This window comes from Rhodococcus sp. NPDC059969, from assembly GCF_042738325.1.
GTDB lineage: Bacteria > Actinomycetota > Actinomycetes > Mycobacteriales > Mycobacteriaceae > Rhodococcus_F.
On sequence record NZ_JBHWUF010000001.1, the window covers coordinates 530384 to 588054 of the forward strand.

At 62.6% G+C, this 57671-nt stretch carries 45 protein-coding genes and 3 tRNA genes (2 of these 48 running past the window's edge); 17 read left to right on the plus strand and 31 right to left on the minus strand.

Features of this window, described 5'->3' with window-relative positions; genetic code table 11:
* From ACFWAD_RS02460 to ACFWAD_RS02475, 4 genes are all read right to left on the minus strand, one after another.
* Window positions 1–2505, minus strand: partial view of a Swt1 family HEPN domain-containing protein gene (locus ACFWAD_RS02460; RefSeq protein ID WP_378541106.1) — the 5' portion only. Its footprint begins 900 nt before the window's first position; only the first 2505 of its 3405 coding nucleotides appear in the window; its start codon is at window positions 2503–2505; the stop codon falls past the left edge of the window.
* An 11-nt stretch (window positions 2506–2516) separates the two neighbouring features.
* On the minus strand, window positions 2517–5303 hold the full coding sequence (locus ACFWAD_RS02465) for a DUF1156 domain-containing protein (protein ID WP_378541108.1): 2787 nt from the start codon (window positions 5301–5303) through the stop codon (window positions 2517–2519).
* 117 nt (window positions 5304–5420) lie between these two features.
* On the minus strand, window positions 5421–8849 hold the full coding sequence (locus ACFWAD_RS02470) for a helicase-related protein (RefSeq protein ID WP_378542891.1): 3429 nt from the start codon (window positions 8847–8849) through the stop codon (window positions 5421–5423).
* Window positions 8850–9028: 179 nt separating this feature from the next.
* Entirely contained in the window at window positions 9029–10678 is a 1650-nt protein-coding gene (locus ACFWAD_RS02475) for a DUF6119 family protein (RefSeq protein ID WP_378541110.1), read from the minus strand.
* 579 nt (window positions 10679–11257) lie between these two features.
* Between ACFWAD_RS02475 and ACFWAD_RS02480 the strand changes: the two genes are divergently transcribed.
* Window positions 11258–11599 (plus strand): hypothetical protein, encoded by a 342-nt coding sequence (locus ACFWAD_RS02480; protein WP_378541113.1) that lies wholly within the window; start codon window positions 11258–11260, stop codon window positions 11597–11599.
* Between the two features lie 53 nt (window positions 11600–11652).
* On the opposite strand, the gene ACFWAD_RS02485 is transcribed toward ACFWAD_RS02480, so the two are convergent.
* Window positions 11653–11738: transfer RNA gene (locus tag ACFWAD_RS02485), tRNA-Leu, on the minus strand.
* A 254-nt stretch (window positions 11739–11992) separates the two neighbouring features.
* Here ACFWAD_RS02485 and ACFWAD_RS02490 point away from each other — a divergent pair.
* From ACFWAD_RS02490 to pknB, 7 genes are all read left to right on the plus strand, one after another.
* Window positions 11993–13411 (plus strand): FhaA domain-containing protein, encoded by a 1419-nt coding sequence (locus ACFWAD_RS02490; protein ID WP_378541116.1) that lies wholly within the window; start codon window positions 11993–11995, stop codon window positions 13409–13411.
* A gap of 186 nt (window positions 13412–13597) precedes the next feature.
* Complete coding sequence (locus ACFWAD_RS02495) at window positions 13598–14062, plus strand: FHA domain-containing protein (RefSeq protein WP_003943418.1); 465 nt, start codon at window positions 13598–13600, stop codon at window positions 14060–14062.
* Complete coding sequence (locus ACFWAD_RS02500; protein ID WP_378541119.1) at window positions 14059–15483, plus strand: protein phosphatase 2C domain-containing protein; 1425 nt, start codon at window positions 14059–14061, stop codon at window positions 15481–15483. The genes ACFWAD_RS02495 and ACFWAD_RS02500 overlap by 4 nt, the downstream gene beginning before the upstream one ends.
* Window positions 15483–16934, plus strand: coding sequence for an FtsW/RodA/SpoVE family cell cycle protein (locus ACFWAD_RS02505; protein ID WP_007735775.1), 1452 nt, complete (start codon window positions 15483–15485; stop codon window positions 16932–16934). The genes ACFWAD_RS02500 and ACFWAD_RS02505 overlap by 1 nt, the downstream gene beginning before the upstream one ends.
* Window positions 16931–18397 carry a peptidoglycan D,D-transpeptidase FtsI family protein gene (locus ACFWAD_RS02510; protein WP_378536237.1) on the plus strand — a complete coding sequence of 489 codons (1467 nt, stop codon included), beginning with the start codon at window positions 16931–16933 and terminating at the stop codon, window positions 18395–18397. The genes ACFWAD_RS02505 and ACFWAD_RS02510 overlap by 4 nt, the downstream gene beginning before the upstream one ends.
* Window positions 18398–18400: 3 nt before the next feature.
* Window positions 18401–19759, plus strand: coding sequence for a protein kinase (locus tag ACFWAD_RS02515; protein ID WP_378541122.1), 1359 nt, complete (start codon window positions 18401–18403; stop codon window positions 19757–19759).
* Window positions 19756–21681, plus strand: a complete 1926-nt coding sequence (pknB, locus tag ACFWAD_RS02520; protein WP_064075272.1) for a Stk1 family PASTA domain-containing Ser/Thr kinase — start codon at window positions 19756–19758, stop codon at window positions 21679–21681. The genes ACFWAD_RS02515 and pknB overlap by 4 nt, the downstream gene beginning before the upstream one ends.
* 57 nt (window positions 21682–21738) lie before the next feature.
* On the opposite strand, the gene ACFWAD_RS02525 is transcribed toward pknB, so the two are convergent.
* The gene (locus ACFWAD_RS02525; RefSeq protein WP_378541125.1) at window positions 21739–22404 is read right to left on the minus strand and encodes an aminodeoxychorismate/anthranilate synthase component II; all 666 of its coding nucleotides are present in this window, start codon (window positions 22402–22404) and stop codon (window positions 21739–21741) included.
* A gap of 22 nt (window positions 22405–22426) precedes the next feature.
* On the minus strand, window positions 22427–23140 hold the full coding sequence (locus tag ACFWAD_RS02530; RefSeq protein WP_003942461.1) for a DUF881 domain-containing protein: 714 nt from the start codon (window positions 23138–23140) through the stop codon (window positions 22427–22429).
* A 102-nt stretch (window positions 23141–23242) separates the two neighbouring features.
* On the opposite strand from ACFWAD_RS02530, the gene crgA reads away from it, so the two are divergent.
* The 3 genes from crgA (at window position 23243) to ACFWAD_RS02545 (ending at window position 24726) form a co-directional block, all read left to right on the plus strand.
* Complete coding sequence (crgA, locus tag ACFWAD_RS02535) at window positions 23243–23506, plus strand: cell division protein CrgA (protein ID WP_003942576.1); 264 nt, start codon at window positions 23243–23245, stop codon at window positions 23504–23506.
* Window positions 23507–23613: 107 nt separating this feature from the next.
* On the plus strand, window positions 23614–24105 hold the full coding sequence (locus tag ACFWAD_RS02540) for a PH domain-containing protein (RefSeq protein ID WP_378541128.1): 492 nt from the start codon (window positions 23614–23616) through the stop codon (window positions 24103–24105).
* Between the two features lie 9 nt (window positions 24106–24114).
* A complete protein-coding gene (locus ACFWAD_RS02545; protein WP_378541131.1) occupies window positions 24115–24726 on the plus strand; it encodes a TetR/AcrR family transcriptional regulator in 612 nt (203 codons plus the stop codon).
* On the opposite strand, the gene ACFWAD_RS02550 is transcribed toward ACFWAD_RS02545, so the two are convergent.
* Together ACFWAD_RS02550 and ACFWAD_RS02555 are read right to left on the minus strand one after the other, a co-directional pair.
* Window positions 24719–25567: a TauD/TfdA family dioxygenase gene (locus ACFWAD_RS02550; protein WP_378541134.1), complete on the minus strand. Its 849-nt coding sequence runs from the start codon at window positions 25565–25567 to the stop codon at window positions 24719–24721. The two genes, ACFWAD_RS02545 and ACFWAD_RS02550, sit on opposite strands and share 8 nt — an antisense overlap.
* Window positions 25568–25673: 106 nt before the next feature.
* Window positions 25674–27041, minus strand: a complete 1368-nt coding sequence (locus tag ACFWAD_RS02555) for an FAD-binding oxidoreductase (protein ID WP_378541136.1) — start codon at window positions 27039–27041, stop codon at window positions 25674–25676.
* A gap of 126 nt (window positions 27042–27167) precedes the next feature.
* Here ACFWAD_RS02555 and ACFWAD_RS02560 point away from each other — a divergent pair, with 126 nt between their 5' ends.
* Complete coding sequence (locus tag ACFWAD_RS02560; protein WP_378541139.1) at window positions 27168–29033, plus strand: helix-turn-helix domain-containing protein; 1866 nt, start codon at window positions 27168–27170, stop codon at window positions 29031–29033.
* Here the strand turns inward: ACFWAD_RS02560 and ACFWAD_RS02565 are convergent.
* A complete protein-coding gene (locus tag ACFWAD_RS02565; RefSeq protein ID WP_378541141.1) occupies window positions 29024–30367 on the minus strand; it encodes an MFS transporter in 1344 nt (447 codons plus the stop codon). The genes ACFWAD_RS02560 and ACFWAD_RS02565 overlap by 10 nt on opposite strands.
* A gap of 305 nt (window positions 30368–30672) precedes the next feature.
* Between ACFWAD_RS02565 and ACFWAD_RS02570 the strand changes: the two genes are divergently transcribed.
* Window positions 30673–31200 (plus strand): lipoprotein LpqH, encoded by a 528-nt coding sequence (locus ACFWAD_RS02570; RefSeq protein WP_378541144.1) that lies wholly within the window; start codon window positions 30673–30675, stop codon window positions 31198–31200.
* A 30-nt stretch (window positions 31201–31230) separates the two neighbouring features.
* Here the strand turns inward: ACFWAD_RS02570 and ACFWAD_RS02575 are convergent, their stop codons facing one another.
* From ACFWAD_RS02575 to ACFWAD_RS02595, 5 genes are all read right to left on the minus strand, one after another.
* Complete coding sequence (locus ACFWAD_RS02575; protein ID WP_065351693.1) at window positions 31231–32175, minus strand: rhomboid family intramembrane serine protease; 945 nt, start codon at window positions 32173–32175, stop codon at window positions 31231–31233.
* 17 nt (window positions 32176–32192) lie between these two features.
* Window positions 32193–32720, minus strand: a complete 528-nt coding sequence (locus ACFWAD_RS02580) for a peptidylprolyl isomerase (RefSeq protein WP_283305660.1) — start codon at window positions 32718–32720, stop codon at window positions 32193–32195.
* A gap of 69 nt (window positions 32721–32789) precedes the next feature.
* Window positions 32790–33572, minus strand: coding sequence for a siderophore-interacting protein (locus ACFWAD_RS02585; protein ID WP_378541146.1), 783 nt, complete (start codon window positions 33570–33572; stop codon window positions 32790–32792).
* Between the two features lie 42 nt (window positions 33573–33614).
* Window positions 33615–34427: an ABC transporter substrate-binding protein gene (locus tag ACFWAD_RS02590; protein WP_378541149.1), complete on the minus strand. Its 813-nt coding sequence runs from the start codon at window positions 34425–34427 to the stop codon at window positions 33615–33617.
* 219 nt (window positions 34428–34646) lie between these two features.
* Complete coding sequence (locus ACFWAD_RS02595; RefSeq protein ID WP_378541151.1) at window positions 34647–35288, minus strand: TetR/AcrR family transcriptional regulator; 642 nt, start codon at window positions 35286–35288, stop codon at window positions 34647–34649.
* A 66-nt stretch (window positions 35289–35354) separates the two neighbouring features.
* Between ACFWAD_RS02595 and ACFWAD_RS02600 the strand changes: the two genes are divergently transcribed.
* On the plus strand, window positions 35355–35807 hold the full coding sequence (locus ACFWAD_RS02600) for a hypothetical protein (RefSeq protein ID WP_283305659.1): 453 nt from the start codon (window positions 35355–35357) through the stop codon (window positions 35805–35807).
* Between the two features lie 58 nt (window positions 35808–35865).
* Here the strand turns inward: ACFWAD_RS02600 and ACFWAD_RS02605 are convergent, their stop codons facing one another.
* The 16 genes from ACFWAD_RS02605 to dnaA form a co-directional block, all read right to left on the minus strand.
* On the minus strand, window positions 35866–37143 hold the full coding sequence (locus ACFWAD_RS02605; RefSeq protein WP_378541154.1) for a lipase family protein: 1278 nt from the start codon (window positions 37141–37143) through the stop codon (window positions 35866–35868).
* 127 nt (window positions 37144–37270) lie between these two features.
* A complete protein-coding gene (locus ACFWAD_RS02610; protein WP_378541157.1) occupies window positions 37271–38935 on the minus strand; it encodes an alpha/beta hydrolase in 1665 nt (554 codons plus the stop codon).
* Between the two features lie 62 nt (window positions 38936–38997).
* Entirely contained in the window at window positions 38998–40107 is a 1110-nt protein-coding gene (locus ACFWAD_RS02615) for a hypothetical protein (protein WP_378445283.1), read from the minus strand.
* Window positions 40108–40395: 288 nt separating this feature from the next.
* A tRNA-Ala gene (locus ACFWAD_RS02620) sits at window positions 40396–40468 on the minus strand.
* 176 nt (window positions 40469–40644) lie between these two features.
* A tRNA-Ile gene (locus ACFWAD_RS02625) sits at window positions 40645–40718 on the minus strand.
* Between the two features lie 75 nt (window positions 40719–40793).
* Complete coding sequence (locus tag ACFWAD_RS02630; protein WP_378541160.1) at window positions 40794–42173, minus strand: DUF3566 domain-containing protein; 1380 nt, start codon at window positions 42171–42173, stop codon at window positions 40794–40796.
* Window positions 42173–44704: a DNA gyrase subunit A gene (gyrA, locus tag ACFWAD_RS02635; RefSeq protein ID WP_378445279.1), complete on the minus strand. Its 2532-nt coding sequence runs from the start codon at window positions 44702–44704 to the stop codon at window positions 42173–42175. Before gyrA ends, ACFWAD_RS02630 begins: the two co-directional genes overlap by 1 nt.
* 87 nt (window positions 44705–44791) lie before the next feature.
* Window positions 44792–46828 (minus strand): DNA topoisomerase (ATP-hydrolyzing) subunit B, encoded by a 2037-nt coding sequence (gene gyrB, locus ACFWAD_RS02640; RefSeq protein WP_378445277.1) that lies wholly within the window; start codon window positions 46826–46828, stop codon window positions 44792–44794.
* A gap of 197 nt (window positions 46829–47025) precedes the next feature.
* Complete coding sequence (locus ACFWAD_RS02645; RefSeq protein ID WP_378541163.1) at window positions 47026–47949, minus strand: alpha/beta fold hydrolase; 924 nt, start codon at window positions 47947–47949, stop codon at window positions 47026–47028.
* Window positions 47950–47988: 39 nt separating this feature from the next.
* Entirely contained in the window at window positions 47989–49110 is a 1122-nt protein-coding gene (locus ACFWAD_RS02650) for a PDR/VanB family oxidoreductase (protein ID WP_378445763.1), read from the minus strand.
* Complete coding sequence (locus tag ACFWAD_RS02655) at window positions 49110–50021, minus strand: metal-dependent hydrolase (protein WP_378445273.1); 912 nt, start codon at window positions 50019–50021, stop codon at window positions 49110–49112. Before ACFWAD_RS02655 ends, ACFWAD_RS02650 begins: the two co-directional genes overlap by 1 nt.
* A 124-nt stretch (window positions 50022–50145) precedes the next feature.
* Window positions 50146–50691, minus strand: a complete 546-nt coding sequence (locus tag ACFWAD_RS02660; protein WP_003942471.1) for a DUF721 family protein — start codon at window positions 50689–50691, stop codon at window positions 50146–50148.
* Window positions 50684–51913: a DNA replication/repair protein RecF gene (gene recF / locus ACFWAD_RS02665; RefSeq protein WP_054828073.1), complete on the minus strand. Its 1230-nt coding sequence runs from the start codon at window positions 51911–51913 to the stop codon at window positions 50684–50686. Before recF ends, ACFWAD_RS02660 begins: the two co-directional genes overlap by 8 nt.
* Window positions 51914–52822: a phosphogluconate dehydrogenase (NAD(+)-dependent, decarboxylating) gene (gene gnd / locus ACFWAD_RS02670; RefSeq protein WP_378541166.1), complete on the minus strand. Its 909-nt coding sequence runs from the start codon at window positions 52820–52822 to the stop codon at window positions 51914–51916.
* Window positions 52823–52866: 44 nt separating this feature from the next.
* Window positions 52867–54051, minus strand: a complete 1185-nt coding sequence (gene dnaN / locus ACFWAD_RS02675; protein ID WP_007729165.1) for a DNA polymerase III subunit beta — start codon at window positions 54049–54051, stop codon at window positions 52867–52869.
* Between the two features lie 583 nt (window positions 54052–54634).
* Window positions 54635–56197, minus strand: coding sequence for a chromosomal replication initiator protein DnaA (dnaA, locus tag ACFWAD_RS02680; RefSeq protein WP_003942491.1), 1563 nt, complete (start codon window positions 56195–56197; stop codon window positions 54635–54637).
* Between the two features lie 780 nt (window positions 56198–56977).
* On the opposite strand from dnaA, the gene rpmH reads away from it, so the two are divergent.
* The 3 genes in view from rpmH to yidD are tightly spaced (at most 26 nt apart) and all read left to right on the plus strand, a layout consistent with a single transcriptional unit that may run on beyond the window.
* Window positions 56978–57121: a 50S ribosomal protein L34 gene (rpmH, locus tag ACFWAD_RS02685; protein ID WP_003942540.1), complete on the plus strand. Its 144-nt coding sequence runs from the start codon at window positions 56978–56980 to the stop codon at window positions 57119–57121.
* 26 nt (window positions 57122–57147) lie between these two features.
* On the plus strand, window positions 57148–57528 hold the full coding sequence (gene rnpA / locus ACFWAD_RS02690; RefSeq protein ID WP_003942450.1) for a ribonuclease P protein component: 381 nt from the start codon (window positions 57148–57150) through the stop codon (window positions 57526–57528).
* Window positions 57525–57671: the start of a membrane protein insertion efficiency factor YidD gene (gene yidD, locus ACFWAD_RS02695; RefSeq protein ID WP_007729147.1), read on the plus strand. 234 nt of this gene lie beyond the right edge of the window; only the first 147 of its 381 coding nucleotides appear in the window; its start codon is at window positions 57525–57527; the stop codon falls past the right edge of the window. Before rnpA ends, yidD begins: the two co-directional genes overlap by 4 nt.

Here is a 57671-nt window from a genome sequence, read left to right on the forward strand (position 1 = left end):
CCGGTCGTGCATGGCGACCCGATCAACAGCCTGCTCACGCTGCGCGAATGTCAGGCCCAGACTCTTGTCGGCGTTGTCGCGTACGTATGACCATGCGAGGAAGTCGCGGACCGCTGTGTCGAGTTCCTTCCACCTGGTCGCGTCGGCTGCGAGGAAAGTAACCATGTTCCGATGGCTGCGGGCGGCGGTGCCGCGGTGTTCTGTGACATCGCGGGCCCAAGCAACTGCGTCGGAGTCGGTTTTGGTGTGGGTGTGTGACGGCGGCACGATGACCAGGCGAACTTCCTGCTGGTCGGGCACATCGGCTGAACTCTCCGGTGCCACGTGCACGGCGGTGAACCCGTCAGCGGCGGTCTTGCGGTGAGTCTGCAGCCGTTTGATGACCTCGTTCCAGACCTCCTCCTTGTGGAGTCGTTCTGCGTGGTCACGGGCGGTGCGGGTGGTGTTGGCCTGGGTGTCGTACCAGTACAGCGACTCGGAGTTGTAGAAGTACGTTGCGGTGTTGGCGAGGTGGTTGAGCGCCGAGTGGAAGTTGCCGGGCACATCGCCCGGCATGGCGGTGCCGAGGAATACCCGCTGCTTGTCCAGGCCTTTATGTGCCGATCTCAGGGTCGGGGTGGCGCCCATGAACACTGTGCGAGCCAGACGTTGGGTGGTCAGCCGAGTCCCGAGCAAAGTATTGGCTTTGTCCACCTGCGCGGGGGCGGAGTTAGGCCCGTCGACATCGGTGTCGATCAGTGCTTTCCACTTGTCGTCGAGGTACTGGGCGAGCTCGGTGACCACTTTGTCGGCACGCAATGGCACCGATCCGGGCATGATCAGCGGTGCAGTGTCGTTTTCCCGCCATAGCTGTCCGACGATCGTGTTCATCAGCCGTAGCACACCGCGGGTGCGCTGGAACCTTTCCAGCGTGGACCAGTCCTCGTAGAGTCGGTCGAAGAGTTCGGGATGGATGGGATAACAGCGGCGGATCCGCTCCAGATAGTCGTTCTCGATCACCTCACGAGGGAACTCTGAGCGGTGATCGCGGTAGAAGTCGACGAGCTTCTGTGAGGTGGCATTGATCTTCGCGAGGGCCTGACTGTCCGGGGTTTCAAACAGCCGTCGACGGACAATCTCGAAGCTTTCCTCAGCGTTCGCAGCCCGCCACTGATCTGCGACCCGGCCGACGGCCTTACGCAACATTTTCAGAGCCTCACGGCCGTTCTCGCCGCCGACCTCCTCCTCGTCACCGACGTACTCGCCGTCCTTCATCTCGGCGGACGCCGGGATCGAGATGAGGATCAGAGTGCCGGGGACGGCTTTCGCCGCTTCGGTCAGCGCCTGCGCGAAAGTGAATTGGGTATCGAAAGTGCCGTCGGGCAGGTCCTCGCGGCCGTAGAGCTGGCGCGCGTATGCGACCCATTCGTCGATGAGGATCACTGCGGGACCGAACTGCTGGAAGAGTTGGCGCAGCGCATCACCTGGGTTGGTGCGTGCCTCGTCGGACTGTTGGATGATCTCGTAGGCTTCGCGGCCGCCGAGCTGCCAAGCCATCAGACCCCACAGCGTGTTGACCTTGGTACCGTCTGCCATCTCCTTGACTGCGCCAGCCTGGATTTGGGTGCCGACGAGCGCGACCCGGCGGGCTTTGGGGAGGTCGTGGCCGGCGAGCACGTCTTGGACTTCCTGCGGATAGTCGGCCAGTGGACGACCTGATGCGAGATGCCACACTGCGAGCATCGAGTGGGTCTTGCCGCCACCGAAGTTGGTCTGCAGGTTGATGATCGGTGCGGCATTGAGATCACCGGACAGACGTTTGACTGCACGGACGGTGAGATCACGCAGCCCCTCGGTGAGGAACGTGCGCTGGAAGAATTCCACCGGGTCGGTGTACTCGCTATCGCCCTCACCGCGCGACACCATTGCCAAGTCGGCCGCGAACTCGGCCGCGTGGAAGTTGCCGCTAGCCACGTCCTCGTGGGGACGCAGCACCAGGCGCCACGATTCGAGACCGGCGGAGCCGACCTCCGCGGTCGGCGACGCTTTGACGACCTTGCGGTCCTCTTTGTCCGAGCTCAACCGCATCAAGTCGATCCTGGAGCGGCGAACCTCATCGGCCGAGTCGGGCGCGCCGATCGCACGCAGGAACCGTTCGGCAGTATCGAGGGCGCGGTAGGCGTCGTCGGCAGAGAAGGAACCGTTGTGCGCCCACGTGTTTCGCACGTCACGCAGTTCCGTCGCCCAGCTCTGCTCAGTGCGGGAGAGATGGTCGGAGTACGGGTACCACCCCTTGCGGATCTGGTTCGGGATCTGCTCCGTGACCATCCGCAGGCCATTCTGGGGATCGGTGCGACTGTAGGTTTTGCCGCTGCCGCTCTTCGCGGAATCCTTGAGTGCCAGCAGCGCGGTCCAGTCCTGGCCTGCGGGGATTTCCTTCGCGAGGACGTAGGTGTGGAACTCGTCGAGCGCGGTGCCGAAGAGTTCGAAGGCGCGTCCGATGCGGTCGCGGTTGCTCAGTGCCATGAGTCGATCCCCTATGCGTCGAATGTGAGTTGGGTTGCCGCGTTGCGTGATTCGGCGACGATGTCATTCCAAGCGGTACCGAGTGCGTTGAAATCAACGGCGACCTTGGTCTGCTTGCGATCTTCAGCGATCGCGAACAACAGGAATGCCAACTCCTTGCAGAGGTCGCGGTCAATAGACGCCGGGACGTCCGCGAGCAGTTGCGCTGCTGCAGGTACGCCCTTAGATGCGAGCAGTCGGGTTAAGTGCATCACCGCTTCCCACGCGCTGATGTGCTGATCAGTGGAGGGGTCGTACTCTTTCTCGGCGTACATCGCGTCCAAAGCCTCCGCGGAAAGCAGTGTGACCTTGCCTGCGGGTTTCGTTAAGATGCCCGCACGTTCGAGATGATCGAGCGACGCATTGCGAGCGCGCGCGAGATTATCTGCATCCCCGAAGGTCCCCGCGTCGAAGCCGTGTTGGCGGAACCAGGCGATCGCGAAGCGGGTATCGACGTCGAAGTCACCTTCCTGCTCGGCGAGCACCTCGTCGAGGATTTCGTTGATCCGGGACAGGGCCGCGCGGACGGTCATCTTACTGCCGTCATCGGTGAGAACGCCGGAGTAGCGAGAAAAAACAGCCATACCTGGGCCGATCGCCGCTTGTGGGAGATCGACCGGGGCAATTGCGCCTTGTTGGAGTTCCTTGAGCTTGCTCGGCAGTTCGTCCTTGAGAGCGTTGATGAAACCGCGGCGGTCTGTGGTGCGAGCGTCGTCGGGGCGGGGACGCAGGGCGAGAACGATGGAGGAAGCGAGAGCATTGGTGCCGATGCTCACTGATCGCGCTGACCGCTCGCTGCGCATGGGCCAGGTGGCGGTGATAGCCCATCCGGAGCGGATCATGCCTTCAAGTAGGGTTTCCCAACCTGTGGAGGCTTCTGCGCCGCCATCAGAATCTTGCTGTTTGAAGGCGTAGTACACAGTGATCGGGAAGTTGGGCAGGGCTGACTCGCGAGCCAGATGGAAAACTTCACGAAAGCCGTTCTCGAAAAACTTGTGTGCCCCGTCTTTACCGTCGTGCCGGTAGGGATTTGCAACGAGTTCCTCAGCCTTGGGGACCAGCATTGTGCTGAGAAGGTTTGGGTGGATCGGGTGTAGGGACCGCCGGAGCCAAACATAGAAGAAGTCAGAGAGATCCGAATAGCCGATGTTGTCGTAGTAGGGCGGGTCGGTGGAGATAAGCATGCGACCGATCGGGGCATTCTGCGCGCTAGCTTGGTTTGCGACGCCCTGATAGCCGGGCTCGATCCGATCGAGTGCTTGCGCCATTGAGGCGGTGGCAACCGTCAGCGAGCCAGATGCCGTAGCGAAAGGGGAGACTTCGACGAAATCCCATGCCATTGGGATTGCCTGTCGAGCAAATAGATTTCGAGTTTGGTCCCGTGAACTGGACCAAGTGGCCAGCGAGTTCCCTAGATCGGATGTCCGACTTACTCCCATCCCCAGATAGGTTGCTACCGCGTCCGCGTACGCCGACGCCCCGATGCCGCCAGCCTCAAGACGCGTCCCTTCGTCCATACCCCCGGCCAAAGCATTTGCGAGCACGTGTTCGCGGGCTTCGGAAACAAGGTCACTTAAGGTAGTGAGTGCGGTGAGTTGGCGTGGGGTGAAAAGGTCGGAATATGCAGTCATTCCGTAGGCTTGGACTCTGAATCCGAGGGCTTCTTTCGGTAGATCGCCATCCGGCGCATCCATCGGCCGCGCCACCTGCGCCGCTGCCTCATGCTCCTCCGTCGGATTCAGGTACGTCCGCGTCCGCTTCCCCTCGGCAACGGTCGCCATCAGTTGTGCGCCCATGCGCCCGGCTCGACTTTCGGCGCGAATATATTTGAACTCCACCGCCGACCTGCAGCCTATGCAGGTCGCACCGTTGCGTCCGACTGTGCTGTCAAACTCCTTGCTCGGCGCGGCCCTCACGTCGTGGCCGATCGTGAGCTGTACCTTGCCGTCCACTACAGACGGTACGACGTACGCCTCCTTGCCTTTCTTCTTACCCAGCCACCACTTGCTCGTGAGCGGCATGGCAATGCCGCAGGCGGGATTGGGGCAGGTAACGGTTCGCGCCCAGATCCATGCGATCACCGTAGCCTCGGAGCCGTCGGGCAATTTCGCTTTCGGATACAGGTGGCCGATGCGTTTCTCGGCCTCGTCACGCATCCACTGGCCATAGCGGCGGACGTCCTCAGCCAGTCCGGTGGAGCGGGGCCAGTTGTTGATCTGTGAATCCGCTATTCCGGGAAATACGGGCGGGCGTCCCGCGAACTTCGGCGGGATCTCGATCAAGGCCTTGTTAATCAGTACCGCGACGGGGTTGAGATCCGAGGCGTGGGCTTCGAGCCCCAGTCGCTGAGCTTCGAGCGGGATGGAGCCGCCCCCGGCGAACGGGTCGAGGATCGGCGGCGGGTTGCCGTCGGTGGAGTTCAGGATCTCCTGGTGAGCTTCGGCGAGTAAGCGCTCATCGTTTGAGTTTTCCCAGACGACGAGGCGTTCCATTAGTTCGTGCAGACGCTTGCGTTCCTTGATCACCGACTCTTCGGTGGGGAAGCGATCGGGATGGGAGGACGGGTCGTCCACCAGTTGAGCGAACAGCACTGCGCGTGAGGTTGCGAGGGGTTTGCGTGACCACCACAAGTGCAGTGTCGACGGATGCCCTTGCCGGATGGACTTTTCGCGCGCCGACTCCTTGTTGATCGTCTCCAGTGGTAGGGCCACCTCGATCAGCTTGCGGCGAGGGATGGAGGTCGAGTTTTCGGCGGGCACGAGGCGAATCCTGTCTAAAGTTTATTGCTGCTGGTGCGGCACGTTGTGGTGTGAACACTATCGGGCGAGCCGGATATCTCCGGCTTCGGTCCTGGTCAGACGATTTAAGGAGAGCCTCTATGAGGGTGTGGTTCCTTTCGCCCACGTCTTGACCCAATCGAGGCGCACCTCGGTGGCGGCGAGGTCGCCCATGTCGATACGACGGAACGGCTCGTGCACGTATCGGAGTTGGTCATGGTCTGCCCCTTGGTCGCTGACGGCGACGAGGGCAAGACGGTGCTGATCGGGGACGTTCTTGCCGTAAAGGACTTCGTTGAACGTGACAGTGAAATCTTCCGCACCTTCGACGCGCCCTTTGACCTCGATGAACACGTAGCGGCCTTGTCCGTCGAGGGAACGGATGTCGTAGCCCTTGTTGTTATGTGGCATCTCTTCTGGAACCCTGCCGAGTGCGCGTTCCGCAGCGAGGATTGCATCGACTGCACGGCGTTCGACACGGGCGGTGTCCCGGGCATATGTGGCTACAGGACCCGGCAGCATCCCTGCCGGGATGATCAGGGCAGCGCCTTCAACTCGGGGTGGTTTCGCCGCGAGTCGGGCGTGGCGGTCGAGCTCGACGGTTCGAGCCTCCAGACGCGCCTCGAGATCCCGGGCTCGTGCTTCGAGGCGCTCGGGACTTTGCTTGTTTTTCGCCGGACGACCGCGTTGAGCAGAGGAGCTACTGTCGCGGATACGTGCAGCCTCACTGTCGAGGTAGTTGACCTGTTGGGTGAGGCGTTTGTGCACCGCGGTGCGGGTCTTTTCCACCAGCGGCAGTACTCGAGATCTCACTTCGTCGAAGTGCTGGGGTTGGGCGTGAGCGATCGCCCACGATTCGGCGAGCCGATCAACCCCGTCGGCGAGCCACGCCTGCGCAAGCACACTGTCCGCGGCGTTGCGAGCAGTATCGGGCAGCGGGTGCAGGTCCAGGTACGGCGCCGGCCCACAGCTGGTCGCCTGCCCGCCCGGGGCCAGTGCGATGAATTCGAAGCGTTTGGAGACCACCTGACCTGTGCCGTCGATGATTTCCCCGGTCACCGCGACGATCAGACGCGGCTGCTCACCAGGATCTGTCGGATCGAACAGGACTGTGCCCGATTCGAGGGCATGACGGTGAGTCTCGATGGTGGCGTCGAGGACTGTGTCGAGCAGAGGATGTCCGGGGGCTAGGAACTCAGCTCTCGTCCCGCCATCTGCGTCGATATTGGCGGTGTCGAACGTGACCCGGTGATAGCGCGAAGCTATCGGCAGGGCAGCGCCGGGTCGCTGCCGGGCACGTAGTGCGGCCGGGACGTTGGTGATCTCGAATCGGCCCGCTTCGCGGCGGGTCAGACGGCCGCCAGCGCGGGCAAAGGCGTCTTTGAAGAACGCGGCAATATAGTGCGGCTGCAGTTTTCGTGCGCGGGCCTCGTCCATCTCGCGGCGTAACCGTTCGAGCTCGTGCGGGTCGAGGCTCTCGCGGGCGAGGGCCCGCTCGTCGAGGAGATCGGACAGTCCGCGGGCGACCTCGGCGTCGATGATCTGGTTGAGTTTGTCGAGCTGGGCGGGGTCGTCGCCGTAGCGGACGGCATCCATCAACAACCCGCGTAGTGGCTGGTCGGCGAACGCGTCTCCGAGGACGTCGAAGAGTCGTCCTCCGTAGGCGCGGCGCTGGGTTTCCATTTTCTCGAGGAGTCGGGTGAATACCTGGCCCTCGCGGGTGCCTGCAGCGACGAGGTTCCACAGCCGACAGGTGTGCTTTTGCCCGATGCGGTGAATGCGGCCGAAACGTTGCTCGATACGGTTCGGGTTCCACGGCAAGTCGTAGTTGATCATCAGGTGCGCGGCCTGCAAGTTCAAGCCTTCACCGGCGGCGTCGGTGGCGACGAGGACCTGGGTGGTGGGGTTGTGGGTGAACTGCTCACGGATACCGCGGCGCTCCTCACGGCGGGTGCCGCCATGGATGGTCACCACAGCATCGGGCCGGCCGAGAATGTTGCGGATCTGTTCAGTCAGGTAGAAGAGCGTGTCTTTATGCTCGGTGAACACGATCAGCTTCCGTGGTGCACCTTGTGGGTCGCGCAGCAGATCCTCATCAAGGAGCAGGGACCGCAGCTCCGCCCATTTACGGTCCTCACCGGAGTCACGCACCTGCTCCGCGAGTGCGACAAGTTTCTGTAGTTGGGCGATTTCGACGTCGAGTTCGGCGACGGTGCGGGCTGCAGTCGCAGCGTCGACGACCTGTTCCTCAAGATCTTCGAGTTCGTGGGAGTCGAGTTCCTCCGGGTCGGCGAGCCTGGCCCCGAGTGTGGTGTCGTCGAGCAGTCGCGGTTGCGGGGTGAGCATGTCGCGGCGTTTGCTCTCGAGTCGGTCGCGGCGACGCTGCAGTGATCGCACGATCGCATGAGTCGAGGACGCGAGGCGACGCTGGAGCACAGTAAGGGCGAATCCGACTGTGCGAGCCCGGGGGTTGTCGTTGCCGAGTTGGCCGGCCTTGTTCATTTCTTCCCGCACATACCGGGTCACTTCTTCGTAGAGGTGCTGTTCCCCGTCGGAGAGGGTGTAGGGAACGGTTTCGGCGATCCGCTCGGGGAACAACGGTCTACCTTCGAAGGTGAGCAGTTCCTCTTTGACCACCCGCCGCATCAACCCGGAAGTGTCGGTGGTGTGCGCCCCTGCCCGGTATTCGCCCTCGAACCTGTCCGGATCCACCAAGGCCATGAACGCCTGAAAGCTGGCTTCGTTGCCCGAGTGTGGGGTGGCGGTCATCAGCAGGAGGTGCCGGGTGATCTCACCGAGCTTTTGGCCGAGTTGGTAGCGGCGGGTCGTGTCGAGCTGTCCGCCCCACCAACTCGCAGACATCCGGTGCGCCTCGTCGACGACGATCAGATCCCACTCGCTCGAGTCCAGCAACGCGAGTAGGTCGTCGTTGCGGGCGAGTTGATCCATCCGGGCAATCAGGATCGGGTGTCGGTCGAACGGGTTGGTATCCACGCAGGAAGCGATCAACTCCCGAGACAGCAACTCGGCCGCGATTCCGAACTTTGTCGCAAGCTCGTCCTGCCACTGTTCGACCAGCGAGCCTGGCGCGACGATCAACATCCGAGACAGGTCCCCGCGGAGCATCAGCTCCTTCGCATACAACCCAGCCATCACGGTCTTCCCCGCGCCGGGATCATCGGCAAGGACAAACCGCAGCGGTGTTCGTGGCAGCAGATCCCCGTAGACCGCTCGGATCTGATGCGGCAGCGGGTCAACAGCGCTCGAGGCCACGGCGACCATCGGATCGTGCAGACCGGCCATCCGGATGCGTAAGGCCTCGGTGGCAAGCCGGAAGTCGGCAGGGTCGGCGTCGAAACCCCACCGCGACTGAGGAGTAGCGATCCGCAAACGCTCCTCGTCGAGCCGGTACAGCACTTGCTGTCCAAGACCGCCTGAGGCGTCTTTGAAGGTCACGGTCACTGCCTCGGTGCCATACCGATCCACGGCCACGATCGTCACCGGCTCCGAAGCAACACCGATCAACATCACACCTGACTGGAGGTCCTCCAGACGAGCTGGAACACCGTCAGAGGAACTATCTGCCACGCACCGCACCTTTCATCAACGAACAATCGGTTCATCGTGTCACCCTGAACCGACAAATGAGACGGATGCTCGACGGGGATTCGCGCCAGTGTCCCGGCGGGCAATGTCCGTGCGCCAGGTCAGGCTTCAGCGGTCTCGGGGGCAGCGCCATTGAGAATGGGGACAATGTAGACGTCGATTCCGCGGGATTCCAGATCGTTTACTGTGCGAACCAGGGTCACCTGGCTGAAGCTATAGAGAGTCTCGGCGGTGAACAATTTGCCTTTCCGGCGCGCGATCCCGAACACCACAGCTGGCGGCTTCTTCTTCACCAAGTGAGGATCGCCGCCGGCATCCTCGACACGTTTCTTGAACTTCGTTCGCGCTTGATTGTCTGACATGAGGGAGTGCGCAGAATTGTGGCCTTGCGCAAAAAGATGGCTGGCGGGCGCGGATGAGTCGATGTTCTTAACATGAACCAAGTCGCCGTCAGATGTGAGGATGTCGCATGTTTCGAATCCACGCCTGTTCTGCAAGGTGTAGATCAGCTTCCTGTCCAGAAGCACTCCGCCGCAGGCATCCGCAGCGAGTTTGTTGTAGTGCTTTTCTTCGATTTTTTCGTCTTCACGATCAGGTGGCCAAGGCGGTAGTTCCCCTTGCCAGTTGCGGTCGAATATCTCTTGGACGCGTTTGGCGAGGTCTGCCGCGTAGGCATCGTCCATCAGATACCACGCACCGTCGTGAAGGAAATATCTTCGACCGGCGAGGGTTGTTTCGTATGCAATCCACTTGCGCAGAGGTATGTCGGAACTGATTGCTTCCTGGCCGTCTGGATCGCTGAAGAGTTGAATTTTCACGCGATCTAGGGAATCGAGGATGTTGTTCTTGTCGACAGATTCTTTGATGTCTTCTGCTGTAGGGACCCCTGCTCGGACGTCCCTTCGGCCTCTGCCCTTGACTACGAACGAATCGGGAGTCCCATTTTCGTTGACGCTTTCATGGGGCCACGCGGATCCGAATCCCTCAACAGAATCGGCACTGAGAGCTTTGACGAGCATTGTGTCAAGCAGAAGGGCGCTGTCGCTGCCCTTCTTGACCGCCACCAGTTGTTCGAGCACCTCGAGGTCTTTCTGGGCAGGTCGTGCGAGCGCTTCCTCGATCATCGCCAAGTCCGTGAGCAATGTCTTCGGCGACAGTCCAAGTGGCATGCTCAGAGCATCCGCGCCACGTAGTTTGAAAGGTTTACCCACGCTGAGCCCAGACAACTCGGCTGCAGCGACGACTCGAGTAACCAGTTCACCGAAGCCGCCGATACCGAACCCGCGGAGGTGAGCACCCGATGGAATCGATGAGCGATCGATTTTCGCTCGATCATCCATGGTCTTACGGGTCAACGAGTTCAGCTTCTCAGGGTCGGCGATCCTGATCGCCAGACGTTGCCCGAATCCCGGATCGACATGTGCCTGATCGAGCAAGAGAAATCCCATACCGTATGTAATTGCCCACGTCACACTGTCGCCTGCATCGATCAGCAATACCGCTGCGGCCGTCACGTTCTTCGCGACGATCGGTTCCTCGATCAGTGAGCCGACGCGTTCAGTCCACTTCGGTTGCTCGGTTGAGATATGACCGTGCACCAAGAGCGCTTCGCGGTCGCCGACGGAACACTCGCGCGTCTCGAATCCTTCTGAATCGCCGAGGTATTTCTCTTTGATCGCGTGGATTTTTCCTTCAAGACCGGTAAGTCGGTAAAGCGTCGTGGGTGCGGAGGTCGAGCGGCGTTGCGCCAAGTGCATTCTGCTTTCGATCAAAGACGTATGGATCACGGATGACATAAGAGCAACGGCGTCAGCGTTGTCTCTGCCAACAGGTTAACTACAGAACCCGCCAAATCGGACAGAACCCGCAACACTCGATGCGTCCGTTGAACGCCCATCCATCTACCCCTCAAGGCTTCATTGTGGGAAGTCTGGCTCAGCAATCAGGTCAAGGAGAGTGCCGTTCACCTGACATAAGATTGTTCTCGGAGTCACACACTTGCCGAGTCGTTTTCAACCTGAGCTGACGCGATAACGACTGGCTGATCAGTGACTAGGTTCATTGAAATTATCTCGGGCGGTCCCGGCGACCACCGAAAGTTGATTGCTCTGGATCTCAAGTTCACCGGCGGATGTTTCAAACGACAATTTTGGAACACCGATAGATCTGCTCGCAATGTCCATCACGACAGCTCCCTAAGCGCGGAACACTTCTTGCGAACCACCCCGCCATCGGGTGAATGTCCGTTATCTTCCTCGATAGTGGTTGCAATCTCCTGGCTGCTTGGCATCCCGCGCACGGATGCTGTCACCACGAAAGGGAGCACATCTGTGAATGGACCCGAAACGCCTACTCGTTTGTCCCGGACCACCGCGGCCCTCGGCGTCGGCGCGCTCGCTGCCGCGATCACCTTCGGCAGTGCAGTTGGTACTGCATCAGCCGACACCCCGGTCGTCGACTTCGGCAGTATCTCTTTCGCGGTGACCAACGGCCCCGACAACACCATCTACGACATCAACGCCGTCATCAATCTCCCACCCGGCACACTGCCGCCAGGGATGATGACCCCTCAGATCACGGCGCCCGCTGCGCCCCCTCAACCAGTCGGCGACCCGTTTGCGGGCACCGCATTGGACTTCGTCCTGAGCTTCATTCAGGCTGCGGCCAGATAGCCGACAACAAAAAACGAGGCCACCAACTCTTGTGAGTTCGTGGCCTCGTCTTGTGGTGGGCGAAGGGGGACTTGAACCCCCACGTCCCTAAGGACACTGGCACCTGAAGCCAGCGCGTCTGCCATTCCGCCACTCGCCCGAGCAACGCCGAAACATTATCACGACAAACTTTGAAAGTTCTATTCGTGCAGCTCAGGGCACGAATCGATGAACACCGAGCACCCGAAAGCCCAGAACCGATACCATGCTGAAACAGCGGCCAGGTACTGCCGAAGCGACATTTGACAGTACCGTGGAACCTGTACAGCAGTTTGGACGACACGCGACAAGGCGGTGCCGGCGCTAGTTGCCGAGCATTTTGCCGTCGTTGATGCGAGGCGAGAGGAGGGCCCGATGGGCATCGTGCAGCGTTTCGAACGAAAGCTCCAAGGAGCTGTCGGCGACGCATTCGCGCGGGTCTTCGGTGGTGGTGTTGTGCCGCAGGAAGTAGAGGCGGCGCTCCAACAGGAGGCACGTGACCGCGTCGAGCACCTCGGCGGCGGAATCCTTCTCGCCCCCAACAACTACGTGATCACCATCAACAACTCCGATCACGAAGAGTTGGCAGCTGATCGCGAACTGACGACCAAAGCTTTCAGCCGACACCTGCAGGATTTCATCCGCGATCAGGGTTGGCAGACGTACGGCGACATCTCGGTCACTTTCGAGCCTTCGCCTACGCTCCACACCGGTCAGTTCCGCACCCGCGGAACCGTCGACCCGGATGGTGACGCCGAGCAGGCATCACCGCCGTCGCATGTTCCGCAGGTTTCGTCGCGGCCTCCACAACCGCCGCCTCAGCGACCCGCACCGATTGTTCCCCCTGTTTCCAATCCAGTCCCGTCACAACCAGGAGCCGGCCCCATGACGCAGAACTCAGGCTACGAACCAAGCCGCGAACCGGCGGGTCGCCAGCCCGAACCGCAGCAGCCGGCACGGAACGGGTACTCCCACGACGACGGCGGTTACGCCGCTCCGCAAGGCCAGGAAGCGCCGCACCAGAACGGTTACGACCGCGGCGACGGTTACCGCACGGGCGACGACCAGCAGGGCTACAACCAGCAGCAGGGCGGCTACGACCAGCAGGCGTACCCGAACCAGCAGCAGCCGTACGAGCAGGCCGGTTACGACCAGCAGGGCTATGACCAGCAGGGCGGCGGCTACGACCAGCAGGGTTACCAGCAGCAGCCGTACGACCAGCAGGGCTACGGCCAGCAGGCGTACCAGGGTGGGTACGACCAGCAGGGCTACCAGCAGGGCGGCTACGACCAGCAGGGTTACCAGCAGCCGTACAACGGCCAGTCCTACGATCAGCCGGGCTACGACCAGCAGAGCTACCAGCAGGGCGGCTACGACCAGCAGGCGTACACACAGCAGCCGTACGAGCAGGCCGGCTACGAGCAGGGCGGCAACTTCGAGCAGACGCAGGCCTACCCGCAGCAGGGCTATGCCCAGCCGCAGGGCGGTTACGCACCGACGGCCCAGAGCCTGACGGCAACCCTGCAGCTCGAAGACGGCAGCGGACGCCACTTCCAGCTTCGCGACGGCAGCAATGTCATCGGCCGCGGCCAGGAAGCTCAGTTCCGCCTCCCGGACACCGGCGTCTCACGTCGCCACATCGACATCCGTTGGGACGGCCGCACCGCGATGCTGTCCGATCTGGGATCTACGAACGGCACGACCGTCAACGGAGCACCGGTCCAGGACTGGCAGCTGGCAGACGGCGACATCATTCGCGCAGGTCACTCGGAGATTCTGGTTCGCATTCTCTGAGCTGAGAAACGGACGCCAGGATTTTTCCGATAACAATCGAACATTCGGCGGTCCGTCGGCGCGCCGCCGTCACGCGGCTGTCAGTATCGTGATCTTCGGGGCCCAGAGCCCCCTATGATGCTGCCAGTCGACAATGCTCGAACCCCGCTGCGGCGGGGCTCGAGCCATAGAAGGAGGTGGACAGCCGTGCAGGGCCTGATTCTGCAACTCACACGGGCGGGCTTCCTGCTCCTACTGTGGCTGTTCGTCTGGGCAGTCCTCCGCACTCTCCGCTCCGACATCTATGCCGGCTCCGGGGTCAGGGTTCCGCCGCGGTACACCCGCGCCGGAAAGGTCCTGCCCTCGCTGGGCAAGGCGAAGGTGCCGCGGTACCTGGTGGTCACGCAGGGCGCCCTCGCCGGTACCCGCATCACCCTGGGTTCTCAGCCGGTCATGATCGGCCGCGCCGACGATTCGACGCTCGTTCTCACCGACGATTACGCGTCGACGCGCCATGCGCGGCTCTCGCAGCGCGGCGCCGACTGGTACGTCGAGGATCTCGGTTCGACCAACGGCACCTATCTGGACCGCGCCAAGGTCACAACTGCGGTGCGCGTGCCGCTGGGCACTCCGGTTCGCGTCGGCAAGACGGTAATCGAGCTACGCCCGTGACCCTTGTTCTCCGCTACGCGGCGCGCAGCGACCGCGGTCTCGTGCGCTCCAACAACGAAGATTCCGTGTACGCCGGTGCACGCCTGCTGGCCTTGGCCGACGGTATGGGCGGACACGCGGCCGGTGAGGTCGCGTCGCAGTTGATGATTGCCGCCCTGGCGCATCTCGACGACGACGAGCCCGGCGAGGATCTGCTCGGCAAGCTCGAGGCAGCCACCCGCGAGGGCAACGATTCCATCGCCGATCACGTCGAGGAAGAGCCCGAACTCGACGGCATGGGCACCACGCTCACCGCGATCCTCTTCTCCGGCAGCAAGCTCGGACTCGTGCACATCGGCGACTCGCGCGCCTACCTGCTGCGTGACGATCACCTGACGCAGATCACCCGCGACGACACGTTCGTTCAGTCGCTGGTCGACGAGGGCAGGATCACCGCCGAGCAGGCACACACGCACCCGCAGCGATCCCTGATCATGCGGGCGTTGACCGGCAACGAGATCGAGCCGACGCTCACCGTGCGCGAAGCCCGCGCCGGCGATCGCTACCTGCTCTGCTCCGACGGCCTCTCCGACGTGGTCAGCGACGAGACCATCGAGAACACGATGCGCGAAGGCTCGCAGGAGCAGTGCGCCGATCGTCTCATCGAATTGGCGCTGCGCAGCGGCGGTCCCGACAACGTCACCGTCGTCGTTGCAGATGTCATCGACCTCGACTACGGCCAGTCGCATCCCATCGTCGCGGGTGCCGCGTCGACGGAAGAGGAAGAGGACTCCCCTCCCCCCAACACTGCTGCCGGCCGAGCCGCTGCCATGCGTCCGCCGCGCGCGACGCCCAAGCGAGTTGTCTCCCAGCCCGAACCGGAACCGAAGAAGAAGCGGAACCGGTTGTGGTGGGTGGTCCTCGCTGTGGTGCTGATCGCGCTGGTCGGCGTCGGCGCCGTGATCGGCCGCGCCGTCATCCGCAACAACTACTACGTCGGCGAAGACAACGGCCGCGTGACGGTGCTGCGCGGAATCCCCGGTTCGGTGCTCGGCTACTCGCTGCAAGACGCGGATCTGGTCGGTTGCGTCGGCGACGACGACGTCCTGACCCTCGTCTCCCCCGACGCGATTCCCAGCGACTGCAACATCCTCGAGGTCACCGATCTGCAGCCGTCGGCGCAGGAGCAGGTGCGCGCCGGGCTGCCGTCCGGCAAGCGTGAAGATGCGCAGAGCCAGATGATCCGTCTCATCGGCGGCGATCTGCTGCCTCGTTGCGAGCCGGTTCCGACGACGACGGCCGCGCCCACTCCCCCGCCTGCACCGGAGACGACGCCGCCCCCCGTACCGCCCGCGGATCCAGCTGCGCCGACAACGGCGGCACCCACGACTACGCCTACGCCGACCGAAGTTCCCGGTCAGACTTGCAGGACGGTCAACTGATGTCGTCCAACGCAGCTGCGGGGACGGCTTTTCCGAGTCCGCCCGGAGGTTTTGCCCCGGCGCCGGTCCAGTCGACCCGTCGAAACATGGAGCTGCTGCTCCTGGGCTTTGCCGTCATCATCACGACGGTCTCGCTTCTGCTCGTCGAGGCGAGCCAGGAACAGAAGATCACTCTCGATCTGGCCAAGTACGCGCTCGCGTACACGGGCCTGTTCCTGATCGCGCACTTGGCAATTCGACGGTATGCGCCGTACGCCGATCCGCTGTTGCTCCCGATCGTCGCCCTGCTCAACGGCCTGGGATTGGTGCTCATCCACCGACTCGACCTCGCCGACGAACAGACAGCGCTCTACAACGGCGTCGAGGCACCGTCTCCGGATGCGAACCAGCAGGTCATGTGGACTGCGCTGGCGATCACCGGTTTCGTGCTGCTGCTCGTGTTCTTGAAGGACTACCGCCTGATGGCGCGGTTCAGCTACACACTCGGCCTCGCGGGCCTGGTGTTCCTGGCGATTCCCGCGATCCTGCCGGCGAAGTTCTCGAGCGTGAACGGCGCAAAAATCTGGATTCGCCTGCCCGGATTCAGCATTCAGCCAGGTGAGTTCGCGAAGATCCTGCTCATCATCTTCTTCGCGTCCGTGCTCGTCGCCAAGCGCGACCTGTTCACCTCGGCCGGTAAACACTTCCTGGGCATGGATTTTCCACGTGCCCGCGACCTCGGCCCGATCCTGCTCGCCTGGATCGTCTCGGTGGGCGTTCTCGTCTTCGAAACCGACCTCGGTACGTCGCTGCTGCTCTTCAGCACCGTGCTGGTGATGCTCTACATCGCGACCGAGCGTGTGGGCTGGCTGGTGATCGGCGGCGGACTGCTCGCCATCGGATTCTTCTTCGCCTACAAGATGTTCGGTCACGTGCGCGTGCGCGTCGACACCTGGCTGGACCCGCTCGGCGACTACGCCAACACCGGTTATCAGATCTCGCAATCGCTGTTCGGCCTGGCCACTGGTGGTATCGCCGGAACAGGTCTTGGTAGTGGTCGACCCAACCAGGTCCCGTTCGCGAAGACGGACTTCATCATCGCGACCATCGGCGAAGAGCTCGGTTTGATCGGCCTGGCCGCTGTGCTGATGCTGTTCCTGCTTCTCATCGTGCGCGGTCTGCGTACGGCGTTGGCAGTGCGCGACAGCTTCGGCAAACTGCTCGCCGCCGGTCTGTCGTTCACGATCGCGATCCAGATTTTTGTCGTCGTCGGCGGCGTCACCAAGCTGATCCCGCTGACGGGTCTGACAACACCGTTCATGTCGTACGGCGGCTCGTCGCTGCTCGCGAACTACCTACTGCTGGCCATCCTCGTCCGGATCTCGGACGCGGCACGTGCGCCGGTAGTGACGAAGAAGAAAGGCCCGCCCCCAATCGCTGACGCCAATACCGAGATGATGCCGCGCGTATGAACACTCCACTGCGCCGCGTCGCGATGGCCGTCATGGTGATGGTCGTCGCGCTCCTCGCCAACGCCACGTACGTACAGGTCATCAAAGCTGACGACCTGCGAGCCGACCCGCGCAACTCACGGGTGCTGCTCGACGAGTACTCACGCCAGCGAGGTCAGATCTCGGCGGCCGGACAGGTACTGGCGGCCTCCCAGGCCACCGACGACCGGTACAAGTACCTGCGCCAGTATCCGAATCCGTACCCGTACGCACCGGTCACGGGCTTCTACTCGATGCAGTACGGCAGCGCCGGCCTCGAGCGCACCGAGGACCCGATTCTCAACGGCTCGGACAACCGGTTGTTCAGCCAGCGCTTCTTCGACTTGGTCTCCGGACGCGATCCGCGCGGTGGCAACGTCGTCACGACGCTCAATCCGGCCATGCAGCAGGTGGCGTACGACCAGCTGACCAGCAAGGGTTACACCGGTTCCGTCGTCGCCATCGAGCCGAGCACCGGACGCATCCTGACGATGGTCAGCACTCCGAGCTACGATCCGAACCTGCTTGCCAGCCACGACGGCGCCGAAACCACGCAGGCGTGGGACGAACTCAACGCCGATCCCAACGATCCGCTGGTCAACCGCGCGATCTCGCAGACCTACCCTCCCGGCTCGACGTTCAAGGTGCTCACCACGGCCGCAGCTCTGGGCAACGGCGCGACCCCGGAAGACCAGCTGACCGCGGCGCCGCAGATCACGCTGCCCGGCACCAGCACGACCCTCGAGAACTACAACGGCAGCACCTGCGGCCCCAACCCGACGGCGTCGTTGCGTGAAGCGTTTGCGCGCTCGTGCAACACGGCCTTCGTCGAACTGGGCATCAAGGACGGCGCCGACGCCATCAAGGACGAGGCCAGCGCCTTCGGCATCGGTCCCAACACTCCCGCGATCCCGCTGCCGGTTGCAGACAGCACCGTCGGCGACATCTCCGACGACGCTGCCCTCGGCCAGACCAGCATCGGCCAGCGCGACGTCGCGGTGACCCCGCTCGAGAATGCAGTGATCGCCGCGACCGTCGCCAACGGTGGTGTGCGGATGCAGCCCAACCTGATCTCCCAGTTGCAGGCACCCGATCTGACCGATCTCAGTACGCCGTCACCGGTGTCGATGGGTCAGGCGATCTCGCCGGCAGTGGCGGCAACGCTGACCGATCTGATGATCGGCTCGGAGAACTTCACCGGCGGCGACGGCAAGATTCCCGGCGTTCAGATCGCGTCCAAGACCGGTACCGCGGAGCACGGCGTGAACCCGCGGGAAACCCCGCCGCACGCCTGGTACATCGCTTTTGCACCGGCGCAGAATCCGACGGTCGCCGTGGCCGTCATCGTCGAGAACGGTGGTGACCGCGGACTTGCCGCTACCGGTGGCTCGGTTGCTGCGCCGATCGGTCGTGCAGTCATCGCAGCCGGAATCCAAGGGGGCTGAACCGTGGCGTTGAACAACGGCGCTTTGATCGCCGATCGTTACCGATTGATCCGTCTCATCGCCACCGGTGGGATGGGTCAGGTGTGGGAAGCCACGGACTCCCGGCTCAACCGTCGCGTCGCCGTCAAGGTACTCAAGTCCGAGTTCTCTTCCGATCCGGAGTTCTTGGAGCGCTTCCGCTTCGAGGCACGCACCACCGCGCAGCTCAACCATCCCGGTATCGCCGGAATCTACGACTACGGCGAGACCCGTGACAGCTCGGGCGATTCCACGGCGTACCTGGTGATGGAACTCGTCAACGGCGAGCCGCTCAACGCTGTCCTGGCACGCGTCGGCCGCCTGGCGGTTCCGCATGCCCTCGACATGCTCGAGCAGACCGGCCGCGCCCTGCAGGTCGCACACGACGCCGGTGTCGTGCACCGCGACGTGAAGCCGGGCAACATCCTCATCACGCCGACGGGCCAGGTGAAGATCACGGACTTCGGCATCGCCAAGGCCGTCGAGAACTCACCTGTCACGCGTACGGGAATGGTGATGGGCACTGCCCAGTACATCGCGCCCGAGCAGGCTCTCGGTCAGGACGCGACCGCGGCGAGTGACGTGTACTCGCTGGGAATCGTCGGATACGAAGCACTTTCGGGTCGACGCCCGTTCACCGGTGACGGCGCGCTGACCGTCGCGATGAAGCACGTGCAGGAAACCCCGGCGCCGATGCCGTCCGACCTGCCGCCGAACATCCGCGAGCTCATCGACATCACGTTGACCAAGGACCCGGCCGGCCGCTACGCCAGTGGCGGCGAGTTCGCCGACGCCGTTGCAGCCGTCCGCGCGGGTCGGCGTCCACCGCCTCCCGGTCTGCTCGCCACCGGCGCCGCGAGCGCGTTGCCGGCGACGGGTGCCACACAGGTCATGCCGCCGACGTACGCGGGCCCGGCTACGGGCGCAGCTGCTGCGGACGACGCCGCAGCCGGCGGACTGACCAGTGGGCAGAAGGCCGTGGCGTGGGCCGGTGGCGGATTGATCTTGTTGGCGTTGATCATCGGCGGAGTCTGGATCGCGACGGACGGTCCGAGCGACCCGACACCGCCCGTCGTCACGTCCACGACGTTGCCGACTACGACGACGCCCAAGCCCACCACGACAACAACTCGGCCAACAACGACGACGACCGAGCCGACCACAACGACGACTCGGCCGACGACAACCACGACCGAGCCGACAACCACCACGACAACGCCGACCACGACAACAACCACTCCGACGACCACAACCACCACCACGACGACAACGACGACCACAACGACCACTGAGCCGTTGGCGGATCCCGGAGACGCTGAAGAACCGCTAGGACAAGACCAATGACGACACCCCGCAATCTCTCCTCCCGCTACGAGCTGGGTGAGATTCTCGGCTTCGGCGGAATGTCCGAGGTTCACCTGGCGCGCGACCTCCGACTCAGCCGCGACGTCGCGATCAAGGTGCTGCGTGCAGACCTCGCGCGCGACCCCACGTTCTACTTGCGGTTCCGTCGTGAGGCGCAGAATGCTGCTGCGCTGAACCATCCCGCAATCGTTGCCGTCTACGACACCGGTGAAGCCGAGACCGACGCCGGGCCGTTGCCGTACATCGTCATGGAGTACGTCGACGGCGACACGTTGCGTGACATCGTGCGCAGCACCGGGCCGATGACTCCGCGCAAGGCGATGGAAGTGATCGCGGACGTCTGCGCCGCTTTGGACTTCAGCCACCGCAACGGCATCGTGCACCGCGACGTCAAGCCCGCCAACATCATGATCAACCGTGCCGGTGCCGTGAAGGTGATGGACTTCGGTATCGCCCGCGCGATCTCCGACGCGTCGAGCCCGATGACGCAGACGGCGGCCGTGATCGGCACCGCTCAGTACCTGTCGCCGGAGCAGGCGCGCGGTGAGCAGGTGGACGCGCGTTCGGACGTCTACTCGCTCGGTTGTGTGCTGTTCGAGATTCTGACGGGCGAGCCGCCGTTCAAGGGTGATTCACCCGTCGCCGTCGCGTACCAGCATGTTCGTGAAGATCCGCAGACGCCGTCGGAGATCAATCCCGACATTCCGCGCGAGCTGGATTCGATCATTCTCAAGGCGATGAGCAAGAACCCGGCCAACCGCTACCAGAGCGCCGGCGACATGCGCAGCGACTTGGTGCGTGTCCTGGGCGGTCAGCGTCCGAGTGCTCCGATGGTGATGAACGACGAGGACCGCACCACCATCCTCGGCGCCGTCGGCTCCGACACCGGGAACTACCGCACTGCGCCTGATCCGGTCGAGCCGGTTGCTACGAGGACAACTCGCGCTGCCGAGCCGCCTGCCAAGAAGAAGGGCGGACGCTACGCCCTGATGGGCATCGCGGCGCTTCTGGTGATCGGTCTGGTGACGTTCTTCCTCATTCGGGTGAACTCGCCGAAGGTCGAGATGGTGACCGTTCCGGGTGACCTCACCAACCAGCCCGCCGACGTCGCCGAGGCGACGCTGACAAACGCCGGATTCCAGGTGGAGCGTCAGCAGAAGACGGACAAGGTGATCGCCGCCGGAAACGTCATCACGACGCGTCCGGTTGCCGGGGTGCGCATCGAGAAGGGCAGCACCGTCACCATCGACGTGTCCACCGGCCCCGAGCAGGTCGCTATCCCGCGCCTGACCGGCCTGAGCCAGGACGACGCAGAGAAGAAGCTCAACTCCGTCGGACTCCGACTTGATCCGACCATCGGCAAGGCCGCGTCGACCATTGCCGAGGTCGACAAGATCGTCAATCAGGATCCTGCCGTCGGAGTGTCGGTTGTTCTCGATTCCGCGGTCTCGATCACCGTCGGCACCGGTCCGGAGCAGGTTCGTGTCCCGGATGTCACCGGTCAGCGTGAAGAGGTGGCGAGGCCCAACATCGAAGGCGCCGGGTTCGTCGTCCAGATCACGGAGATCGATTCGGGTCTGCCGAAGGGACAGGTCGTTTCGACCGACCCGACCGGCGGTACGTCGGCCACCAAGGGTTCGACCGTGACCCTACGAGTGTCCAACGGCAACCAGGTCGCGATGCCTGATCTGACCAACAAGACGGTGTCGGAGGCGTTGAGCACGCTTCGCGCAGCCGGTTGGGCGGGAACCGCTTCGCAGCTGGTGCAGAACCAGAGCACGACGCTCACCCCGGAAATGGTGGGCAAGATCGTCTCGCAGACCCAGCCTCCGGGCTCGGAGATCTCCAAGGACGCGGTCATCACCGTCAGCGTCGGAGCGCTCGGAATCCCCGGCCGCTAGCAAAGTGAAAAAGTGCCTCCCGGAGATTTCCGGGAGGCACTTTTTTGTGGACAGGTGTCAGAGAATTGCGGGTAATGCGCCACCGAGCGCCGACGCGACCTCGGCCTCGAGGGCTGCGACGAGTCCTTCCGGAGGCGCCTCACCGCAGACTGCGAGCCAGTTCGCGAGCATCCGGTGCCCACCCTGAGTGAGTACGGACTCGGGGTGGAACTGGACGCCGTGAATCGGCAGTTCGCGGTGACGCATCGCCATCACGACGCCGCTCTCGGTGTGTGCGGTCACCTCGAGTTCCTCGGGAATGGTGTTCTCGAGAACCGTCAGAGAGTGGTAGCGGGTAGCGGTGAACGGATCGGGCAGTCCGGCCAGGACGCCGACGTCCTTGTGGTGCACCAGACTCGTCTTGCCGTGAAGCAGTTCGGGAGCGCGGTCGACGGTTCCGCCGAAGGCCGCACCGATCGCCTGATGTCCGAGACAGACGCCGAGCAGCGGGGTCTTGGTGTCGGCGCAGACCTTCACCAGATCCATTGTCGCTCCCGCGCGCTGTGGAGTTCCGGGGCCCGGGCTCAGGAGAATGCCGTCGAACTGAGCTACTGCACCTTCGAGGTCGGCCGTCAGTTGTGGATCGTCGTTGCGCCAGACCACGGCTTCGGTTCCGAGCTGGCCGAGGTACTGCACCAGGTTGAACACAAAGCTGTCGTAGTTGTCGACGACGAGAATCCTCATGAGAGCAGGGTAAACGCCCGTGCTATCCGCCGGTATAGGCGGGGACCGTGATCTGCGACGGCGTCGCCTGCGTGTACCCGAGGCCGAAGCGGGTCGCGTACTGCTTGTAGATCCGAATGCCCGGTTCGGCAGCGAGGGCCGCCTCGAGGCGAGCAACGTCGCCGATGGCACTCATCACGTACGGCGGACTGTAGGTACGGCCGTGCAGAAGGAGAGTGTTTCCGATGCACCGCGGCGCCGACGTACTGATGATCCGTTGGTCCTGCATGCCCACCGCTTCGGCACCGCCCGCCCACAGCGCGTTCAGGACGCTCTGGACGTCCTGCTGATGCACGACGAGGTCGTCCGGGGTGGCGTCGACCGGATACTTGCCGTCGGCGTTGCGCGGGGCGTCCGTCATCGTGACCACGACACCAGGGCCGGTCATCTCCGTCAGTCCCGCGTCGGCGGAGATGTTCTTGATATCACCGAGAGCTGCGGCCACTCCGGCGTCGGACCGAGCGGCGTCTTGCTGCAGCGAATCGAGCTGAGCAGCAAGTTCGTCCCGGTCGGCCGAAACTTTTTCGGCATTGGCCTGGGCGCTGCGAACCAGATCGGAGAGCCTGGTGCTTTCGGTGACCTGGAGCTGATTTTCCTCGGCGGATCGCTGCGCCGTGGCGACCATCAGACCGGCTACCAGGCAGACGGCAAGTACACCGATGTGCCAGACGGTTCGTGAAGATTCACCCGAAGACACGTGGCTCCTCCCGGATTGTGCAGGTCGGCCGGTGACCAACTGGACACAGCTACGTTAGCGTGTAGGTAACACATGCAGGTCACACCGTAGAGCGAGGACGTCATGCCCAAGTCGAAGGTCCGTAAGAAGAACGACTACACAGTCAACCCGGCAAACCGCACTCCGGTGAAGGTGAAGATGGGTCCGTCGAGCACGTTGTACGTCTCCGTGATGCTCGGATTCATGCTTGTCGGCCTGGCGTGGTTGATTGTGTACTACTTGGCCGCGGATTCGATCACGTGGATGAACGACTTGGGAAACTATAACTTCCTCGTCGGCTTCGGTTTCATGGTTGTCGGCCTTGTCATGACCATGAGATGGCGCTGACCAGCGAGTATCTGATTCGACCCGGATCGTGACCGTCTTTCAATTACATGGGTGTCATTCATCCCCATTGTGGATAACTCCTGTGGACAACCTAGGAAGTTATCCACATGCTCGAGGATGAATTTCATCCACAGCCTCGTGACAACGCCCCGGAGGTCGTCTCGTGGGCCACTCCAATGGGTGTTGTCTACGCGATGTTCGGCGGCGGAATTGCCCTCGCGATCGCCTCGATCGTCGCGCCCACGGAGCCGGCCGGACGCTTCCTGCTCGCCCTCGCGGTGATCGGGCTGTTCGTGATGGGCGGCCTCGCCCTGCGTCAGCGTCCCCGCCTGGCCGTGATCGAAGACGCGGGAGCCAAGTCGATCGCGGTGCAGCGACTGCGCGCCCGGCACACGTTCACTCGCGAACAGATCGACCGCGTGCGGCTTGTCCGCTACCCGCGTCTGGGTCGACGCGTCCCGATGCTCGAGATCGACATCGTCGACCGGCCCACCGACACCGAGAAGCTGTTGATCTTCGGACGCTGGGATCTCGGTACCTCGCCGGAGGACGTCCTCGACGTGCTCGCTGTCCACGGTTTGGTGCCGCCCGAGAAGTAGGGTCGAGCGGTGAGTAGTCCACCCGGGTCGCAAAGCGGTTCAGAACGCGACCGCCTTCTCGACCTCGCCGCCGACTACGTCCTCGAGTTCGGCGTCTCCTCGGCAACGCTTCGGGGGCTCAGCCGCGCACTCGGTTCCAACAATCGGATGCTTCTGTACTACTTCGGGAGCAAGGCCGGACTGCTCCTCGAGGCACTGCGCCGCGCCGGGCTTCGCTTTCCCGGGATCGCCCACCTCCTCGATCTGATCCGCGATTCCGAGATCCCCATCGCGGACCGTCTACACGACGCGTGGGGCATCCTCGCCGACCCCGAACTTGTTGCCTACCATCGGCTCTTCTTCGAACTCTTCGGTGTGGCCGCATTCGACTCGGAGCAGTACCGCCCGCTCCTCGAGGGCGTTGCCAACGAATGGGCCGACGAAACTGCTCGCGCCATAGCCGAAACCGGCGTCGACGCCGAGCTTGCCGAAACTCTCGGACACGAGATCGTCGCCGCCTGGCGCGGTTTCCAGATGACTCTGATCGGTGGCGGCGACCGTGCAGTGGTCGACCGTGCCGCCCGGCATCTGACGGAATCGATTGTTGCCACCGTGCATTCTGCGGCGAGGCCGATTACATAGCGAGCGCCGCCAGGTCTGGTTGCACGATGTCGAGAGCCTGCTGCGGCACTGCCACGGCGTCACTCGACCATCCCCAGATCGAGTACAGCTCACGGCCGGGGTCGGTGTATCCGTCGCGGCCGTGCAGTACCCGGTAGTTGTCGATGCAGATCATCTCGCCGGCTTCGGCGCGGAACATCGGACCGCTGTCGCGTACGTGAATCACAGCCTCACTCCACTGCTTCACCAGCGGCCACTGCGCTACTTCCGATTCACCGGCGATCGGCGCGAGGTACGGGTGATAGCGAACCTGGTTGCGTCCACTCGGCACCGTCCTGGCGATCGGCGCAAATGTGTTCTGCGGGAAGTTCGGTTCCGAATGGTCGATGTCTGTGCTCCAACAGAATTCGGCCAATTCAGCGGTTGCGGGATCGAAGGCGAGCAACCGCGTCAGTTTGAGCGCATCGATGAGAAACGAGTCGCCGCCACTCGGATACGCCGGACGCTTGCACCACAGAAACAGATAGTCGGGCGCGTAGTCACCGAACGCAAAACCGTCGTTGTGGGCAGTCATCCGCTCGCCGGAGATGCCGAACGAGCGCTTCCTGCCGCGTTCGTCCACCGGTTGGGTGTCGACGACGGCGGCCTCGGCATCCTGACTCCTTGCGCTTGCCTCGAACTGTCGGCCGACGCGAATGTACTTCTCACCGAGCAACTTCGACGCAAAGGCAATCGCGTCCTCCTCGGTGTGCAGCCCGCCGTAAACCGCGGCACCGTCGAGTGCGATCGCAGCCCGGACGGCCTCGACCGTGTTCACGCGCCGGGGAACAACACTTGCCTGCTTCAAGTCGGAAGAGAACATCCGTGACTCCTTACATCGAGTTGAACCAAGTGGTTCAACTCAGCGTAGGGACTCGCCGTTTCGGCGGTGTAACTCCGGAAACCGATTCGGTTACGGAGCCGGATCTTCAAATCACCTTGCCGGGGTTCATGATTCCGTGCGGGTCGAGGGCGCCCTTGATTGCATGATGCATCGCAACAACCGCCGGTGACAGTTCTTGTGCCAGGCCGCCCATCTTCAGCAGGCCGACTCCGTGTTCGCCGGTGACCGTTCCACCCAGTTCGAGGGCGTTGTCGATGATCTCGGCAAAAGCGGCCTGAGCGCGTCGACGTGCCGCTTCGTCGTCGTGTGGCGTGATCAGCAGCGGATGCAGGTTGCCGTCACCCGCGTGCGCGATGTTCGCGATGTGCGTGTCGTGGCGGGCCGAGATGGCCTCGATGCGCGCCAACATTTCCGGGACCGCAGCCTTGGGAACACAGATGTCCTCGGTGAGCACCGGGCCGAGCCGCTCGAGGGCGGGGTACGCCAGACGCCGGGCGGAGAACAGGGCGTCGGCTTCCTCCTGGTCGGTGGACCTGGCACTCCAGGTTGCCCCGGAGCGGTTGAAACAGGCCAACATTCGCTCGGCCTCGGCGTCGCCGATCTCGCCGGGTGTGTCGATGCGGCCGAGCAGGACCACCTCGGCGTCGGCCGAGAGGCCCATGTTCTTCCAGGCATCGACGGCAAGCAGGCACTGTCGATCGATCAACTCGAGGGCCGACGGCGTGAGACCGTCGGCGGCTACAGCTTCGACAGCCTTGCCCGCAGCGACGATGGAGTCGAAGTACCCGACGATGGTGCGTTCGGGATCGCGCTGAGGACGAAGTTTGACGGTCACCTCGGTGATCACACCGAGAGTTCCTTCGGAGCCGACCATGAGCGCCGAGAGATCGAACCCGGCCACGCCCTTGGCAGTTCGACGCCCGAGCCGAACCAGCTCGCCGGTTCCGGTGACCACCTGCATGCCCAGCACGTAATCCTTGGTGACGCCGTACTTGACGCAGCACAGGCCGCCGGCATTGGTCGCGACGTTGCCGCCGATCGTCGACCAAGGCGCGCTGGCCGGATCGGGTGGGTACCAGAGTCCGTGCTCAGCGCAGGCGTCGCGGAGATGATCATTGACCACTCCGGGTTCGACCACAGCCAAACGCTCGAGGGTGTTGATCTCTTTGATGGCATTCATCGCGTCGAAGGCGATCACGACGCCACCGTCGACCGCGTTGGCTCCGCCCGACAGGCCGGTGCCAGCGCCGCGCGTGACGACGGGCGCACCGTGGGCGATACATGCCTGCACAACTGTCTGTACCTGCTCGGCTGTGCGCGGACGGACCACGGCGACCGGCATCTCGTACGGAGCCCACTCGGCGTCGTCGTGGATGTAGCTCGCCATGATGTCGGGGTCGGTGATCAGTCGATCCGCATCGATCTGCGAGCCGAGCGCCTCGAGGAGTGTCATGTCTCCACGATAGTGACGGCCGCTACACCACCCCATGTAGATTTACTCCGAGAAACCGGAAACTGTATGGACATTCTCTCCATATTCATCGTTGGCCTGACAAGTTGGCCTGACAAGGGAGTGCGGATGCACGAGAACTGGCTACAGCTTCTCCTGGCCGAGGCATCCACCGAGGAACTGATCGAACACCGCGATCAGTTGGTCGCTGGGTCAGGCCCCGAGGTCGCCGCCGAGATCGAGCGAGAAGCCCGATCGGCGCTTCAACTACGAAGTCTCCTGGCTCAGCGACGACAGCGCGCCACCGAACTGGGGGCACTCAACGACATCGCGTCGCTGCTGACCACGATGCACGATCACCACGCCCTCCTGCAGGAGATCGTGGATCAGGCCAAACGACTACTCGGCGTCGACCTTTCGTACCTTGCTCTCATTCATGACGACATCTTGATCATCGAAGTCACGAGCGGTGCGTACACGTCCCAACTGCTCGGCCTCACGGTTCCGTTCCGCGAAGGTCTGATCGGTCGAGTGGTCGAGAACTCTTCTCCTGCTTGGTCTTCCGACTACCGAAACGATCCCTCGTTTGCACACATCGGGCCCGCCGACGACGCAGCGCGAGCCGAGAACATGCGCGGCCTGCTGGCTGTGCCACTGACATTGAACGGCAAGATCTTGGGTGCGCTGTGCGCCTGTAAGCGTCAAGAGCGTCGATTCGGCAATGAAGAAGTTGCGTTGCTGTCCGCACTCGCAGCTCATGCCTCGGTGGCGATCGAGAATGCCCGCTCTCTCGAACGCTATCGCGCGACGGTTGCAGAAGTGAATGCAGCGAACACCGAACTTGCCGAGCGCACAGCACTTCTCGAACAAACCCTGACTTGGGATCGTTCGCTCACTCAGGTTGTCCTGCGCGGCGGTGGTGTGCGCGAACTCGTGGAGGAAACCTCGGCGTCGACGGGTTCACCGGTGTTCTTCGTGACCGGAACATCCGAGATCCCGCCAGGGTTGCAACGGGTGAGCGAGAGCGTGCATCGGGTCTTCGACATCCTTGCCGCTGACCGACGCGAGCAGGAGGTGACGCTCATCGTCGGTGAGCAGTTCCTGTTCGCCACCGAAGTCCGCAGTGCCGGTGACCAGCTCGGAATTCTGTTCCTGCTCGCACGCCGGGAACCCACCGCCGCCATGAGGTTGGCACTCGAAAGGTCTGCTCCGGCCATTGCGCTGGCGCTGGTCGGCGAAAGGGCAGCCAGGGAAGCCACCCGCCGAGCACGCGACGCGTTCCTCGTCGATCTGATCACCAGGCCTGCGCCGACGCCGGCCGAAGTCACCGGGCAGTTCCGCCTGGCCGGACTCAACCCCGACCGCTCGTACACCGTCGTGGTGGCCCGCCCGGCCGATGCCGTCGACCGGACGCGTCGTAGCATCGAGGAAATTGCTTTTCCGTCGGGAACCGTTGTTGCCGAGCATGGTTCACGGGTCATTGCCCTGATTCCCGGAATGTCACCAACAGAGGTTGCGGCAGCGTGGGTGCAGCCGGCGAAGAATCCGACCGTCGGAATTGCCGATCCGGCCGTTGGAGCAGAAGGACTGGCTCGGGCCTATGTCGAGGCGCAGCACACCGTCGACGTCCTCGAGACGCTCGGACGGGCCTCACACGTGGAACCGGCAAGTTCACTCGGCATCTACCGAATTCTCCTCAGCCGCACCGGCCGCGACGAACTCGAAGCACTGACGCAGCGTTCCCTCGGCCCCCTCCTCGAGGAGGAGCAACGACGCGGGGTTCCATTATTGGACACCCTGGCGTCGTACCTCTCCCACAATTGCAAGCACTCCGCCACTGCCGCCGCGCTCGCGATTCACGCCAACACCCTGTACCAACGCCTCGAGTCCATCGACAGGTTAATCGGAACACAGTGGCGTCAGCCGGACCAGGCGCTCGATCTTGCGCTCCTGATCCGGCTGCGTGCCAGTGCGGGGAAACTCGGTCAGATCTGAGCAGACTTGCTCGATCGCTTCGCCAGCACCACTACAAGGATTGCGGCACAGAGCATCACGGCGCCCACCACCCACAGACCTGCCTTGGCATTTCCGGTCACATCGGTGAGCCAGCCGGTGATGTACGGAGCACCGAAGCCCGACGCATTGCCGATCGAGTTGATCATCGCGATACCCGCGGCCGCACTGGCACCCGTCAGGAACGTGGTGGGCAGGTACCAGAAGACGGGGAGAGCGCAGAGGACGCCGACAGCGGTGAGCGAGACCGCAATCATGACGGTGAACGGTGAATCCAGATACAGCGCAATCGGAATGGACACCGCACCCAAGAGCGTCGGAGCTGCGACGTGCCACATTCGTTCACCGGTCTTGTCGGAATGGCGGCTCCACAGCACCATCGCGACGGCGCCGATCGCGTAGGGGACCGCCACGATCAGCCCGGTCTCGACGAGCGAGAAATCGGTGTTGAAAGTCTGCTTGAATCCCGCGACGATGCTGGGCAGGAAGAAGCTCAAAGCGTAGAGGCCGTAAGTGATTCCGAAGTAGACCAGACCGAAACCGATGACGCGGGGATCGCGCAAGGTCTTACCGGCAGACTGGTGACCGGCGTCGCCGAGTTCTTTTTCCTCGTCGGCCATCGACTTCATCAGCCACGTGCGCTCCTCGAGGGTCAACCACTTTGCGTCGGCGGGACGATCGGTGAGGTAGAACCAGACGACGAACGCCAAGATCACGGCGGGCAGACCCTCGATCAGGTACATCACGCGCCATCCGGCCAGGCCGAACAGACCGTCGCCGTACTGGATGATGGCGGCCGAGAGTGGGGCGCCGAGCGCCGACGAGAGCGGAAGAGTCAGCAGGAACAGGCCCATCAGGCGTACGCGGTACTTCTTCGGGAACCAGAAGGTCAGGTAGAGAAGAACTCCGGGGAAGAAGCCGGCCTCGGCGATGCCAAGCAGGATGCGCAGGAAGTAGAGGCTGCCGACATTCGGCACGAATGCGAGCGCAGCGGCGAGGATGCCCCAGGTGAGCATGATGCGTGCGATCCACAGCCGGGCGCCGAAGCGGTGCAGGGCCAGGTTGCTCGGCACCTCGAACAGCAGGTAGCCGACAAAGAAGAGTCCGGAGGCGAGCCCGAACATCGTCTCGGTCATCCCGAGGTCGGCGCTCATGGTGAGCTTCGCGAAAGCAATGTTCGTACGATCCAGATAGTTCACGAAATAGAGCAGGATCAGGAAGGGAATCAGCCGGCGCGCTACCTTCCTCACCACGCGAGATTCGATCTCGCTCGGCGCAACCCCACCGTCAGTGGTGGTGCTATCGGTGGAGGTCATGGCAGGGGTACTCCTCGGAAAAGGTCAGCGTTGCTATCTACGAAGTGACTCAAGCCACAGTAGAAGCACGACCGAGCCCAACCTATGTGGACAATCTCTACAGAAGCCGTCCTCGCATGTGCGTTTACTCCCAACGCTCCGGAGGACGACCAGCAGCAGCCTGACGAACGCCCCTGAAACAGTCGAAGACGACAAACCCGTCTGAGCTGGGGGTTTAGAGCTACGAGCACCGAGTCAGTGGTTAGTGTTGTCGCCGAAATAGCCAGAGCAAGTGCGGACGCACCGCATGACTTGAAGGACAGAACATGACGAAGATGGTTCGGACCACGATGACCCGCCGGTCCTCCACCGCTTTCGCTGCCACCATCGCGGCGGTCGCTCTATTCGCCTCCGCCTGCGGCAGCGACTCCGACAAGACTGGCTCGGACAAACCTGCTGCCGGCGCTTCGTCCGCTACGTCCTCGGTCACCGTCGGCGGGAAGGCGCTTGACGCCACGTTCGAGACGAAGTGCGCAAAGGACGGCGGCACGACAGTTATGACACTGCTCGACGCGGAAAATCCCACCTACGGCATGTTGACCGTCTCGGCCATCGTCGATGAATCCGGCACGGTTCAGACTGCTGGAATCGCCGGAAGTGAGGGTGGATCGAACGGTCTGCCGTACACCGCCGGATTTGCACCGGGCCTGCCCGGCGGGTCTGCCAGTGCCAAGCAGGACGGCAATACCTTCGTGGTGACGGGCGAGGGAATCGGCGCCCGGGACAAGGGCAACCCGACGGAGACGTCGAGCTTCGAGATCACGTTCGCCTGCGAGTCCGTCATCGGCGGCTGAGCTGTAGAACGGCTGGGCCATAGATTCTTGCTAACTGATTCCCAGCTGTTCGCGCAGCTGGACGACGCGGAGCACGATGACTCCCAACGTCACCACGGTGACGGCACCAAAAGCGATCCAGCCGATCCGCACTGCTTTCACACGGTTCTCACCGGCGCCCAACCACTGTGGGGCGTACAGGAAGGCAGCGGCCGTTGCGGCACCTGCCACCAGACCTCCCGCGTGGCCCCAGAACGAAATCCCGGGCAGCGAAATGCTGATGATCACATTGATCGCGATCACCGAGATGATCGGGACCGGGCTTCGACGCAGACGCAGCAGAAGGACGGCCTGTGCGCCCATGATGCCGAAGATCGCACCCGACGCTCCGGCAGTCCAGGACAGGGCCGTGAGCGAAGAGAACACCGGCTGAAACGCCATCACCGAGGCTGAACCGCCGAGAAGCGAAACCAGGTAGATGCCGATGTACCGCGAGCGGCCCATCACGATTTCGGTGTCGCGCCCCAGAATGTAGAGGGCGTACATGTTGACCGCGAGGTGCAGGATTCCGAAGTGCAGGAACCCGGAGCCGATGAGCCGGAACCAGTCACCGCTGGCAACAAGACCGGGATTGAGTGCCCAGTTCGCGAAGATTGACGATCCGACCTGGTTGTTCATGATGCTTCGCGACTGCGCGAAGGTGGCGAGGAACGCCAGGACGTTGAGCCCCATCAAGGTGTACGTCACGACCGGGACCGCGCGGGTGGGGCTCACGGTGTTTCCGGCGACGCCCCGAACGGGGCGGACATCACGCTGACCGGCAGCTACACAGTCAACACATTGGTATCCCACCGCCGCCTCGCGGAGACAGTCCGGGCACGCCGGGCGTCCACAACGATTGCAGGAAAGTGCGGTAGGTCGATCTGGATGGCGGACGCACCGCGGTTGGGGCGGGATGCCCTCACTCGCACCGCCGCCCCAACCGGGGTTCGTCATCTGCTTGTTTTACCTGTTCAGGAGATGGTGATGCTGTTGATCACGACGGGCTCGACCGGACGATCGCCACGATCGACCGAGGTGGAGGAGATGGCGTCGACAACCTTCTTGGAATCGTCGTCGAGAACCTCACCGAAGATGGTGTGGCGACGGTTCAGGTGCGGCGTCGGGCCGGTGGTGATGAAGAACTGCGAGCCGTTGGTTCCCGGGCCTGCGTTGGCCATGGCCAGCAGGTAGGAGCGGTCGAACTGCAGTTCCGGGTGGAACTCGTCACCGAACTTGTAGCCCGGGCCGCCGGTGCCGGTTCCGGTGGGGTCGCCACCCTGGATCATGAAGCCGTCGATGACGCGGTGGAAGATGGCACCGTCGTAGAACGGGCCGGTCTTGGTGCCGGCGGCGTTTGCGGTGGTGTACTCCTTCGAGCCGTCGGCGAGGCCGACGAAGTTCTCGACGGTCTTCGGCGCATGGTTGCCGAACAGAGCGATCTTGATGTCGCCGCGGTTCGTGTGCAGCGTTGCGGTTGCGGTCTGATGAGTTGAAGTCACACCACCATCGTGCCATTGCCGGCGTTCTCGTGGATGTGAGCCTGCCAATTCCGTGCGACGGGGCACGCGTCACTGCAGTTCGATGTCGGCGGCAACGACCGGATCGGAAATGTCGATTCCGTCCGCAGCTGCGCGTTGGTACAGCCGGTACAGAGCATGATCGAACTCGTCGCGCGTTCGCCCCGCCGACCAGTACGGCAATGCGACAATCCGGGACGGCGGTAGGCCGTTTTCGATCGCTTGGTTGCGTAAGCGGGCGACACAGCTTTTCTCGCCGCCGATCCACAACATTGTCGATTCTGCCTGCGCCTCGGTCCGATCGACTATGTCCACCCACTCGATATCAGGGAATCCGTGCTCGCCTGACGGACCCGCGAAACTGTGTATTCGGACTTGTTCGGCGAGATTCGTCAAGGATCCGACAGCAGGGCGCGCAGATCTGTCGCCGACTGCAACGACGTCAGTGACGCCCGGAACAAGGACGAGTTCGTGTTTGAATCCGATCACCCCAACGCGACTGCCTACGCCCGTCCGGTTGAGCCACCAACCCGGCTTCCCGAGATCCATGACATCGAACGTGATCCTTCGATCGCCAGGATTGAAATCGATTGCTGTGTAGGAACGCCCGATCGGACGCCGGGGGTCGGCCTCCCAACTGGGAACCGCGAGTTTGTCCGACCCCAAGGTGGGGAGCATCATCTCGTCCGCCGGCTCCCGAGGCACGAACAACTTGAACACCGGCGCCGCCCCACGAACGCTCAGGTTTCCGAATTCGCTCGACTGCAACACAACTCGAACGGTGTCGTCCGTTCGCTGTTCAACCTCGGCAATCGAGGCAACGGTCATGACCATGCCCGCAGGTAACCGGGATTCTCTCGCCCTGTCCATGCTCGACTAACCCAACTGTCCCAACGCGGTACCCAGGTTTCCCGGCAGCCACGTCTTACCAAGTACACCCGCATTGTTGATCGCCTCACCCTGCGCATCACTGAGCCATACGACGCGGGATTTCAGATTCGACTCCCAGAAAGGCGATTGTTCGAGGTTCGCGATGGAATCCCGTGGTGACGGCATCAGAAGTACCGCTTCACCGTCGACGTCACCCGCGGTCTCACCCGAATACGTCACCGGAGTTCCCGTCGATTCCACCGCGGATTGGTCCTCCGCCGGCTTCATTCCGAAGAGGCGCAGTATGTTTCCGCCTGATCCCAACGAAATCTGCTCCTTGTAGTAGAGCCCGAATGAGTACGGCCGCTTCGCAAGTCCTGGGTTCGACGCAGCCACACCCGAAAACTCGTCGACTGCCGAGGTGATCAACTCCCCACCCTGCTCGGTTTTGCCCAACGCATCCGCGACCTGCTGAACGCCGACTCTCCAATCGTTGTCTGTGTCCTGCATGTCGAATATCAAAGTGGGAGCGATCGTTCGGAGCCGCTCCAACGTGGCGGGCTCGGTGAAAACCGGCCAGGCAGGCGCGATGATGAGATCCGGTTCGACCGCTAGCATCCGCTCGAAATTCACTTGCCCTGCATAGATGTCAGCCAAGGACTCGTCGAGCGCCTCGTTTCCCACGTAGTCCGCCAGATAGGGAAGCTTGTCGATGTTGGTCACGCTCGCGGCCACGGGGTGCGATCCCAGCGCCACGACGTTCTCGAACGCCGGGTTCCCCAAGGTCACGATCCGTTCAGGTTCCGACTCGATGGTCACGTCCCCAGATTCCGTGCTCACGGTCACCGGATAGCTCCCGCTCGCTGCCGGACTTCCGTCGTCGTCCACGCCCGTGTCCGATGAACATCCAGCGAGCGCGAGCACTAACGCAGCCCCGGCTGCAACCAGAAATCTTGGCCTCCACCTGTGTCTATTCATAATTGCCACAGTAGCAATAATTAATGTGGGTTGCCTTACCTTCCTACGAAGGGATGACATCTAGTGATCTGAAATGTGAGTCCAAGAAGCGTCAGGAGTTGGAACGACCGTGGGAATGAGACCGGAATCGATCATCTTCTCGGCACCGACCAGGAAGGCGTCGAGCGTCCAGGAAACAACAGCCGAGAGGGTGTCAGGCTTCGGGTACCGCGAATCCGGGTAACGATTGCGCGCCGGTGTATGCAGCGCCGCCGAAATGATCAATGTTCGAGAGCCGAGCAAATGTGCTGTTGCACGGTCGAATTCAGGCTCCCGTAGAAGTACCTCATTCATGATTCGCTCGAACTGCTCCAGAGTGTCCTCTTCGTAAGGCCCTCGAAGCACGTAGTCCTCGAGCCCCGGCGTGGCAGTCACGAGTTCAGCGAAGCGCTGACCTAACGTCCGAAGGTAGTCCTGCCAGGACTTCGAATCCGAATCCAACTGCAGACGTCCGAAAGCTCTCGCACACGCCAACGAGTACAGACGATCGGTCGAGTCGACGTGATGGCGAATCGTCGCAGCGGAAACGCCCAGGACCTGTGCGACCTCCGCCCGCGTCAGGCGGTCCAAACCCACCCGTTCCGCTGCATCGAGAATCTCGTCCGTCGACGTAATCGCAGGTCGGCCCGGGCCTCGACGGGACCGTGCAGGGGAAGTCGACATTCATCCATCGTAAGTCCGATCTGCGACCGACCGACCCGGAGACAACCGTTGTGGCAAAGTGATGTCATGACACGAGTGACCGAGTCCCTCAGCACGCAGTTGCCCGACACCTTCGATCACGCGCGCGCCCGCGTCGAGGACACCTTCGACGAGACCGCCGCCTACCTCGAAGAGACAGCGGCTCGTATCAAGGAGTCCGAGGCAGCCGACAACGCTCGCCGTATCGCCGCGGTGGTCGCGACGTCGGTCGCTCGCGGCGCCGGGCAGGTCGGGTTGTTCCTGGGTCGTCAGGGCAAAGTCCTCGCCAAGAAGGGCGTCGAGCGCGCCAAGGCCATCCCGGCAAAGTCCGCGGAACGCGCCGAGAAGCCTCGCGGCCGCAAGCGCGTCACCGTGTTCGTCATCGCCGGTGTTGCGGTGATCGGTGGCGCGGTGTTCTTCAAGAGCCGCCGACGCGAACATCCGCCGGTCGCTTCCGCACCCCCGCGCCTCGAGGAGAACTCGGCCGAGAAGACCGCGTAGTCGACATACGAAAAGCCCCGGAACACAGTGTGTTCCGGGGCTTTTCGATGCCTGGCCGTCAGCAGTTGGACGGTGCCGGGACGTTGTTGAAGCGATCGATCATGTACCCGACGGATTCGGGGGTACCGACCAGATACGGCGTCGCGTGATTGATTGCCAGTCCCGGAATGATCGGGGGCAGTTCGTTGACGGAGAACTGCACCGTCGCGCCCTTGCCGCACCAGTCTTGCGCCAATTGCTGTCCCTGGCCGAACGGAACGATGTCATCGGAGCGGCCGTGCTGGATCAACACGGGCGACTCCGGCGTCAGGTTGCCGATCTTCTGTTCGTCGAGGATCGCCTGCGCCATGGGTAGGCGCGCCAGAACTGCGGAGAGCGATTCACCGGAATTGGTGAAGCTCGACGACTGCTGGAAGCCGAACTGCAGACCACTTTCGGCGACGCACTGGTTCTTGGTGGCGGCCAACATCTGTCGGCCACGATCGTTGATTTCGGCGTCGAGCAACGGCTGGACCTCGGGGTACTGCGCGACGATTCCGTTGAGCGCGTATCCGATCACTCCGGTGAGGAACGTGCCGTCGACCTGCTGCAGCGTCGCCGCCAGATCAGCGGGCGGTGCGCCTGCGTACGTGCCCTTGAGATCAAGTTCGGGAGCGTACGACGGCTTCAATTCCGTTGCGGCAGCGGCAGCTCCACCACCTTGCGAGTAACCCCACAGTCCGACGGGTCCGTCGGCGGGAATGCTCGTGTTCGGGAGTTGCTGAGCGGCGCGCACCGAGTCCAGAACGGCATGCGCTTCGGCTTCACGGTTGACGTAGGTGTGATCGCCCGGAGTTCCGAGACCCTCGTAGTCGGTGACGACGACGGCAATGCCGTTGAGCAGCAACGTGTTCACCCAGATGGACTCGTAGCCGACCATGACGTCCGTCGGGAGCTGATACTCGATACCGGTGTTGAACAGCTTGGACGGTGCGCACTGATCGCCCTGTCCATGAGTTCCCACCGCTGCGGCAACCAGTGGACGCGCCCCCTGCCCGGTCCACGGATTCGACGGTTCGAGATAGGTGCCCGTCACGGCAACGGGGGCACCCTTGGCGTCCTCGCTTCGGTACATGATCTTGGTGGCAGTCGCCGGCCATGCACCGTTCGATCCAGGCACGCTCAGCAGCAGTGGTGACGGCTCGCTCTTGATGAGGTCTCCGTTGGCACCTGCCGGAAGCTCGGACGGCGGTGTGTAGAAATCCGCCGGCTCCGCCGTTGCGGCAGGGGCCGTCACAGCACCCATGACCAGTGCTGCGACGGAGACCCCGGCCGCCCACCATGCTCTGCTCTTCACGTTTCGATCTCCCCACGTTCGCCTGCGCTGTGGCTTGGCACACAGCGAACGCAGAGTAACACATACCTCACGTAACACTTTTTCGTGAGGTTTTTGCCTTAACAGGCTGAATTACAACCCTTTATAACTACTTCGTGGGCTCCAGATTCGATGTCAGTAGCGAACGAAGCTTGCCGGTATCAGCCGAGGTCCACGCCTCGGGATGCAGGATCTTGGCCCACATGTCTGCCGCATCCTCGCCGTAGTTGTGACCGTGCCCGGACGGGACGTCAGCCGAGAACACCATGTCGAGGGTGACCTGCCAGAACGTCACGAGCGGCACCCACGTCATTCCCGGATCCACGTCTCGACCCAACGGTTCCTTGAGCCAATCCGGCTTGTTGAGCAGCAGGTCGAAGGACCACCACGTGATCGGGTCGCTGGCGTGCTGCCAGTACACGATGCGGTCGTCGTCCCAATCCGATTTCAGCTCCAGATCCTCCGGATCACCGGCAAACCGAATGGCGCGTCCACCGTCGATCACCGGCAGAATTTCCTTCGAACCCGAGTCACGACTGTCCGTGATTTCCTGCCACTGAGCAGTGAAGTTGGGGGTTCCGACCCACAGTGCGCCGTCGACACGCGTCATCATGTCCTGAGCGCCGGCAAATGCGGCCTGGCCACCGTAGGAGCCGAGGCTCTCACCGAAGACAACCAACTCGGGTCGCGTCTCCACAGGCAGGTCGATCCACTTGGCGTACACCGCGTTGAACAGCGCGCGCCCGGCGATCATCGGCGTCTCGCGGTCGGCGATGAAGGCCAACGGACTCGGAAGGAACGAGTACTGCATCGACGCGATCGCCGTGTCGCCGCCCTCGACGTACTCGAACGCCGACGCGACGTCCTCGTTCACCCAACCGCGGCCGGTGGTCGTCACGACTGCGAGGGTTCCGCGGTCGAATCCACCGGTGCGCTCCAACTCGTCGACGACGCGCTGTGCCACACCGTTGATCGAGTCCGAGGATTCCCGTCCGGCGTACACGCGGATCGGTTGCTTCGCTTCACGTCCGGTCAACGCAGAGATCTCGGCTGCGGTGGGACCGCTGCCCATGAAGGTGCGCCCCTCCTGGCCAAGAGAATCCCAAGCCTCGGCGGACATCGGCGAACCACTGCGCTCGGCGATCAATGGTTGTTCGATGCCGTCCGGAGTTTCGTGATCGGCGCCGGAGAAACTCCAGTTCGCGAATGCGATCAGCCCGTTGTACAGCGCACCATTCACGATGAAGATGCCGAGAGCGAAGATGACGATCAAGCTGCCGACCTTCGCCGCTTCGAGGGGAACGAACCGAAGCGCGACTGCGGTGAGCTTGTTGGTGGTGAACCGAAGACCACGTCCGGCCTCGAGCAGGATGAACCAGATTCCGAGCGAAATCATCAGCACCAGAAGGTAATTCGCCTGATTGGTGCGTGGAGCTTCCACGAGATCGCGGACGATCTGCTGCCACCACGAACCGAGGACCAAGAACGTCGGAACCAGAATGACGGCCGCGACCAGCAGGATTCGCCAGCCGATCTTTTTCGTGCGATCCGACCATTGCGGCTCGACGCCGCACTTGCGGATCATCCAGGCAACCGTGACGCCGACGCCGTATCCCATGGCGAGCGAGATGCCCGTCGCAACGCCCTGGAGGTACCACGCGCGCGGCAACAGGGACGGACTCATCGACCAGGTGAAGAAGACCAGAGCAAAGGCAAGCCCGACCGGGTGCAGCGTCTTGCAGTAGAGGCGCAGCCGTTCCCACACACGTTTCATGCCGGAATCGTATGCGCCCCGTGCCCGAATCAGGTCACGAGGCGCACACGCGTCCAGTCTGTTTACGGAGCGAAGCGCAAAATCGCGGCGACTGCGCCGCCGCCCGGAATGTCCTCCGCGCGAACAGCGAGCACCCGAGCGCCCGTCAAGAGCGAACGACGAGCGATCTCGTCGACGACACCGTAGGTGCTTCCGTTGGTCGACTCACCGGTCGTGAGAGCGCCTGTCTGGGGATCGAGACTTCCGGGTACGACGGAATCGATGTCGATGAAAACGGTGTCGACCTGTCCGTACGTCGCGGCTGTTGCCACGTCGGCGACGTCCGTCTGAGTGCGTCCCTGTTCCGTGCGCACATTGAAGGTGTCCCGCACCGCCGCCAGCTGCTCGGCGTGGAAGTCGTCGAGCGCCGGACGCGAACCGTCCGCCACTTCCTGCGTCGACAAGGCTTCCGGGTTTCCCTCGACGGTTTTGTCGACCAAATGACGGTACGAATTCACGGAGCGATACACCGACGCGATGGGTTCGGCAGCAGCCAGGATCAAGGGGACGTCACGGCCGGCGAGCACACCGCGGACCTCGTGATCGACTGCGCGCGCGTACTGATTGACGCGCAACTTTCGGCTGTCCGACCCCGACAACCGACCCGCCTCGGTACGGCTGTTGATCGACGACTTGCCCGCGTGATCCGCAGCGTTCTTCGGCATTCCCTGAACACGGACCTCGTCGGCGGGCTGATCGGCGGCGATCTCGATCAGTCGCACCGAACCCTCTGCCAGGGCGAGAACAAACGCCGTCTGGGGGAACGTCACCGAACGGAGCAGTGGCTTGAGGTGGAACCGATCGCTGACCGTTTCGAGCGCCTGCAGACGGTTGGGGAGGCGGAAGGTCACCAGACGCTCCGGCGTCGCGTACGTGACCAATGAGCGCGACTGGAAGCGCCAGAAATCGTCGTCGTCGTCGAGCTCTGCGTATTCGGCCTCGAACTGCTTGCGCTCGGCGGGATCCTCCACCGATGCGAGTGCCGAGCGGACCTGGTCCTTGAAGGCTATGCGCGCTTTGTCGTAATCCTGCGGTGCATCTTCAGTCGGAGTAACGATGGTGATGCAGGTGGGCCCCTCCACCTCCGCGAGTGCGGCAATTTCACCGTGGCTGGGAATGTCGTTGTGAAGCACTACGAACCTCCTGAAATTGGGTTCTCCCCACGGTACGCCCAGCTGGTTATGACCACTAGACTTTCCGGAGAATTCGGGACGAACGGTCCATAGTGGGCGCGGTTCTGGCCACCCACTCCGAGCGAACGGCATGTTCATCGCCTCCAGTGCGCCGAAAGTGCCGTTCGCTCAAAAACGGGGGCACACAAGTCGGGCAAGTCGGGCACGACTGGGCAGACGCGGGCAGACACGGGGTACATCGGTATACAAAAACACCCTCCCGGATCCCGGGAGGGTGTTTTCTTACTGTGGAGCCTAGGAGATTCGAACTCCTGACATCTGCCTTGCAAAGGCAGCGCTCTACCAACTGAGCTAAGGCCCCGTTCGGTTTTCTGACCGGAGTCAGAGTACCTAGGTTCTATCCTGTTTCCAAATCGTGCCAAACCTTGTCTCCGCGCTGACTTTTGATCAGCTTGGTGACCCCGAGAGCTACCAGAATTCCGGCCCCGACAAGCAGGAAAACCTTCATTCCAGCAACCCTTCTTCGGCACATGGGAGTGGGCCTAGGAGGACTTGAACCTCCGACCTCTTCATTATCAGTAAAGCGCTCTAACCACCTGAGCTATAGGCCCCTGAACCGATTCCAAAGATTACCCCACCGGGCCGCTGACACCAAAACGGGCCCGGCGGAGCAATGTTTTCGCAGGTCAGTCGCGGTCGGCGAGAGTTACCTCTACGCCGCCAACCAGGTCGCTGCAGAGGTTGTAGATGAACGATCCGATCGTGACGAGTGCCGTGAAAAGCACCATGTTCGCGATGCCGATCAGCGCGGCGTAGCCGAACACCTGGCCCGCTGTCACGAGACCGTCGGAGCCGCCGTCGGCAACGATGTCGGTGAACGCGTTGTTCAGGCGATCCCAGACGCCCATTCCGTCGAGAACGACGTAGAGCAGCCCGACGGCCACCATCCACACGAAGAACAGCGACACCGAGATCACGGATGTGATCTTGAGCGTGGACCACGGGTCGATACGACGGATCTGAACCGTTGCGCGCAGTGGCGCACCGTCGACGACCGAAGCCGATACGGCGTGAGTTTTCTCACCCTTCACCGCAGCAGGCAACGGATGCTTGGCCTCGGAGAGGTCAGGCATGTCCTTCGGCAGATCCTTGCGATCGATGTGCCGAGTGGGCCCGTCGATCGCAGCAGCCTTTGCTTTCGGATTCGCGACCGTGGGATTGGCGACTGTGGCGTTTGCAGCCTTGGGATTTGCGCCCGAGGGTGTAACAGCCTTGGCTGCTGCCGCGCCGGCGACGCCACCGGTAGCTGCGGCCGCCGCCGTTCCCGTCACGACGGGACGCGCCGAAGGGTTCCCGGCAGGGCGACCTGCCTGTGCACCGGCGGCAGGACGACCCGCTTGAGGCTGTCCCTTCGGCGCACCACCCTGCGCGGGGTTTTTGGCCGGGCCACCCTGCGCCGGGCCGGCCGCTGCAGGACGCTGCGGACCGGCAGGTGGCTTACCCCCGGCAGGAGCTGCCGGTCGACCCGCAGGAGCACCAGCGCCGGCTGGGCGCGTGATGTTGGTCTGCGGCTGACTTTGCGGAGCCTGATTCTGCGGTGCCTGAGCCTTGGATGCCGGACTCTGGGCAGCCGGACTCTGGGCAGCCGGATTTTGAGCTGGCTGCCCCTGCGGCTGACCTGACGGCTGGGGTCCGCGCTGCCAAGGCGGTGCCTGGCTGCCACGAGCCTGATTGGAAACCGGTTGCGGCGGAGCCTGACCGTCACCCTTCGCCGGAGTTACCGGCGCAGCCGGAGCCACAGAAGGAGCGGAAGGAGCCTGACCCTTGGCCGCACCCGCAGCGTCGGAAGCCCCACCCGCCGGCTTCTGAGTCGACGGGCCGCGAGGCGGCTCAGGTGCCTTGGGCGCCGGAGCTGCCTCGGAAGCTTTGGGTCCGCCGTCCGCTGGAGCTGCAGGTTTCGAGGTCTGCGGCCCCGCCGGAGCAGTTGCCTGCTCCGGCTTCGGTGGCGTCGAACCTGAAGGGCTTCCGCTCTTCTGGTCACTGCCCGGCTGGTTGGGAGTGCTCACTAGGACTCCTTAGCTCCATCGGCATTGTCTGCGTTGTCGGTGGTCTCTGCAGCGAGCTCTTCGGGCTCGTCGGCGTTGCGCGCAATCGCGAGCAGTGTGTCGCCTTCGCCGAGGTTCATCAGACGCACGCCCTTGGTCTGGCGTCCTGCCTTACGAACCTGCTTGGCTGCCGTCCTGATGACGCCGCCGCCCGAGGTGATCGCGTACAGCTCGTCGTCGTCGTCGACGATGAGCGCACCGACCAGAGTGCCACGTTTCTTGTCGTACTGAATCGTGAGCACGCCCTTGCCGCCGCGACCCTGCACCGGGTAGTCCTCCATGCCGGTTCGCTTGGAGTAACCGCCCGAGGTGGCGACCAGGAGGAATGTGCCTTCACGAACGACGTTGAGCGAGAGCAGCTCGTCGTCACCGTTGAAGCGCATGCCCTGGACGCCGGACGTTGCGCGGCCCATCGGACGCAGTGCCTCGTCGGTGGCCGAGAAGCGGATCGACTGGCCCTGTGCCGAGACGAGAAGCAGGTCGTCGTCGGCGGAGCAAAGAACAGCGCCGACCAGTTCGTCTTCACCACGCAGGTTGATGGCGACGATGCCACCGCTGCGGTTGGAGTCGAAGTCGGTGAGCTTGGACTTCTTGACCAGACCGTTGCGAGTGGCGAGCACCAGGTAGGGCGCGTCTTCGTACGTCTTGATCTGGATGACGGACTGGATGCGCTCGTCCGGCTGGAAGGCCAGCAGGTTGGCCACGTGCTGACCGCGAGCGGTACGGCTCGCCTCGGGCAGTTCGTAAGCCTTGGCGCGGTAGACGCGGCCCTTCGTGGTGAAGAACAGCAGCCAGTCGTGCGTCGAGGTGACGAAGAAGTGCGAGACGATGTCGTCCTGCTTGAGGCCGGCGCCCTGAACACCCTTGCCGCCGCGCTTCTGCGAGCGGTAGAGATCGGTCTTGGTGCGCTTGGCGTAGCCGGTCTCGGTGATCGTGACGACGACGTCTTCGCGGGCGATCAGATCCTCGTCGTTGACGTCTCCGTCGGCGGCGATGATGCGGGTACGACGGTCGTCGCCGTACTTGTCGACGATTTCCTTGAGCTCGTCACGAACGATCGCGCGCTGACGCTCCGGGCGAGCCAGAATGTCTTCGAGGTCCGCGATTTCGAGTTCGATCTCGGCCAACTCGTCGACGATCTTCTGACGCTCGAGGGCGGCGAGACGACGCAGCTGCATGCCGAGGATGGCGTCGGCCTGGATCTCGTCGACGTCGAGGAGTTCCATCAATCCGGCGCGAGCGATGTCGACGGTCTGCGACGCACGGATCAAGGCGATGACCTCGTCCAGAGCGTCGAGCGCCTTGACCAGACCGCGCAGGATGTGGGCGCGCTCCTGTGCCTTGCGAAGCAGGTACCTGGTACGACGAACGATGACCTCGAGCTGATGCGTCGTGTACAGACGGATCATCTGGTCGAGGCGCAGCGTGCGCGGCACTCCGTCGACGATGGAGAGCATGTTGCAGCCGAAGCTGGTCTGCAGCTGGGTGTGCTTGTACAGATTGTTCAGCACGACCTTGGCAACAGCGTCACGCTTGACGGTGACGACGATGCGCATGCCGACGCGGTCCGAGGACTCGTCGTGGATGTCGGAGATGCCACCGATCTTGGCGTCACGAACCTGCTCCGCGATGGAGGTGATCAGGTTGTCCGGGTTGACCTGGTAGGGCAGCTCGGTGATGACGATCGTGGTGCGGCCCTTGGCATCTTCTTCGATCTCGACGACGCCGCGCATACGAACGGATCCACGACCGGTGGTGTAGGCGTCCTGGATGCCCTGTCCACCGACGATGAGACCGTGCGTCGGGAAGTCGGGTCCCTTGATGCGCTCCATGACGGCTGCGAGAGTGGCTTCCTCGTCCGCCTCGAAGTTCTCGAGCGCCCAGTAGATGGCGTCGGCAACTTCACGCAGGTTGTGCGGCGGAATGTTGGTGGCCATACCGACGGCGATGCCGTTGGAACCGTTGATCAGAAGGTTCGGGATACGGCTGGGCAGAACCGTCGGTTCCTGCGTCTTGCCGTCGTAGTTCGGGGTGAAATCGACTGTCTCGTGGTCGATTTCGCGCAGCATTTCCATCGCGAGCGGCGTAAGCCTGCACTCGGTGTAACGCATGGCGGCTGCGCCGTCGTTGCCGCGGGAGCCGAAGTTTCCCTGACCGTCGACGAGCGGGTAACGCAGCGACCACGGCTGGGCCATACGGACCAACGTGTCGTAGATCGAGGAGTCGCCGTGGGGGTGGTAGTTACCCATGGTCTCGGCGACCGGTCGGGCAGACTTCACGTATCCGCGGTCGGGGCGATATCCGTTGTCGTACATCGCGTAGAGCACGCGGCGGTGCACCGGCTTGAGTCCGTCGCGGACATCCGGCAGAGCGCGACCGACGATGACGCTCATGGCGTAGTCGATGTAGCTGTTCTGCATTTCCTGCTGGATGTCGACCGGTTCGATCCGGTCGTGTTGCGGACCGTCCGGCGGCAACGTGGTGTCGGTCATGAGCTCACTTTCTTAAAAGAGGGGGCAAGCCCTTGTGCGCGGAAAAGGAGTCCGGGGACTCCTCAACCGCTCACAGGGCCGCAGGCCCTACACGTCGAGGAAACGAACGTCCCGGGCATTGCGGGTGATGAAGCTGCGTCGTGCTTCGACGTCTTCGCCCATCAGCACGCTGAACAGCTCGTCGGCAGCAGCCGCGTCGTCGAGCGTGACGAGACGCAGAACGCGCACCGTCGGGTCCATCGTGGTTTCCCACAGCTCCTTGGCGTTCATCTCGCCGAGGCCTTTGTAGCGCTGGATGCCGTCGTCCTTGTTGATCTTCTTGCCGGACTCGAGGCCTGCCTTGACCATCGCGTCGCGCTCGCGGTCGGAGTACGCGAATTCCGGCTGCGCACCCTTCTGCCACTTGAGCTTGTACAGCGGCGGCTGCGCGAGATAGACCTTGCCGTGCTCGACGAGCGGCCGCATGAAGCGGAACAGCAGCGTGAGCAGCAGCGTTGCGATGTGCTGACCGTCGACGTCGGCGTCGGCCATGAGCACGATCTTGTGATAGCGCAGCTTGGCGATGTCGAACTCGTCGTGGATGCCCGTGCCGAACGCGGTGATGATCGACTGGACTTCGGTGTTCTTGAGGACGCGATCGATACGCGCCTTCTCGACGTTGATGATCTTTCCGCGGAGCGGGAGGATCGCCTGGTACATCGAGTCTCGGCCGGACTTGGCCGAGCCGCCTGCGGAGTCGCCCTCCACGATGTAGATCTCGGACTTCTCCGGATCGTTGGAGCGGCAATCGGCGAGCTTGCCTGGCAGGCCACCGAGGTCGGTCGCGCTCTTACGGCGGACCAGCTCACGCGCCTTACGTGCGGCGACGCGGGCCTGCGCCGACGAAACAGCCTTGTTCACAATGGTTTTCGCGTCGGCGGGGTTCGCCTCGAACCAGTGCGCGAGGTGCTCGTTGCACGCCTTCTGCACGAAGGACTTGACCTCGGTATTGCCGAGCTTGGTCTTGGTCTGACCCTCGAACTGGGGTTCACCGACCTTCACCGAGATGATGGCCGCGAGTCCTTCACGGATGTCGTCACCGGTGAGCTTGGGATCCTTGTCCTTGAGCAGCTTCTTTTCGAGCGCGTACTTGTTGACCGTTGCGGTCAGTGCGGCGCGGAAGCCCTCTTCGTGGGTGCCACCCTCGTGGGTGTTGATGGTGTTGGCGAAGGTGTGGACGGACTCCGAGTAACCGGAGTTCCACTGCATTGCGACCTCGAGCTCGTGGCCGGTGCCCTTGGCGGTGAATCCGACGACCGAGTTGTGGATCGGGGTCTTGCTCTTGTTGATGTGCCGGACGTAGTCCTCGAGTCCACCGGGGTAGTGGTAGACGCGGGTCTTGGACTTACGCGGCGCTGCATGAGCAGCTTCTTCGGCTTCTTCGGCAGCAGACTTGGGAGCCTCGGCCACCTCGGCAGCTTCGTCGTCGATGACCTCGGCGCGCTCGTCGGTCAACGTGATGGTCAAGCCCTTGTTGAGGAAGGCCATTTCCTGCAGACGACGCGCAACGGTCTCGAAGTTGTAGCGGGTGGTCTCGAAGATCTCGGGATCAGCCCAGAAACTGACGGTGGTGCCGGTCTCCTTCGTCGGATCGCCCTGTACGAGCTCTCCCGGCTTGGAATCGGTGTACGTCTGCTGCCACCGGTAGCCGTCGACCTTGATGTCGACGTCGAGCCGGGTGGAGAGCGCGTTGACCACCGAGATGCCGACGCCGTGCAGACCACCGGAGACGGCATAGGAGTCGGAGTCGAACTTGCCGCCGGCGTGCAGCTGGGTCAGCACGACCTCGACGGTGGGTACTCCGGAGGCGTGCATGCCGACCGGGATGCCACGGCCGTCGTCGATGACGCGGATTCCGCCGTCTTCGAGGAGGGTGACCTCGACTTTGGTGGCGTGTCCGGCCATCGCCTCGTCGACCGAGTTGTCGACGACCTCCCAAATGAGGTGGTGCAGGCCGCGTTCACCGGTGGAACCGATGTACATGCCTGGACGCTTACGTACCGCCTCGAGTCCTTCGAGGACGGTGATGGACGACGCGTTGTAGTCCTTGCTGGAAGTGCTTGTATCTGACTTCTGGGCAGCCACGGGTGGGTAGCTCTCCTTCTCCGTCAATACTCGAGCGCAGCCGTCAGCAAGCCCTTGCGGGTGTCGTCGGAGCGGGTTCGAGAATGTTGCCGCTAGTTACCGTTGACCATCTTACTGGTAAGCACCGACTAGAAGCGGCCAATGACACCCCTGGCTGCGCCGCAGACGAATTTTTACGATCCCCTGAAGGTGAAACGCTAGGAACTTTGCTTCTCCGAGCGACGCTCTCTCAGGCTCGCGATAAATGCCCGCGCATGTTCGGCAACCTCGCCCGGATGTGAAAACGGCGACCAGTGTCCCGCGGAAATTTCACGTCGCTGCAGGTCGGAGACCCATTTTTCGGCATCCTCGTATCCCACCGGACGAACGGCTTTGTCGTACTTGTTCAGAATGAGCTGAACGGGCACGTCCGTGTACCGATCCCGCGGCTTGCCGAGAGACGGCCGGATGTTGGCGCGATAAAGCTTGAGTCCGTTCACCATGTCGTCGGCGATGGTGGGCGCGGTGTTGACCACACGGGGGTCCAGACCATCGAAGAAGCCCAGAAATGCCGGCCAGTGCTTCGAGAACCACAGACGCAACGGAAGGGTGCACAGGCCGGGAATCTGGAACAGAACGGTGTAGGCCGACGCGATTCCCTGCGCCGCCGGGCCGAGGAAACGACGCTTGGACGCGCTCGCCCGGATCCACTTACCGAGATGATCGAGATTCGGGCCCGAGATGGAAGAGAACGACGCGATCTTCTCTTCGGCACCCGGCTCGCAGACTGCCTCCCAGGTTTCGACGGATCCCCAGTCGTGTGCAAGGACGTGTACCGGCTTACCCGGGCTGACCGCGTCGATGACGGCGAACAGATCGCCGGCCAGTGCGCTCAGTTGGTAGTCCTGCACCCTCGAGGGGATCGTGCTCTCGCCGGCCCCGCGACTGTCGTAGCTGACGACGCGGAAGTCGTCTGCGAGCAAAGGCACGACGCGGTTCCACAATTCATGGGTGTCGGGCCAACCATGCACCAGGACGATGGTCTCGCCGTCCGCCTTGCCCTGCTCGAACACGGCCAGGCTGACGGAACCGTTGGTCACCCGACGCGCGGTCACGGCATGGACAGGAGAGTGCTTGGACATTGTTGAACCCTTCGGAGTTAGTCCTTCGGACTGGGAAATCTAGAGATCGAGAACGAGACGTCCACCGTCGGAACGGGATACGCAGATGAGCATCTCCGTTTCCTGCTCGGTGTCGGTCAGACGCCTTTCGCGGTGATCGGGTTTACCCGCCAGCACCTTCACACGACAGGTTCCGCAGAAACCCTGCTGACACGAGTACCCGACCCCGGGCAACGTCTTCTTGATGACGTCGAGCGCGGACTCGTCGGCCGGCACGGTGAGCACCTGACCCGAATTGACCAGCTGCACTTCGAATTCCTTGCCGTCGATCACCGGCGGAGCCCCGAACCGCTCGAAATGCAAAGCGGCAGAGGGTGTATCGCGGAATCCACGGCGGACTGCGTCGAGCATCGGCGTCGGGCCACAGCAGTACACGGCGCCGCCGACCGGCGCTCGTCCGAGAAGATCTGCGGTGGTGGGCAATCCGAATTCGTCGTCCGGGCGCACGAAAACACGTTCGGGATCCCAGGTCGCGATCTCGTCGAGGAACGGCATGGATTCACGGGATCGGCCCGAGTACACGAAGTACCAGTCCATCCCCAATTCTCTTGCCGCACGGACCATTGCGATGATCGGTGTGATGCCGATACCGCCGGCGACGAACAACGCGCTGCCTTCTCCCACAAAGGGGAAGCCGTTGCGAGGTCCGCGTACCGTGACGTGCTCACCGGGCTGCAGGGCGTGCATCTCGATGGAACCGCCACCGCCGTCGGGGATCCGGCGCACCGCGACGCTGTATCCCGTGCGATCGGCCGGGTCGCCGCACAGCGAATACTGACGCCGCAGACCCGAAGGTAGATGGAAGTCCAGGTGCGAACCCGGATGCCACGGCGGAATCGGTGAGCCGTCTGCAGATTCGAAGCGCAGGCGAACGACGTTCTCGTCGGTTGCCACCACCTCACGTGTGCTGACCACCATGTTCATGGCCGTGTCGGGGTTGTGGCCCGCGATCTCGGGGTTGTAGTCGTAGGCCGTCAACACCCGAAGGTACTTGTCCGCCAACAACTCCGTGATGCGCATGGCGCGGTCGGGACGGTTCTTGCCGGACAGATCGGGTGGCGCCGGAAACCGCGGCAACCCGTCGTGACCGGAAATGACGTCCTTGACCCTCGAGAGTGAAATCACCGTGCAGCCGCCTGTGCTGCGGGTGACGACGCGAGGTACTGCACCGCCTGGGCGGTCGAGCCCTCTTTGCTGGGGTGGTACGACTTGCTGAAGTACGTCGACATCCGCTTGACCAGCTCGAACGAGGTGGGAACCGTGCCTCGCTTACCCGCCGCGATGAAATCGGACAGGTGGGGGCGTCGACGGCTGGGAGCCTGAGCGGCAAGTTCGGGATCGTTGCGCATGAGGAACCTGGTGCCACGAATCCACAGCCACACCAGTACCGGTGTGACGACGATCTGCGTTCGGATGCGGCGTGTCTCGCGCTTGTCGAAGTAGCGCATGACGTCGTACGCGACGGAGCGGTGTTCGACCTCTTCGGCGCCGTGCCAGCGGAGCAGATCGAGCATGGTCGGGTGCATGCCGGCTTTGTCGAGTCCCTTGGCGTTGAGCACCCAGTCGCCGAGAAAAGCGGTGATGTGTTCGATGGCCGCGATGATCGCCAAACGCTCCACCAGGTGGTTTTCAGCGCGCAGTCCCGTCATCGGGCGCGGACCGAGCAGCTTCGAGAAGGTCCATTCCATCTGCTGCGTGTACGGCGTCGGATCGAGGCCGTTCTCCCTGAGATGGACCAGCACGCCCGAGTGCGCGTTGGAGTGCATTGCCTCCTGGCCGATGAATCCGACGACGTCTTCGCGGAGCTTTTCGTCCTCGATCAGGGGAAGAGCTTCCTTGAAGGTCTCGACAAACCATTCCTCACCGGCAGGGAGGAGAAGGTGAAGCACGTTGAGAACGTGTGTGCTGAACGGATCGCCCGGAATCCAGTGCATGGGCAGATCGGACCAGTCGAACTCGACATTGCGAGCCTGCAACAGGATGTGATCCGGCTCGGCGAACGACGAAGCGGGTGTCGATATCTTCTGCGACATCTGGCTACTCCTTCATGCCTGCCGAACGGTGGGGAACGACAGCCTTGTGACACAGTTCACTCACTAGCGAGTTTTAACTGTAACACGAAGTAATAGGTAGAACCAGGGCCTGGTTGAGTTTTCCTCAGCCGTACGTATCGCGAGGTCCGCGGCCTTTCACATGCCTTTCACCCTTGCGCCAGCTCGGCGCACTCGGTCCGGTGATCCGCAGTGTCTTCACGACGCCGTCACCGACGGCAGCAGCGATCTTGGCCAGAATCTGGGACTGCATCATGCGCAACTGAGTAGCCCACGCCGTCGACTCGGCGGAGATGCTGAGTACACCTTCTTTCAGGGAAATCGGCTCGGCGTGTGCGGAAATGTCTTCACCGACGACCTGCGGCCACCGACCGAGGACCGTGCCCTCGGACACCTTGGGGGACCACCCACGAGACTTGGAGATCGCACTGGTGAGGGCGCCGAACGGCTGAGGGTCCCGCGCATCCGGGCCGGGGCCGGACCAACCGCTGCGCCGACGCGGGCGACCGCTTCCGTATTTGGGCGACGAACGCCCCTGCCCGACGGCCTTGCCATTGGCCTTGGCCGTCGCGCGCGCCTCCTCGAGGGCACGGCGCGCCAGATCGATCCCTTTGAGCTCGGGCTCCGGAGCCGCGCTGCTGTCTTCAGTCATCGAACTCGACCTCCTGATCTGTCGAGCCTACGGGCACTATCCGAGATATCCGACCGTCTCCGGTATCGGAGGCTTCGACGCCGAACTTGGCCGCCTCGAGTTCGTCCGGCACGTCTTCGGGAACAGCAGCCGTGATCAAAACCTGTTCGGCGGTGGCGGCAACAGTGGCGAGCGCACGACGGCGACGACGGTCCAATTCTGCAAAGACGTCGTCGAGCATCAGGACCGGGTCGCTGCCGTCCGCGCGCAACAGAGCAAAACCTGCCAGTCTCAGCGAAAGCGCAAAAGACCACGATTCACCATGGCTGGCAAAGCCTTTCGCCGGACTGTCGCCGAGAATCAGCTCCAGATCGTCCCGATGCGGACCGACCAGACACACTCCACGATCGATTTCCTTCGACCTCATCTGCGCCAACTCGAGATGGAATCGCTCCTCGAGGTACGCGACGTCATCGATGCCGGAAATCCTTGCAGGGTCGGTGAATTCGGGATCCAACGACGAACCCAGACTGCTTTTGTATCGAATCGACGCCGGCCGGGATTCGGGCGCGATGGAACGATACGACTCTGCCAGGTGCGGCGCCAGATCGTGGACCAACTCGAGGCGCCCGGCCAACAATTGTGCGCCGTGAGCGGCCAGATGCCCGTCCCACACCTCGAGGGTGGAGAGGACGTTGTCGGACTCGCCACCTCGAGAACCTCTGCGCAGCGCCGCACCGGCAGTTTTGAGCAGCGCCGAACGCTGGCGCAGCACCTTGTCGTAATCCGCACGGACAGCGGCCATTCGGGGAATCCGGGACGTCAACAACTCGTCGAGATAGCGTCGACGATCACCAGGATCGCCGCGTACCAACGACAAATCCTCCGGCGCGAACATCACCGACTGCAGAATCCCCAGCACTTCACGCGGACGACGCGTCGGTGACTGATTTATCCTGGCGCGGTTGGACTTTCCCTCGATCAGTTCGACATCTATGGTCAGTTCACGCCCGTTGTTGACCACCGTTGCACCGGCAAAGGCACTGGCGGAACCGCTGCGGATCATCGGTGCATCCGTGGACACTCGATGTGACGACAGCGTCGACAGATACCCGAGCGACTCGAGGACGTTCGTCTTACCGTGCCCGTTCGAACCGAGAAACACGGTTGTTCCCGGCGTGAGGTCGAGCGTCAGCGAATCCCAGGATCGGAAGTCACGCAGCGAAAATCTACGAACGAACACTTAGCTTCCAGAAGCCGAATTCTTGGGCGAAGCGCTCTTGACCGCGTGACCACCGAACTGATTGCGCAAGGCCGACACCGCCTTCATGGCCGGTGAATCATCCTGTCGTGAAGCAAATCTCGCGAACAGAGCAGCGGAGATGACGGGAGCGGGGACAGCGTGCTTGATGGCTTCCTCTACCGTCCAGCGGCCCTCACCGGAATCCTCGGTATAGCCGGTGATCTGCGCGAGCTCCGGATCTTCCTCGAGGGCGTCGACAAGCAGATCGAGCAACCACGAACGTACGACGGTTCCCTTCGACCAAGCTCGGAGAACACCCGGAACGTCCGCGATCAGGCTTTCCGCCTCGAGGAGCTCGTACCCTTCGGCATACGCCTGCATCAGCCCGTATTCGATGCCGTTGTGCACCATCTTCGCGTAGTGACCAGCACCGACAGGGCCGGCGTGGACAAAACCGTCGGCGGCGTCGCCGTCGGGGCGCAGAGCGTCGAAGATCGGCATTGCCTTTGCCACGTCGGGCTCGGATCCGCCCACCATCAGGCCGTAGCCGTTCTCACGGCCCCAGATGCCACCGGAGACACCGCAGTCGACGAAACCGATCCCACGGGCGTCCAACAGCTCCGCATGGACAGCGTCGTCGGTGTAGCGCGAGTTTCCACCGTCGATGACCAGATCGCCGCCCTCGAGGGCATCCGCCAGTTCGGCAATGGTGCTCTGGGTGATGTCACCGGCCGGAACCATCACCCAGACGACTCGAGGTCCCTCGAGGGAAGCAGCGAGTTCGGCAAGAGACCCGACGTCGGTGACCTCCGGTCGAGGGTCGTATCCGATTACCTCGAGGCCATGCGCGCGCAAGCGCTCACGCATGTTGAAACCCATCTTGCCGAGACCTACGAGTCCGATCTTCATACTGTTCTCCCTGGTCAGGCGCGAACTGAAGTGCGGGGTACCACTCAGCCCGGAAGGCGAACCGGCATCAGCAGGTACGTGTATTCGCTCGAGGGCGCAGCGAAGTTACCGGACTCGTCTGCCGTGGGCTCTTCCTCGGCCGCGGGGCGAAGAACAGCCGGACGGCTGGGAGTGGTGAAGCCGAACAGAACGTTTTCGCTGTGAAGCGAGTTCAACCCGTCGATCAGGTAACCGGGGTTGAACGCAATGGTGAGTGCTTCGCCCTGGAACGACGCGTTGAGCGTCTCTTCTGCGCGGCCGGCGTCGTCGCCACCAGCGGAGAGGAGCAGGCCGTCAGCGGAGAACTGCATGCGAACCTGTGCGCCACGCTCGGCGACGAGTGCTACACGCTTGATGGCCTCGATGAGAGGCGTGACCTCGACGGTTGCCATCGCGGTGTGCTGAGCGGGCAGCAGCTGACGGAACTTCGGGAACTCGGCGTCGAGGAGACGCGTCGTGGTGCGGCGTCCGTCGTTGACGATGCCGAGGAGTCCGTCGTTTCCGATGGTCGTACCGGAACCGAGAGCCAACTCGACCGGCGAATTTGCATTGCCGGCAAGCGTTTTCGCGGACTCGGACAGAGTCTTGGCCGGGATGAGAACAGCAGCTTGGACGTCGGGATTGGCCGGAGTCCACTCGAGTTCACGCACAGCGAGACGGAAGCGGTCGGTAGCGGCGAGGACGATCGAATTCTGTTCGATCTCGACACGGATACCCGTGAGCATCGGAAGGGTGTCGTCCTTGCCGGCTGCAACGGCTACCTGGCTGATGGCTTCGGAGAACAGGTCGACGGGAATGGACCCGGACTGCTGCGGAAGCGTCGGAAGCTGCGGGTAGTCCTCGACCGGCATCGTGGGCAGGGAGAACTTGGCGCTTCCGCACGAGATGAGCACGCGAGTGCCCTCGAGGGTCACATCGACCGGCTTGTTGGGAAGCGACTTGGTGATATCGGCAAGGAGGCGACCGGAGACGAGTGCCTGACCTGCAGTGGTGACATCTGCCGAGACGCGGACCTGCGCAGATACCTCGTAGTCGAACCCGGAAACAGTGAGGCCGGCTTCGGTTGCGTCGAGAAGAACTCCGCCGAGAACCGGCACGGGCGGCCTCGAGGGCAGGCTACGAGCAACCCACGCTACTGAATCAGCGAACTCTTCCCGGGAAACGCGAAACTTCAGGCTTCCAAGCTCCATCGCCGGGTTATTCCTCTCGGTAGGCATGTTCGTCTGCTGCGGATCTGCATCAGCTCACTTGAAGTCTGACACAGACCAAGCGATGCCCACCGTATGCCCTCGAGGGCGCAAGTGGAAAGCCGAAGCCGGGACGAGCGCAGCCTGAGGCGAGGTTCTCAACAGGAGTTGTCCCCAGAACTATTTTCAAAGAGCTTTTCCTAGGAAATTCTCAGTAGTAGTAATAAGTCCTGTGCAATCTGTGGAGCAACGGTTGTCGACGCTGGTAGGTCCCCTCGAGGGCCTGTGCACTTCTCGAGGACAGACTCGAGTACCAATCGACCCCCTCTGTGCACTCTCTGAAAGTTTTCGGATTCCTCCTCGAGAACTCCACAGACTTCGAGAGTTATCAACACAGTTATCCACAGATGTGAATACTTTTCACAAGAACCGAAGAGTTTGTTCCCATCGGCGTGTCCGACTCCGGCGTGTCGTCCCTCGAGGTGGACAACCGCCCTCGAGGGACCGCACGTGAACCCTTCGAATACACCGATGCCGCTCGAGGGAAACCTCTGCCTCGAGCGGCATCGATCGAAATAAGTGCAGGTCAACGCTTGGAGCGCTGCTTGATCCTTGCGGTCAACTCCTGAACCTGGTCGTACACCTTGCGGCGTTCCGTCATTTCCTTACGGATCTTCTTGTCGGCGTACATGACCGTCGTGTGGTCACGGCCGAACGTCTGACCGATCTTCGGCAATGACAAATCAGTGAGCTCACGGCACAGATACATCGAGATCTGGCGGGCCTGAGCGAGCGGCCGGGCCTTACCCGGCCCACACAGGTCGTCGATCGACATGTTGAAGTATTCGGCCGTCACAGCCATGATCGTCGCCGCATTGATCTCGAGGCTCGACGAATCGGGCATCAGATCTCGCAGGACCACCTCGGCCAACGTCAGATCCAACGGCTGACGGTTGAGCGAGGCAAAAGCGGTGACGCGGATCAACGCGCCCTCGAGTTCACGAATGTTGCGCTCGATACGGCTGGCGATCAGCTCGAGGACGTCGTGCGGGACCTCGAGGCGATCCATCCTCGCCTTCTTACTCAGAATCGCGATACGCGTCTCGAGCTCAGGCGGCTGAACGTCGGTGATCAGGCCCCATTCGAAGCGCGTCCGCAGACGCTCCTCGAGGGTTGCCAACTGCTTGGGCGGACGGTCCGAGGAAACGACGATCTGCTTGTTCGCGTTGTGCAAGGTGTTGAAGGTATGGAAGAACTCCTCCTGAATACCTTCCTTGCCCTCGATGAACTGGATGTCGTCGACCAGCAGGACATCCGTTTCCCGGTAGCGACGCTTGAACGCGACCTTGCGGTCGTCACGAAGACTGTTGATGAAGTCGTTGGTGAATTCTTCGGTCGAAACGTACTTGACCCGCATTCCGGGGAACAGACGCTGTGCGTAGTGGCCGGCGGCGTGAAGAAGGTGCGTCTTGCCCAGTCCCGAAGCTCCCCAGATGAACAAGGGGTTGTAGGCACGCGCCGGCGCCTCCGCGATCGCGACGGCAGCGGCATGGGCGAATCGGTTGGACGAACCGATCACAAAAGTGTCGAAGGTGTACTTCGCGTTGAGGCTGTTGGCGCCGGACCCCGAAGCAGAAGGAGTAGCGGGCGGCTTCGTGAAGTACGACGGCCACGATTCGTGAACGCTCGCGAGTGCTTCGCGGTCGTCGTCGACTTCTTCGGTCTCGGCAGTCTCGGAGTCCGAGGGTTCGCCGTCGCCTTCGGTGAATCTGCGACGACGGTATGCGCCCGAGCTGTTGACCGACTCGAACTGACGGCTGCCCGTGCGCTCCTCGACCGGTTCGGCGGGTGCGTCGGCATCGTCTTCGAGTGCGATGCGGACACCGAGTCCTTCGACCTGGCCGCCGAGATGGCGTCCGAGTGCCTGCAGGATCGGCTCGCGTAGGTCGCGCTCGATCGTTTCTTGAGCAAATGGCGATGGAACCGAGAGGAGTGCAAAACCCTGAGCAAGTGTGAGAGGCCTCACCAGACGGACAAATGCCTTCTGCTTACTGCTCAAAGCCGGAAGATTACTTCCGGGGTCATCACTCGTGAGTTCTGCAACCACGTCGACCCAGACCCGTGCGAGCGCGTTGGGATCGTCGTTCACGTGGTTCCTTCCCGTGTTTCGCCGACAGTGGGTGTGCTGCAGCTGCCGAGCGTATGGCTGCGGCGTCGAATGATTCGGTGGATTACCACCCGGGGTGAGAACCCCGTAACAGGCTACGAATATGCCACCTGGGCTGTGTTTCCACACAATTATCCACAGATGTGGACAAACCTGCACTGAGTCGGTTTTTTCGTCAACCAAATTCGTCAAAGTGATCGAGAAATTGATCTACCTGCAACTTTGTCGGAACTCGAGGCGTTCGCCACTTGGTGTCGGGGATGCGTCAACACTCACAGCCCTGTGGATGAATGTGGAAACTCGAGATTCGGGGTCGCGTCCGGCGCTCGTACCCGTATGTGCTGATGAGGCCTTGTCGGGAGCATGCGCCGGTGGAACTGTCCGGGTTGCCTTCAGGTCACCTGCAGTCCGTAGCGGAACTGTTGCCAAGGTCACACTTGCCGCCTCGCTCGAGGTCACGGCCGTATGCACACCGGAATCGGAATCTGCGGAATAATGCAACTGTCGGCGTGTCGTCGCAGTTGCCGCGAAAGGGCTTCGAATCGGGCTGGTTTGACCTTGGCAACGGTGGTAAGTAACCTCGAACGGTCACCCGCTGGTGGTGATCGCTTCGTGCTGGCTACATATGTCAGGTCGGATCGGTCTTCCAAGCCACAACGAGTGAAGTTGATTGTTCTGTACCTGTTGGATCCAAAGGCGCCGTAAGGCGTCGATCACTGAATGACGCCGGGAGGCGTCAATGAACTTCGAGGAGTGTTGACCGTGGCCAAGGGCAAGCGGACGTTCCAGCCGAATAATCGCCGCCGCGCGCGTGTTCACGGCTTCCGTCTTCGTATGCGTACCCGTGCGGGTCGTGCAATCGTTTCGGCGCGTCGCCGTAAGGGCCGCGATTCTCTCACCGCCTGATCTGATTTCGAGTTCAGGAGCTCGGGGTGTTGCCTGAGCCGTTCCGGTTGCGTCGCCACGCGGATTTCTCCGTGGCGGTGCGACGTGGGCGTCGTATGGGAAGACGCGACCTTGTCGTGCACGCGTTCGATCGCGAGCAAGTAGAGGCGCTGGTAGTAACAAATCACGGTCCCCGTTTCGGGCTGATCGTGAGCAAGGCTGTCGGGCCGGCGGTGATTCGACATCGAGTCGCACGCCGGCTTCGTCATATCTGTGCAGATTTCGTCGGACAGGTTTCGCCGGAGACAGACGTGGTTATCCGCGCACTTCCGGGCGCAGCTACCGCCAGTTCAGCCGAACTGGCCAAGCAGTTGCGTGGGGGCCTGACCAAAATGAACCTATTGGTGTCGGTAAGTGAAGAGCCATGAGTACTCCGCTCTCTGAGCAGATCGAGACTCCCAGAGCCTCCCGTGTCATCACGGTGTTGAAGGCTGTGCGTCGCGCTCCCGCCACTGTTCTCATCTTCTGTATCGAGTTGTACCGGACGTATGTGTCGCCCTTGAGGATGCCG

Excerpts from the sequence above, each read along its gene's own strand:
- ACFWAD_RS02470 (WP_378542891.1), bottom strand. The coding sequence starts at position 8,849 with ATGTTGATCGGTGTTGCTTCGGAGCCGGTGACGATCGTGGCCGTGGAT.
- ACFWAD_RS02490 (WP_378541116.1), top strand. The coding sequence starts at position 11,993 with ATGGGCATCGTGCAGCGTTTCGAACGAAAGCTCCAAGGAGCTGTCGGC.
- ACFWAD_RS02505 (WP_007735775.1), top strand. The coding sequence starts at position 15,483 with ATGTCGTCCAACGCAGCTGCGGGGACGGCTTTTCCGAGTCCGCCCGGA.
- ACFWAD_RS02510 (WP_378536237.1), top strand. The coding sequence starts at position 16,931 with ATGAACACTCCACTGCGCCGCGTCGCGATGGCCGTCATGGTGATGGTC.
- pknB (WP_064075272.1), top strand. The coding sequence starts at position 19,756 with ATGACGACACCCCGCAATCTCTCCTCCCGCTACGAGCTGGGTGAGATT.
- ACFWAD_RS02525 (WP_378541125.1), bottom strand. The coding sequence starts at position 22,404 with ATGAGGATTCTCGTCGTCGACAACTACGACAGCTTTGTGTTCAACCTG.
- crgA (WP_003942576.1), top strand. The coding sequence starts at position 23,243 with ATGCCCAAGTCGAAGGTCCGTAAGAAGAACGACTACACAGTCAACCCG.
- ACFWAD_RS02540 (WP_378541128.1), top strand. The coding sequence starts at position 23,614 with ATGCTCGAGGATGAATTTCATCCACAGCCTCGTGACAACGCCCCGGAG.
- ACFWAD_RS02550 (WP_378541134.1), bottom strand. The coding sequence starts at position 25,567 with ATGTTCTCTTCCGACTTGAAGCAGGCAAGTGTTGTTCCCCGGCGCGTG.
- ACFWAD_RS02555 (WP_378541136.1), bottom strand. The coding sequence starts at position 27,041 with ATGACACTCCTCGAGGCGCTCGGCTCGCAGATCGATGCGGATCGACTG.
- ACFWAD_RS02560 (WP_378541139.1), top strand. The coding sequence starts at position 27,168 with ATGCACGAGAACTGGCTACAGCTTCTCCTGGCCGAGGCATCCACCGAG.
- ACFWAD_RS02565 (WP_378541141.1), bottom strand. The coding sequence starts at position 30,367 with ATGACCTCCACCGATAGCACCACCACTGACGGTGGGGTTGCGCCGAGC.
- ACFWAD_RS02570 (WP_378541144.1), top strand. The coding sequence starts at position 30,673 with ATGACGAAGATGGTTCGGACCACGATGACCCGCCGGTCCTCCACCGCT.
- ACFWAD_RS02575 (WP_065351693.1), bottom strand. The coding sequence starts at position 32,175 with ATGACGAACCCCGGTTGGGGCGGCGGTGCGAGTGAGGGCATCCCGCCC.
- ACFWAD_RS02585 (WP_378541146.1), bottom strand. The coding sequence starts at position 33,572 with ATGGTCATGACCGTTGCCTCGATTGCCGAGGTTGAACAGCGAACGGAC.
- ACFWAD_RS02595 (WP_378541151.1), bottom strand. The coding sequence starts at position 35,288 with ATGTCGACTTCCCCTGCACGGTCCCGTCGAGGCCCGGGCCGACCTGCG.
- ACFWAD_RS02600 (WP_283305659.1), top strand. The coding sequence starts at position 35,355 with ATGACACGAGTGACCGAGTCCCTCAGCACGCAGTTGCCCGACACCTTC.
- ACFWAD_RS02610 (WP_378541157.1), bottom strand. The coding sequence starts at position 38,935 with ATGAAACGTGTGTGGGAACGGCTGCGCCTCTACTGCAAGACGCTGCAC.
- gyrA (WP_378445279.1), bottom strand. The coding sequence starts at position 44,704 with ATGACCGACACCACGTTGCCGCCGGACGGTCCGCAACACGACCGGATC.
- ACFWAD_RS02645 (WP_378541163.1), bottom strand. The coding sequence starts at position 47,949 with ATGTCCAAGCACTCTCCTGTCCATGCCGTGACCGCGCGTCGGGTGACC.
- ACFWAD_RS02655 (WP_378445273.1), bottom strand. The coding sequence starts at position 50,021 with ATGTCGCAGAAGATATCGACACCCGCTTCGTCGTTCGCCGAGCCGGAT.
- ACFWAD_RS02660 (WP_003942471.1), bottom strand. The coding sequence starts at position 50,691 with ATGACTGAAGACAGCAGCGCGGCTCCGGAGCCCGAGCTCAAAGGGATC.
- gnd (WP_378541166.1), bottom strand. The coding sequence starts at position 52,822 with ATGAAGATCGGACTCGTAGGTCTCGGCAAGATGGGTTTCAACATGCGT.
- dnaN (WP_007729165.1), bottom strand. The coding sequence starts at position 54,051 with ATGGAGCTTGGAAGCCTGAAGTTTCGCGTTTCCCGGGAAGAGTTCGCT.